This window comes from Paragemmobacter ruber (assembly GCF_009908315.1).
Classification (GTDB): domain Bacteria; phylum Pseudomonadota; class Alphaproteobacteria; order Rhodobacterales; family Rhodobacteraceae; genus Paragemmobacter; species Paragemmobacter ruber.
On sequence record NZ_JAAATW010000003.1, the window covers coordinates 1 to 55,312 of the forward strand.

54 protein-coding genes, 2 pseudogenes and 1 riboswitch are annotated in these 55,312 nt (G+C 66.7%); of the genes and pseudogenes, 21 read left to right on the forward strand and 35 right to left on the reverse strand.

The window, feature by feature from the left end; genetic code table 11:
- Positions 1-418: 418 nt before the first annotated feature.
- A pseudogene (locus GU920_RS12220) lies at positions 419-1,725 on the reverse strand (MFS transporter).
- Positions 1,726-1,983 (reverse strand): metal-sensing transcriptional repressor, encoded by a 258-nt coding sequence (locus tag GU920_RS12225; protein WP_161767381.1) that lies wholly within the window; start codon positions 1,981-1,983, stop codon positions 1,726-1,728. It lies immediately after the preceding pseudogene.
- A 125-nt stretch (positions 1,984-2,108) separates the two neighbouring features.
- On the opposite strand from GU920_RS12225, the gene GU920_RS12230 reads away from it, so the two are divergent.
- The 3 genes and pseudogenes from GU920_RS12230 (at position 2,109) to GU920_RS12240 (ending at position 3,544) form a co-directional block, all read left to right on the forward strand.
- Positions 2,109-2,405 carry a hypothetical protein gene (locus tag GU920_RS12230; protein ID WP_161767382.1) on the forward strand — a complete coding sequence of 99 codons (297 nt, stop codon included), beginning with the start codon at positions 2,109-2,111 and terminating at the stop codon, positions 2,403-2,405.
- Between the two features lie 87 nt (positions 2,406-2,492).
- A pseudogene (locus GU920_RS12235) lies at positions 2,493-3,186 on the forward strand (HupE/UreJ family protein).
- 16 nt (positions 3,187-3,202) lie between these two features.
- Positions 3,203-3,544, forward strand: a complete 342-nt coding sequence (locus tag GU920_RS12240) for a hypothetical protein (RefSeq protein WP_161767383.1) — start codon at positions 3,203-3,205, stop codon at positions 3,542-3,544.
- Between the two features lie 404 nt (positions 3,545-3,948).
- Here the strand turns inward: GU920_RS12240 and GU920_RS12245 are convergent, their stop codons facing one another.
- From GU920_RS12245 to GU920_RS12310, 14 genes are all read right to left on the reverse strand, one after another.
- Positions 3,949-4,155 carry a CobW C-terminal domain-containing protein gene (locus GU920_RS12245; RefSeq protein WP_161767384.1) on the reverse strand — a complete coding sequence of 69 codons (207 nt, stop codon included), beginning with the start codon at positions 4,153-4,155 and terminating at the stop codon, positions 3,949-3,951.
- A 27-nt stretch (positions 4,156-4,182) separates the two neighbouring features.
- The gene (locus GU920_RS12250) at positions 4,183-6,003 is read right to left on the reverse strand and encodes an ABC transporter ATP-binding protein (RefSeq protein WP_161768064.1); all 1,821 of its coding nucleotides are present in this window, start codon (positions 6,001-6,003) and stop codon (positions 4,183-4,185) included.
- Positions 6,003-6,962 carry an acetamidase/formamidase family protein gene (locus tag GU920_RS12255; protein WP_161767385.1) on the reverse strand — a complete coding sequence of 320 codons (960 nt, stop codon included), beginning with the start codon at positions 6,960-6,962 and terminating at the stop codon, positions 6,003-6,005. The genes GU920_RS12250 and GU920_RS12255 overlap by 1 nt, the downstream gene beginning before the upstream one ends.
- A 2-nt stretch (positions 6,963-6,964) precedes the next feature.
- Positions 6,965-8,575 carry an ABC transporter substrate-binding protein gene (locus GU920_RS12260; protein WP_161767386.1) on the reverse strand — a complete coding sequence of 537 codons (1,611 nt, stop codon included), beginning with the start codon at positions 8,573-8,575 and terminating at the stop codon, positions 6,965-6,967.
- A 33-nt stretch (positions 8,576-8,608) separates the two neighbouring features.
- Positions 8,609-9,526: an ABC transporter permease gene (locus GU920_RS12265; protein WP_201744133.1), complete on the reverse strand. Its 918-nt coding sequence runs from the start codon at positions 9,524-9,526 to the stop codon at positions 8,609-8,611.
- A complete protein-coding gene (locus GU920_RS12270; RefSeq protein WP_161767387.1) occupies positions 9,526-10,410 on the reverse strand; it encodes an ABC transporter permease in 885 nt (294 codons plus the stop codon). The genes GU920_RS12265 and GU920_RS12270 overlap by 1 nt, the downstream gene beginning before the upstream one ends.
- Positions 10,403-11,011: an ANTAR domain-containing response regulator gene (locus tag GU920_RS12275; protein WP_161767388.1), complete on the reverse strand. Its 609-nt coding sequence runs from the start codon at positions 11,009-11,011 to the stop codon at positions 10,403-10,405. The genes GU920_RS12270 and GU920_RS12275 overlap by 8 nt, the downstream gene beginning before the upstream one ends.
- Complete coding sequence (locus GU920_RS12280) at positions 11,008-12,105, reverse strand: transporter substrate-binding protein (RefSeq protein WP_161767389.1); 1,098 nt, start codon at positions 12,103-12,105, stop codon at positions 11,008-11,010. Before GU920_RS12280 ends, GU920_RS12275 begins: the two co-directional genes overlap by 4 nt.
- 348 nt (positions 12,106-12,453) lie before the next feature.
- Positions 12,454-13,173, reverse strand: coding sequence for a sulfate/molybdate ABC transporter ATP-binding protein (locus GU920_RS12285; RefSeq protein ID WP_161767390.1), 720 nt, complete (start codon positions 13,171-13,173; stop codon positions 12,454-12,456).
- Between the two features lie 70 nt (positions 13,174-13,243).
- A complete protein-coding gene (gene cysW, locus GU920_RS12290; protein ID WP_161767391.1) occupies positions 13,244-14,107 on the reverse strand; it encodes a sulfate ABC transporter permease subunit CysW in 864 nt (287 codons plus the stop codon).
- Positions 14,100-14,936, reverse strand: a complete 837-nt coding sequence (cysT, locus tag GU920_RS12295) for a sulfate ABC transporter permease subunit CysT (RefSeq protein WP_161767392.1) — start codon at positions 14,934-14,936, stop codon at positions 14,100-14,102. The genes cysW and cysT overlap by 8 nt, the downstream gene beginning before the upstream one ends.
- 11 nt (positions 14,937-14,947) lie before the next feature.
- Complete coding sequence (locus tag GU920_RS12300) at positions 14,948-16,081, reverse strand: sulfate ABC transporter substrate-binding protein (RefSeq protein ID WP_235933286.1); 1,134 nt, start codon at positions 16,079-16,081, stop codon at positions 14,948-14,950.
- 92 nt (positions 16,082-16,173) lie between these two features.
- Positions 16,174-16,458: a hypothetical protein gene (locus GU920_RS12305; protein WP_161767393.1), complete on the reverse strand. Its 285-nt coding sequence runs from the start codon at positions 16,456-16,458 to the stop codon at positions 16,174-16,176.
- Positions 16,459-16,640: 182 nt separating this feature from the next.
- Positions 16,641-17,096: an RrF2 family transcriptional regulator gene (locus tag GU920_RS12310; protein ID WP_161767394.1), complete on the reverse strand. Its 456-nt coding sequence runs from the start codon at positions 17,094-17,096 to the stop codon at positions 16,641-16,643.
- Between the two features lie 218 nt (positions 17,097-17,314).
- Here GU920_RS12310 and GU920_RS12315 point away from each other — a divergent pair, with 218 nt between their 5' ends.
- The 4 genes from GU920_RS12315 to GU920_RS12330 all read left to right on the forward strand — a co-directional run bounded on the left by GU920_RS12315 (position 17,315) and on the right by GU920_RS12330 (position 18,806).
- Positions 17,315-17,788, forward strand: coding sequence for an Lrp/AsnC family transcriptional regulator (locus tag GU920_RS12315; protein ID WP_161767395.1), 474 nt, complete (start codon positions 17,315-17,317; stop codon positions 17,786-17,788).
- A 112-nt stretch (positions 17,789-17,900) separates the two neighbouring features.
- Positions 17,901-18,473, forward strand: a complete 573-nt coding sequence (locus GU920_RS12320) for an RBBP9/YdeN family alpha/beta hydrolase (RefSeq protein WP_161767396.1) — start codon at positions 17,901-17,903, stop codon at positions 18,471-18,473.
- Complete coding sequence (locus GU920_RS12325) at positions 18,470-18,658, forward strand: hypothetical protein (RefSeq protein WP_161767397.1); 189 nt, start codon at positions 18,470-18,472, stop codon at positions 18,656-18,658. Before GU920_RS12320 ends, GU920_RS12325 begins: the two co-directional genes overlap by 4 nt.
- Positions 18,651-18,806, forward strand: coding sequence for a hypothetical protein (locus tag GU920_RS12330; protein ID WP_161767398.1), 156 nt, complete (start codon positions 18,651-18,653; stop codon positions 18,804-18,806). Before GU920_RS12325 ends, GU920_RS12330 begins: the two co-directional genes overlap by 8 nt.
- 50 nt (positions 18,807-18,856) lie before the next feature.
- Here GU920_RS12330 and GU920_RS12335 read toward each other — a convergent pair whose 3' ends face one another.
- From GU920_RS12335 to GU920_RS12355, 5 genes are read right to left on the reverse strand one after another with little or no spacing between them, the layout of a single operon-like run.
- Positions 18,857-20,722, reverse strand: a complete 1,866-nt coding sequence (locus GU920_RS12335) for a SulP family inorganic anion transporter (protein WP_161767399.1) — start codon at positions 20,720-20,722, stop codon at positions 18,857-18,859.
- Positions 20,686-22,392 (reverse strand): bifunctional protein tyrosine phosphatase family protein/NAD(P)/FAD-dependent oxidoreductase, encoded by a 1,707-nt coding sequence (locus tag GU920_RS12340; RefSeq protein ID WP_161767400.1) that lies wholly within the window; start codon positions 22,390-22,392, stop codon positions 20,686-20,688. Before GU920_RS12340 ends, GU920_RS12335 begins: the two co-directional genes overlap by 37 nt.
- Positions 22,393-22,429: 37 nt before the next feature.
- Entirely contained in the window at positions 22,430-23,326 is an 897-nt protein-coding gene (locus tag GU920_RS12345) for an MBL fold metallo-hydrolase (protein WP_161767401.1), read from the reverse strand.
- 24 nt (positions 23,327-23,350) lie between these two features.
- Complete coding sequence (locus GU920_RS12350) at positions 23,351-23,785, reverse strand: DUF6691 family protein (RefSeq protein ID WP_161767402.1); 435 nt, start codon at positions 23,783-23,785, stop codon at positions 23,351-23,353.
- A 5-nt stretch (positions 23,786-23,790) separates the two neighbouring features.
- Positions 23,791-24,216 carry a YeeE/YedE family protein gene (locus tag GU920_RS12355; RefSeq protein WP_201744134.1) on the reverse strand — a complete coding sequence of 142 codons (426 nt, stop codon included), beginning with the start codon at positions 24,214-24,216 and terminating at the stop codon, positions 23,791-23,793.
- 139 nt (positions 24,217-24,355) lie between these two features.
- Between GU920_RS12355 and GU920_RS12360 the strand changes: the two genes are divergently transcribed.
- Entirely contained in the window at positions 24,356-24,676 is a 321-nt protein-coding gene (locus tag GU920_RS12360; RefSeq protein WP_161767403.1) for an ArsR/SmtB family transcription factor, read from the forward strand.
- A 113-nt stretch (positions 24,677-24,789) separates the two neighbouring features.
- On the opposite strand, the gene GU920_RS12365 is transcribed toward GU920_RS12360, so the two are convergent.
- Positions 24,790-25,635 (reverse strand): prevent-host-death protein, encoded by an 846-nt coding sequence (locus tag GU920_RS12365; RefSeq protein ID WP_235933288.1) that lies wholly within the window; start codon positions 25,633-25,635, stop codon positions 24,790-24,792.
- A 111-nt stretch (positions 25,636-25,746) separates the two neighbouring features.
- Between GU920_RS12365 and GU920_RS12370 the strand changes: the two genes are divergently transcribed.
- The 3 genes from GU920_RS12370 to GU920_RS12380 are packed head-to-tail and all read left to right on the forward strand — an operon-like array spanning position 25,747 to position 28,022.
- A complete protein-coding gene (locus GU920_RS12370; protein ID WP_161767404.1) occupies positions 25,747-26,046 on the forward strand; it encodes a Cys/Met metabolism pyridoxal-phosphate-dependent enzyme in 300 nt (99 codons plus the stop codon).
- A 24-nt stretch (positions 26,047-26,070) separates the two neighbouring features.
- Entirely contained in the window at positions 26,071-26,739 is a 669-nt protein-coding gene (locus GU920_RS12375) for a response regulator transcription factor (protein ID WP_161767405.1), read from the forward strand.
- Positions 26,736-28,022: an ATP-binding protein gene (locus GU920_RS12380; protein WP_161767406.1), complete on the forward strand. Its 1,287-nt coding sequence runs from the start codon at positions 26,736-26,738 to the stop codon at positions 28,020-28,022. Before GU920_RS12375 ends, GU920_RS12380 begins: the two co-directional genes overlap by 4 nt.
- A 12-nt stretch (positions 28,023-28,034) precedes the next feature.
- Here GU920_RS12380 and bluB read toward each other — a convergent pair whose 3' ends face one another.
- From bluB to GU920_RS12425, 9 genes are all read right to left on the reverse strand, one after another.
- Positions 28,035-28,715: a 5,6-dimethylbenzimidazole synthase gene (gene bluB, locus GU920_RS12385; RefSeq protein ID WP_161767407.1), complete on the reverse strand. Its 681-nt coding sequence runs from the start codon at positions 28,713-28,715 to the stop codon at positions 28,035-28,037.
- Between the two features lie 41 nt (positions 28,716-28,756).
- Positions 28,757-28,944, reverse strand: a riboswitch (cobalamin riboswitch).
- Between the two features lie 201 nt (positions 28,945-29,145).
- On the reverse strand, positions 29,146-31,005 hold the full coding sequence (locus tag GU920_RS12390) for an ATP-binding response regulator (protein WP_161767408.1): 1,860 nt from the start codon (positions 31,003-31,005) through the stop codon (positions 29,146-29,148).
- 179 nt (positions 31,006-31,184) lie between these two features.
- Entirely contained in the window at positions 31,185-31,808 is a 624-nt protein-coding gene (locus GU920_RS12395; RefSeq protein WP_161768069.1) for a nucleotidyltransferase family protein, read from the reverse strand.
- Positions 31,809-32,054: 246 nt separating this feature from the next.
- Positions 32,055-34,481, reverse strand: coding sequence for a GcvT family protein (locus GU920_RS12400; RefSeq protein WP_161767409.1), 2,427 nt, complete (start codon positions 34,479-34,481; stop codon positions 32,055-32,057).
- Positions 34,482-34,638: 157 nt separating this feature from the next.
- The gene (locus GU920_RS12405; protein ID WP_161767410.1) at positions 34,639-35,937 is read right to left on the reverse strand and encodes a branched-chain amino acid ABC transporter permease; all 1,299 of its coding nucleotides are present in this window, start codon (positions 35,935-35,937) and stop codon (positions 34,639-34,641) included.
- A complete protein-coding gene (locus GU920_RS12410) occupies positions 35,934-36,944 on the reverse strand; it encodes a branched-chain amino acid ABC transporter permease (RefSeq protein ID WP_161767411.1) in 1,011 nt (336 codons plus the stop codon). Before GU920_RS12410 ends, GU920_RS12405 begins: the two co-directional genes overlap by 4 nt.
- Positions 36,945-36,947: 3 nt before the next feature.
- Positions 36,948-37,658, reverse strand: coding sequence for an ABC transporter ATP-binding protein (locus GU920_RS12415; protein WP_161767412.1), 711 nt, complete (start codon positions 37,656-37,658; stop codon positions 36,948-36,950).
- Positions 37,659-37,777: 119 nt separating this feature from the next.
- Positions 37,778-38,569: an ABC transporter ATP-binding protein gene (locus tag GU920_RS12420; protein ID WP_161767413.1), complete on the reverse strand. Its 792-nt coding sequence runs from the start codon at positions 38,567-38,569 to the stop codon at positions 37,778-37,780.
- A 142-nt stretch (positions 38,570-38,711) separates the two neighbouring features.
- The gene (locus GU920_RS12425; RefSeq protein WP_161767414.1) at positions 38,712-39,893 is read right to left on the reverse strand and encodes an ABC transporter substrate-binding protein; all 1,182 of its coding nucleotides are present in this window, start codon (positions 39,891-39,893) and stop codon (positions 38,712-38,714) included.
- Between the two features lie 235 nt (positions 39,894-40,128).
- Here GU920_RS12425 and GU920_RS12430 point away from each other — a divergent pair, with 235 nt between their 5' ends.
- Complete coding sequence (locus tag GU920_RS12430) at positions 40,129-41,274, forward strand: PQQ-dependent sugar dehydrogenase (RefSeq protein ID WP_161767415.1); 1,146 nt, start codon at positions 40,129-40,131, stop codon at positions 41,272-41,274.
- A 4-nt stretch (positions 41,275-41,278) separates the two neighbouring features.
- On the opposite strand, the gene GU920_RS12435 is transcribed toward GU920_RS12430, so the two are convergent.
- Positions 41,279-42,622 (reverse strand): flavin monoamine oxidase family protein, encoded by a 1,344-nt coding sequence (locus GU920_RS12435; RefSeq protein WP_235933289.1) that lies wholly within the window; start codon positions 42,620-42,622, stop codon positions 41,279-41,281.
- A gap of 6 nt (positions 42,623-42,628) precedes the next feature.
- Positions 42,629-43,645 carry a GlxA family transcriptional regulator gene (locus GU920_RS12440; protein ID WP_161767416.1) on the reverse strand — a complete coding sequence of 339 codons (1,017 nt, stop codon included), beginning with the start codon at positions 43,643-43,645 and terminating at the stop codon, positions 42,629-42,631.
- 158 nt (positions 43,646-43,803) lie between these two features.
- Here GU920_RS12440 and GU920_RS12445 point away from each other — a divergent pair, with 158 nt between their 5' ends.
- On the forward strand, positions 43,804-45,174 hold the full coding sequence (locus GU920_RS12445) for a class II 3-deoxy-7-phosphoheptulonate synthase (RefSeq protein ID WP_161767417.1): 1,371 nt from the start codon (positions 43,804-43,806) through the stop codon (positions 45,172-45,174).
- Positions 45,175-45,256: 82 nt separating this feature from the next.
- Here GU920_RS12445 and GU920_RS12450 read toward each other — a convergent pair whose 3' ends face one another.
- Entirely contained in the window at positions 45,257-45,889 is a 633-nt protein-coding gene (locus GU920_RS12450; RefSeq protein WP_161767418.1) for a PAS domain-containing protein, read from the reverse strand.
- Positions 45,890-46,120: 231 nt separating this feature from the next.
- On the opposite strand from GU920_RS12450, the gene GU920_RS12455 reads away from it, so the two are divergent.
- The 8 genes from GU920_RS12455 to iolB all read left to right on the forward strand — a co-directional run bounded on the left by GU920_RS12455 (position 46,121) and on the right by iolB (position 54,827).
- Positions 46,121-47,020: a YicC/YloC family endoribonuclease gene (locus tag GU920_RS12455; RefSeq protein WP_161767419.1), complete on the forward strand. Its 900-nt coding sequence runs from the start codon at positions 46,121-46,123 to the stop codon at positions 47,018-47,020.
- A gap of 2 nt (positions 47,021-47,022) precedes the next feature.
- Positions 47,023-47,661 carry a guanylate kinase gene (gene gmk, locus GU920_RS12460; RefSeq protein ID WP_161768071.1) on the forward strand — a complete coding sequence of 213 codons (639 nt, stop codon included), beginning with the start codon at positions 47,023-47,025 and terminating at the stop codon, positions 47,659-47,661.
- A complete protein-coding gene (locus tag GU920_RS12465) occupies positions 47,658-48,176 on the forward strand; it encodes a gamma carbonic anhydrase family protein (protein ID WP_161767420.1) in 519 nt (172 codons plus the stop codon). Before gmk ends, GU920_RS12465 begins: the two co-directional genes overlap by 4 nt.
- Before the next feature lie 178 nt (positions 48,177-48,354).
- Positions 48,355-49,206 carry a MurR/RpiR family transcriptional regulator gene (locus tag GU920_RS12470; RefSeq protein ID WP_161767421.1) on the forward strand — a complete coding sequence of 284 codons (852 nt, stop codon included), beginning with the start codon at positions 48,355-48,357 and terminating at the stop codon, positions 49,204-49,206.
- Between the two features lie 74 nt (positions 49,207-49,280).
- Positions 49,281-51,200 (forward strand): bifunctional 5-dehydro-2-deoxygluconokinase/5-dehydro-2-deoxyphosphogluconate aldolase, encoded by a 1,920-nt coding sequence (locus GU920_RS12475; RefSeq protein WP_235933290.1) that lies wholly within the window; start codon positions 49,281-49,283, stop codon positions 51,198-51,200.
- Complete coding sequence (iolD, locus tag GU920_RS12480; RefSeq protein WP_161767423.1) at positions 51,197-53,026, forward strand: 3D-(3,5/4)-trihydroxycyclohexane-1,2-dione acylhydrolase (decyclizing); 1,830 nt, start codon at positions 51,197-51,199, stop codon at positions 53,024-53,026. Before GU920_RS12475 ends, iolD begins: the two co-directional genes overlap by 4 nt.
- A gap of 14 nt (positions 53,027-53,040) precedes the next feature.
- Positions 53,041-53,937, forward strand: a complete 897-nt coding sequence (iolE, locus tag GU920_RS12485; protein WP_161767424.1) for a myo-inosose-2 dehydratase — start codon at positions 53,041-53,043, stop codon at positions 53,935-53,937.
- A 74-nt stretch (positions 53,938-54,011) separates the two neighbouring features.
- Positions 54,012-54,827 (forward strand): 5-deoxy-glucuronate isomerase, encoded by an 816-nt coding sequence (gene iolB / locus GU920_RS12490; RefSeq protein WP_161767425.1) that lies wholly within the window; start codon positions 54,012-54,014, stop codon positions 54,825-54,827.
- A gap of 10 nt (positions 54,828-54,837) precedes the next feature.
- Here iolB and GU920_RS12495 read toward each other — a convergent pair whose 3' ends face one another.
- Positions 54,838-55,248 (reverse strand): hypothetical protein, encoded by a 411-nt coding sequence (locus GU920_RS12495; RefSeq protein ID WP_161767426.1) that lies wholly within the window; start codon positions 55,246-55,248, stop codon positions 54,838-54,840.
- Between the last annotated feature and the right edge of the window lie 64 nt (positions 55,249-55,312).

The window sequence follows — 55,312 nt, forward strand, 5'->3', positions numbered from 1 at the left end:
CACCCGCCTCATGCTCCTGCAAGATGCCAATGATCTGCTCTTCCGTCAGTCGTGCCTTCTTCATCGTCCGTCCTCTCCATGGGCCGGACTCTAATCGCAGATGGAGGAAAAATCCCGTGGCAGGTCACGGACTCTAATCGCAGATGGAGGAAAAATCCCGTGGCAGGTCACTGTCTTCCCGGTAGGTCAACAATAGGTCAACAAACGGACGGATTCCCCGTAAGGAAACAGCGGGATAGTAGGCGGGCAGGATCAGGAACGGGCGCGAACCGCAGCAGAGCGCACGGGGCGGGAAGGGCGGTTTCGGTGTGCGAGGATCTCGCGTTCTTGCCATGCACGGGCAACGGGAAAGGATCATGAGCGGCGTGGTCGGGTGGGGGCTGCCTCCCTCTGACCGCGTTGATCGACCACGTGGTCCCTAAATGGCCTTTGGCCAGTAGCGATGCAGGTCGTCGATCACCAGGGCGTGGGCGTGTTGGGCCCGTGGTCGGCCAGATGCGGGTGGTCTGGTGAAAGGTCCGGGTGGTGATGCGGAAGGATCGTCTGGTCGTTCGCGGGCCACAGGCGCAGCACGGCGGCGAGGCTTGCGGCGCCGATGATGGCAAGGCTGATGGCCGCGACCGATAGTCCCGCGCCGGCGCCGATCCAGCCGGCAAGGGGATAGGTGACCAGCCAGCAGGCATGCGACAGGGCAAATTGCGCGGCAAAGACCGCGCCCCGGTCAGCCTCGCGCGCGGAGCGGTTGATGATCCGCCCGATGGGGGTTTGCGTGAGCGAGAAGCCGAAGCCGATCGCTGCCCAAAGCGCCATCAGCAGGGGCAGGCTGCCCACCAGCGGCACCAGCGCGATGCCTGCGACCATAAGGGTAGCCCCACCGATCATCACGGGGCGGTCGGCCAATCGGTCGAGGATGCGCGGCAGAAGGAAGGCCGCCAGCATCGACCCGGCACCAAAGCCTGCGAAGGCCAGCGCCACGGCCTCCTCGCCCAGTCCAAGCCGGGCCTGCACCAGCGCGACCGTATTCACATAGACCATAGCCCCGGCTGCCGCAACGGCCGCTTCCATCACCATCAGCCCGCGCAGGCGCGGGGTGTGGATGTAGATGCGCAGGCCTTTGGTCACGTCGGCCCAGAAGTGGCCGGGTTCGGCCTTTTCCCGCGCGGGCAGGCGCGCGGTCACGACAAGCGCCGCCGAAGAAAGAAAACCCATGACGGTGCCCGCGAACAGCACCGGGAAGCTGACCACCGTCAGAAGCGCTGCCGCCAGCATGGGCGAGGCGAGCTGTTCCAGATCCTCTGCCAGCCGCAGCAGCGACAGGGCGTTGGTGTAATCACCCTCGTCCTTCAGCACGTCGGGGATGACCGCCTGGAAGGCCGGGGTGAAGCCGGCCGAGGCGGCCTGAAGGACGAAAATCAGGGCATAGACCTGCCAGACCTGATCCACGAAAGGCAGGAAGGCGATGACGCCCGCGCGGATCACGTCCAGAACCACCAGAAAGGCCCGGCGCGGCAGGCGTTCGGCGATGGCTGCGGCCACCGGGGCGAGCGTGACATAGGCCACCATCTTGATCGCCAGGGCCGTGCCGAGCACGGCCCCCGCATTGTCGCCCGCGAGCTGCCAGGCCAGCAGGCCAAGCGCCACGGTGGCCAGCCCCGTGCCGACCAGCGCCACGATCTGCGCGGCGAAGAGGTGGCGGAAGGTGGGGTTGCGCAGGGTTGCCTGCATCTACAGCAGCTTTGTCAGGGCCTTGATCTCGGCCAGATCATGCGCGCCCCCGCCTGTCAGGCAGTGGTCGATATGGTCTTGGATTAGCGCCCGCTTCGCCTCGGCCACCGCCCGTTCGACGGCGTGGAGTTGGGTGGCCAGATCGATGCAGGGCCGCCCGTCTTCGATCATGGCGATGACGCGGCGCAGATGTCCTTCGGCGCGTTTCAGCCGTGTGGCGATGGCGGGGTGGCTTGCGTGGGTGTGGTCATCTTGCATAAATCCGTGGTATCCCCCCGGGGGGGGATCAGGCAAGGAGCGACAGCAGCCAACCCTGACGGACGATGAGGCGGGCAGTGTCGGCAAAATGGGCAGGGGTCAGGGCGCTTTGCGCCTGTCTGATCATGGCATTGGCGCTGGTTCTGGCCCCGGCCATTGACGCCGTGAAGCACGGGCCCGGCGCCTTGGCCGCAGAGGCGGATCACCGTGCTGCCCATGCCGCGCATGGCCATGCGCATGACTTAGCCGGATCTCATCATCATGATTCGAGCGATCACGATCATGTCGCCGCCGCGTTGCTTGGGCCGCAAGAGACGGACGTCCCGTCGCCCCCGGCGCGGATGCTGCGGCCAGCTGCCCTTGCGGCGGATGGCATGATCCGTGACGTGCGACGACGGCCGCCCCGACTGACGGTGATCTGAGCCGCCGCCGGGCATCCCGGGCGTTCCGATCCCACAGTCAGCACATATCACATGACGCAGATGTCACGGGCGCGCTGGCGCCCCCCGATGCCTTGGCAGGTGCCGATCGCCCTCGCCACGCTGTTCACCGCCCTGCTGTTTGCAGGCGCGGCCCTTGCCCACAACGTTACTGAAGGCGACGCGGGCTATTTGCAAGAGGTGACGGGCTTCCGTCCCATCGCCTTCATCTACCTCGGCGCCAAGCACATGGTGACGGGCTATGACCACCTCTTGTTCCTCGCCGGGGTGATCTTCTTTCTTTACCGGGCCAAGGACATCGCCACCTACGTCAGCCTCTTTGCCGTCGGCCATTCGGTGACGATGATCGCGGGGGTCTGGTGGCAGGACTCGATCAACGCCTACATCATCGGCGCGATCATCGCGTTTTCGGTGGTCTACAAGGCGCTCGACAACCTCGGCGCCTACCGGCTGTGGTTCGGAGTGCAGCCGAACACTAAAGCCGCGACGCTGATCTTCGGCCTGCTGCCTGGCTTTGGTCTGGCGACGAGGATTCAGGATTACGACATCTCGCCTGATGGTCTGCTTGGCACCCTGACCGCCTTTAATGGGGGGGGGAGTTGGGCTGGGCCAGCTGATGGCGCTGGCCTTGATCCTGATGGCGATGACCCAGTGGCGGGCGCGGTCTGCCTTCGCAAGGCAGGCCTGTGTTGCGCATGTCCTGATGATGATGGCCGGCTTTGCCCTGATGGGCCTGCAGATCACCGGCTATTTTGTCGCCTGAAAGCGGGGCGAGATCCATGACCAACCGTTTCGATATCTCGAAGGCCCCCTTGCGGGCCGAACCCCGAACTGCCGCTCCGGCCCCGGTCAATTCCGTTCCGGCCATGCCGGGCGAGCTGATCCGGTCCACGCTGATCGCCGCCGGAGCGGCGGGGGCGATCCTCGTTCTTCTCTGCCTGCCTGCTGAATACGGGATCGACCCGACCGGGGTAGGCGCCCTGACCGGGCTGACCGAGATGGGCGAGATCAAGACCCAGCTTGCCGCAGAGGCCGATGCCCTTGGCCGCCGCAGCGGCGCCGGTTCCTGCCGCAGCTGCAGCGCCCGCCACCGAGCCCGCCACCCCCGCATGGCGCGATGAGGTCAGCTATACCCTGAACCCTGGCGTATGGCAGCGTGGTGAATTTTGACCTGCACGGTGACAGCAGCGGCGAAAGCATCAGCTACGAACAGAGCTGCGCCGTGCCCGAGGCAACGGGCGACCTCACGGCCGCCTTCACCGGCAATCACGGATGGTTCTGGCGCAACCGCACCGACGCGCCGGTGACGGTGACCCTGCGCACCGGGGGGAATACGCGGAAATCAAGGCGCCGTCACCTGCCGCGCCCTGGCAGGATATCGGACCGGCCTGCCAGGGTCTGCCCAAGACGATCCGATGGGTTGCGCACGGTCGCCCGTGTGCGCGCGTTGCAGGCGGTTTGGCGTTTGGGGAAGCCGGGGTTCCCCCCACACACAGAGGGGGCGGTGAAGGTGGTTTTGCACCGGTCAGGCCGGCGTCGGATGCAGCATCGGCCTTGTCTTGAGCACCTCGATGCTGTCCAGCAGGGCCTCGCGCGGCAGGTCGCGGCCGATGATGACGATACGGCTGTGGCGGTCCGCCCCGGTCCAGCGGGCCAGTCTGACCGGCGGGTCCGCGATGTGCTGGAGACCGTGGATGACGAAGCGGGTGTCTAAGCCCCCCTCCCATATCACAGAGGGTATCGGGGCCGCCGGTGGCGATCAGATCGCGACCAGATGGCCAGCGCCGACATCGCGAAGGATCACCCGTTCCGGCCCGGATCCCACCGGATGGACAGGGTTGGGCAGATCGCCCGTCATGCGCACCGACGGGCGGCGTTGATGGGCCGGGTCGGGAACCGGCACGGCTTCGATCAGGCGTTGCGTATAGGGATGGCGCGGATCGCCAAAGACCTGTGCGCGGCTGCCCATCTCGACGATCTGGCCCAGATACATCACGGCCACCCGATCCGAGATGCTGTCCACCACCGCCATGTCATGGCTGATGAAGAGATAGGCCACGCCCATCTCCTGCTGCAACTCTTGCAGAAGGGCCAGCACCCTGGCCTGAACGCTGACATCCAGCGCGGACACGCTTTCATCGGCGATGATGAGATCGGGTTTGAGCGCGAGCGCCCGGGCAATGCAGATGCGCTGGCGCTGTCCGCCGGAAAACTCGTGCGGGTAGCGGTCGATCTGATCCGGCGACAAGCCCACACGGCGGAGCAGATCCGCCGCTTCGGCGCGCCGGTCGGCCGCCGTGCCGATTCCGTGGATGAGCAGCGGTTCGGCGATCAGGTCGCCCACCCGCATCCGGGGATCGAGCGCGGCCATCGGATCCTGAAACACCATCTGCACCTTGCGGCGCAGCGCCTTGGGCGCATCCCGCCCATGGGCTGACAGCACATGGTCGCCCACGGTGATCTGCCCCTGATGCGGCACAAGCCCGACGATGGCCCGGGCGATGGTGGATTTGCCGCAGCCGGATTCGCCCACAAGCGCGAAAGTCTCGCCCCGGGCGATATCGAAGCTGACATGTTCGACGGCATGGACATTCAGCGTGGTCCGCCCCAGCAGGCCGCCCCTGACGGGAAAGCGGACCACCACATCGGACAGGCGGGCGACAGGTTCGGCAGCGGGCAACGGCGCGGGGGCGGCGGCGGCTGCGCGCGCGCCCATGCGCGGCACCGCCGCCAGAAGATCGCGCGTATAGGGTTCGGTCGGGGCATGGAAAAGCTGGCGGACCGGCGCCTGTTCGACCATGCGCCCGGATTTCATCACGATCACGCGGTCTGCCATTTCGGCCACCACGCCCATGTCATGGGTGATCAGGATGATCGCGGTGCCAAGGTCGCGCTGCAGATCGCGCAACAGGTCCAGCACCTCGCGCTGCACGGTCACATCCAGCGCGGTGGTCGGTTCATCGGCAATCAGCACTTCGGGGCGCAGCGCCAATGCCATGGCGATCATCACGCGCTGGCGCATCCCGCCCGACAGTTCGTGCGGATACTGATGCATCCGCCGCTCGGGCTGCGACAGGCGCACGGCCGTCAGGGCGGCAAGGGCGCGGCGGCGGGCCTCGGCACGCGGGAGGGGTTCATGCGCGCGGATCGCCTCGGCCAACTGGGTGCCGATGGTCAGCACCGGGTTCAGGCTCGTCATCGGTTCCTGAAAGATCATGGCGATCCGGTCGCCCCGGACATGGCGCATCTGCGCCTCAGGGGCGGCGGTCAGGTCGGTCTGGCCAAGGCGGATGCTGCCCGCCGTCACGCGCACGGCAGGCGGCGGCAGAAGGCCCATGATGGCGAGCGAGGTCATGGATTTCCCCGATCCGCTTTCCCCGGCGATGGCCAGCGTCTCGCCCCGGCGCAGGGTGAAGGATAGGTTTTCCACCAGGGGCTTCAGGCCCGCTTCGGTGCGGACGGAAACGGTCAGCCCCGCGACCAACAGGACGGGGGCCGCCTCTGCGGCGGCATCCAGCGCGGCATCTGGGGCGGCATCCGGGGCCGCGGCGGCCCCGGATCTGGTTGCGACCTCCTGCATCATTCAAAGACGCAGCGCGGGAAGAAGAAGCTGACCACCCAGTTCGGCATATCGACGATCTCGGATATCCGCAGATCGCCGCAGGTGGAGACGAGCATATAGGCATCGACCGCCGCCATGCCATGCGTGGCGGTCAACAGGTCGATCATGTTGGCCACCGCATCGCGCGCGGCGGTCATCAGATCGGGCCCGATGCCGGTTGTCACCTCATACCCCTTGGCGTCGAGATGCCGCGTCACCGGGCCGGGCGTGGTGAAGCGCGGGGTCTTGAGGTGCGCGCCCTTGACCAGATCGAGCGTCAGGACCACGTCCATCGGGCTTTCGATCGCGGTGCCGCAGACCTCGCCATCGCCTTGCGCGGCATGGGTGTCGCCCACGCTGAACAGGGCGCCCGCCACCTCGACCGGCAGATAGAGGGTGGTTCCCGCGTTCAGGTCACGGATGTCGAGATTGCCGCCCACCCGCCGCGGCGGGACGACGGAATGAAGCCCCGGTTCGGCCAGCGCGTTGCCGATGGTGCCCGCAAAGGGTTTCAGCGGCACGCACCCCTGATCGGACCACAGCGCAGGCGCCATGCTGTTGGGGTCGTATTTCCAGACCTTCAGCGCAGGTTCGGTGAACTGGTCGGCAAGCAGCCCGAAGCCGGGGATATTGGCCGTCCAGCCAAAGCCCGCCCCGTCAAAGACCCGGGGGGCGAAGCTTTCGATGGTGACCTTGACCGCGTCGCCGGGTTCGGCCCCTTCGATATAGATGGGGCCGGACACCGGGTTGATCTTGCCGAAGTCGAGGGAAACCACATCGGCCACGGTCGACGACGGGCCAAGCTGGCCCGCCGAGGAATCGTTGCAGTGAAACAGGATCGTCGATCCCGGTTCGGCGCGCAGGGCAGGGGCGATGGAATTGTCCCAGCCGAAGTGATGCTGCGCGCCGTGGATCGTGTAGTCACAGGCCTTGCACATGGTTATTTCACGAAAACATAGTCATAGTTGACCGGGATGGAGACGGGATCGACGTAAAGCGCGTCATCCCCGCCCATGCGTTCGGACTTCATGGTGTAGCGCTCTTCGTTGAAGACCGGCACCCACGGGGCCTGTTCCATCACGCCCATATAGACGTCAGACCACATCTTCAGCCGCGCTTCCGCCTGCGCGGGATCGGACAGGCTGTCGGCCTGCACGGCCATGGCATCCAGCGCCTCGTCGCAGAACTTGGACCAGTTCCAGCCGCCTTCGCCCGCACCGGCACAGCCGAGGATGGGGCCATAGAAGTTGGACGGATCGGGGAAATCGGCGATCCACGCCATGCCACCCGACCAGACCATCGGCGCCGTGCCGGCACCGCCCGCCTCGATCACGTTGGCCTGTGCCAGCGACTGGATGTTCGCCGTGATGCCGATGGCCGCCAGATCCTGCTGGATGGCCTGGGCGATGCGGGGGTTGGGGTCGGTGTTCATGACGTAGAGATCCGTCTCGAACCCGTCGGCAAGGCCCGCCTCTGCCAGCAGGGCCTTGGCCCCTTCGACATCATAGGCGTAGCCTGCATAATCGCCGGTATAACCCGGCATCGACGGCGGCAGCGGCTGGGTCGCGGGGACGGCGCGGCCGTTGATGATCTGGGTAATGCGCTCCTTGTTGATGGCCATGTTCACCGCCTTGCGCACCTCGACCTTGTCGAAGGGCGGGGTGGTGACGTTCAGCGTGATATAGCCGGTATGCAATTGCCCGCCGACCACCACGCGTTCGGCCTGTGCCGGATCGCCCATCACCTCGACGAACTTGGCGGGCGGGATGCCGTCGCCGGGGACGTCTACCTCGCCGTTCTGCAGGCGCAGCAGGGCCACGACAGGCTCCTGACCCACCTCGAACACAACGCCATCCAGATAGGGCACGCCCTCGCGCCAGTAATCGGCGTTCTTTTCAAACACCAGCCGCTGGCCCAGCGTCCATTCCGCCAGCTTGAAAGCCCCGGTTCCCACCGGTTGCTTGCCGAAATCGCCTGCCGCCGCATCCACCGCCTCTTTCGGCACGACGGAGGCGAAGTTCAGCGCCATCACATGCAGGAAGGTGGCATCCGGGCGCGACAGCGTGATCTTGACGGTCAGGGGATCCACGACCTCTACCCCCGACAGCCCGCCTGCGCCTGCATTTTCAAACCCGGCGATGGAGCCGAAGAAGCCTGCACCCGGCGACTGGGTTTCAGGATTGGTCACGCGGTCGAGCGAGTATTTGACATCCTCTGCCGTCATCTCGCGCCCGTTGTTGAATTTGACGCCCGCGCGCAGCTTGAAGGTGTAGGTCAGGCCGTCTTCGGAAATCTCGTAGCTTTCGGCCAGACCGGGGCGCAGGGTCGTGGTGCCGGGGACATAATCCATCAGCCCGTCGAACAGCGACTTGATCATCGACCAGTTCTGCCAGTCATAGCCGATCGCGGGGTCGAGCGTGGCCACGTCATCCTTGTAGGTGACGGTGATGGTTCCGCCTGCCTTGGCGTTGGGATCGGGCGTGTAGTCCTGCGCCGCGACGGGCAGCGCCAGCGTCAGCGCGAGGGCGGTGGATGCGAGCAATTTTTTCATCTGCGTCTCTCCTGTTGGGTTGGTTTTGCCGCATCAGCGCAGGCGGATGCGGGGGTCGATAAGGGGGGCAACCAGATCGGCAAGAAGATTGCCGATGACGATGGCAAGGGCAGAGACCAGCGTGACACCCATGATGATGGGGATGTCCACGCGCTGGATCGCCTGCCAGGCAAGCTGGCCAATACCCGGCCAGCCGAAAACGGATTCGACGACGACGATGCCGCCCATGAAGATGCCGATGTCGATGCCGATCATTGCGATGACGGGCAGGATGGCATTGGGCAGGGCGTGGCCAAAGACGACGCGCGCCCGGCTCAGTCCCTTGGCGCGGGCGGTGCGGATGTAATCGGCGCGCAGGACCTCGGTCATGGAGGAGCGCATCATTCGGGAATACCAGCCCGACCCGAGGATGCCCAAGGTGATGGCGGGCAGCACCAGATGCGCCGCCGTGCCGTAGCCGCCGATGGGGAACCAGCCCAGTTTGACGGCAAAGACATACAGCAGGAGAAGGCTGACCACGAATTGCGGGGCCGAGACGGTGACGAAGGAGGCCATCATCAGAAGCTGGTCCCCAAGGCGCCCTCGCATCAGCGCCGCCGCGATGCCCATGGACAGGCCCAGGATCAGTTCCGCCACGATCCCCGCCGCCATCAGTTGCAGCGTGGCGGGCAGGCGCGACAGGATCAGCTCCGTCACTTCCGTCTTCTGCAGATAGCTGCGCCCCAGATCGCCCTGCGCCAGCGCCGCGAGGTAGCGGCCGTATTGCACCAGCAGCGGCTGATCCAACCCCAGTTGCTGGCGGATGTTCTCGACCGTTTCCGCCGTGGCGGCGCGGCCTGCGATCTGGCGCACTGGATCGGCCGGCAGGACATAGAGCAGCACGAAGGTGATGAAGCTGACCCCCAGAAGGATGAGGGCAGACTGGATCAGGCGGCGCAGCACATAGACCATCAGTCGCGCCCCCGCTGGGTGGGATCGAGCACGTCGCGCAGCGCATCGCCCACAAGGTTGAAGGCCAGCGCCAGCAGGATGATCGCCGCCCCGGGAATGAAGACCAGCCAGGGCGCGGCCTGAAAATAGGTCTGGTTTTCAAAGATGATGTTGCCCCAGCTGGGCGTGGGCGGCTGCACGCCCACACCAAGGAACGACAGCGTCGCCTCCAGCAGGACGGTGGTCGAAATGCCCAAGGTGCCCCAGACGATCAGCGTGGGCACGAGATGGGGCAGGATGTGGCGGAACAGGATGCGCCCGGTGCTTGCGCCCAGCGTGCGTTCGGCGGCGATGAAATCGCGCGCTGCAAGCGAGGTGGTCTCGGTATAGATCACCCGCGCCGTCTGCACCCAGTTCACCAGCGCGATGACCAGCGCGACGATCCAGAGCGACGGCTTGAAGATCGCGGCAAGGCAGATCGCCAGCAAAAGCGCCGGGAAGGCCATCATCAGATCGGTGAACCGCATCAGCGTGGCCCCGATCCAGCCCCGGAAAAAACCGGCGGTCAGCCCCACCAGCGTGCCGATGAACAGGGCCAGCCCATTTGCGACCACCCCGACGATGAGCGAGGTTTGCGCGCCATAAAGCATCCGGCTGAACAGATCGCGCCCCAACAGATCGGTCCCCATGATGAAGCGGGCATCGGGGGGCAGGGGGGCGCCTTCCAGGGTCAGGCCATCGAAAAGCTGCTCTTCCGGCGCGTAGGGCGCGATGAGCGGCGCGCAGGCCGCCGCGCCCACCACGATCAGGATCATCGCAAAGCCGAACATGGCAAGCTTGCGTTCGCCAAGGCGGCGCAGGGTGGATTTCGGCGTCGATGCGGCGGGGGCGGGCAGGTCAACCATCGAGTGAACCTTCCTGACCGGCGGGCGTGCCATCGCGGCTGGCCACGATGCGGGCGGCGGCATCTTCAAAGCTGATCCGCCACGCCATCGCCATCTGGCGCAACTGGGCATAGGCCTGCTCTTCCGTCTTGCCGCGCGCTGCCAGCAGCGTGACGGCCCGCACGACCGTCTGGCGCCCCTCCAGCCGCCGCTTCAGATCGGCGATCTCGGCCGACAGGGCCTTTTGCGCGTCAAAGGCATCGCGGGCGATCAGCAGGGCCGAATAGGCCCCGTTATCCCCCACGGGCTTGAGCAGCTGCGCATGGGATCCCGCCCGCAGCGACCATTCGATCCGGCCCGGCGCTTCGGACCCGATCAGCGCGATCATCGGCATGGGCGGCTGGCCCGCCGGCCAGGGAAACATCCCGTCATGGCCCATATCGGCATCGAAAAAGACGTAATCCGCCCCCATCGCATCGGCGCCCAGTTCCGGCCAGCACTGCACCACCTCAAGACCGATGGCCGTCAACTGCCGCAGCAGGGCCTGCACGGTGGGATGGGGACGGTGCAGGATCACCGCCCGGGCGCCGCCCAGTTCGGGGATGCGGATCGGCCGCCTCATGACGACACCACGCGCAACTGGGGCGGCACGGGCGATTGCGCGGACCGGGTGAGGTAGGGATCACCCGCCACGCCATCACGCCGATGCACAAGGCGGAACGCCCCCCCTTCGACACGGGCGATGATCGCGGGCAGGACGGTGTGATGCGTCTCGGGGTCGATGATCCCGCCGTCCGTGCCTGCTTCGGCCAGAAGCTGGGACAGGCTCATCGCTTCGGCCCCCGGGCGATGGGAGAGAAGGCGCGCCAGTTCGCGCACCGCGACATAGGCCGCCGCCTCGTGCGACGAACCAAAGCGCCCCTTGCCGGGCCAGCCCTCGATGCCGCGGAAATAGGGGCCTGCGGCCACCATCCCTTCGGCCGCCATGCCGATGGCGGGCAATTCACATTCCGTCATGTTGCAAGACAGGACCGGGCAGCGCGACGGCGCAAAGTGATCGTCCTGACGGCCAAGCTCGCGATAGGCGGCAAGGAATTCATAGGAGGACGGGCCGATCAGCGAATTCAGGATGAAATCCGGGCGCGCGTAGCGGATTTCCTCGATCATCCGGCCGACATCGCGCGACCCGATGGGAAGGTAGCGTTCCCCTAGGATGGTGCCGCCCGCGCGGACGATCCGTTCGCGCGCAAGGCGGTTCATCTCCCAGCCCCAAATGTAGTTGGACCCCGTCAGATAGGCCTTGCCGCCATGCGTTGGGATCACCCAGTCGAGCAGCGGCAGAAGGTGCTGGTTCGGGCAGGCATGGGTATAGACGACATGATCGGATGCCTCGAACCCCTCATAGGGCACGGCATACCAGAGCGTGCCGCCATGGCGTTCCAGCGTAGGGATGACTTCCTTCCTGCTCCAGGATGTGACGCAGCCGATCACATGCCGGGCAGAGGTTTCGCTGAGGATTTCGTCACAGAGCGGACCGTAGAGATCGACATTGCCTTCGGGATCGCGCTCCACCGCCACGAAGGACAGGTCGATCCCCGGATCGGCGTTCAGTTCGGCAATCGCCGCCAGCGCGCCGGAACGGCAGGCCTCGGAGATCAGGGAGTAGCTCCCTGATCGCGAGTATAACAGGCCGATCTCGATCCGCCGCTTCGTCACCGTTTCGCCCCCGCCAACGCAAAAAACCCGATCCAGCAGTCGAAATCTGCTGTTCGGGCGCGAATGCCGATATGATGTTAGATTTGCAGGATCAGCATAAGGCAGTGCTGCCACCCTGCAATCCCCCAAGGCGGCCGGAGCGACAATAAAGCTGATGGTCGCCTAATTTTTAGGCGGACGGGCGGGTTTGTCTGCCTGTGGGGCGGGCGGCGCACAGGGATGCAGGGCGCGGCGCCGGCGTGTCGGGGGCCTTGAGGCGTGGCGCGTGCAGGGCGCCTTGTCCCCAGAGCGGCGCATCCTGTCCCTTGCCTCGCCCCACTTGCCTTGACCGTCGCGACGCCGCGTGGTTCACGCGCCGATGAAGTCGCGCACGAAAGGTGTTGCGGGCCGGGCGCGGATGTCTTGCGGTTTGCCGATCTGCTCGATCCGGCCCATCGACATGACGACGACCAGATCGGCCAGTTCCATCGCCTCGTCCTGATCATGGGTGACGAAGACGGTGGTCAGGCCGGTGGTGTCATGGATGTCGCGCAGGCCTTGGCGCAGTTCCTTGCGCACCTTGGCGTCAAGCGCGCCGAAGGGCTCGTCCAGCAGCAGCATCCGGGGTTCGATGGCCAAGGCACGGGCCAGCGCCACGCGCTGGCGCTGACCACCCGACAACTGCGACGGATAACGCGCGCCGATTTCGGGCAGCTGGATCAGGTCCAGCAGTTTGGTCACCCGACGGGCAATTTCCGCCTTGGTGGGCCGCGTCGCCCGGGGCCGGGCGTTCAGGCCATAGGCGATGTTGTCAAACACCGTCATGTGGCGGAACAGCGCGTAGCTTTGGAACACAAAGCCTGCGCGCCGTTCCTGCACCGACAGGCCGGTCGCGTCCCGCCCGTCAAAGAGGACGCGACCAGAGGAGGGAAACTCCAGCCCGCCAAGGATCCGTAACAGCGTGGTCTTGCCCGATCCCGAAGGGCCGAGCAGGGCCACCAGCGCGCCCGAGGGGATGGCAAGCGACACGGGATGCAGGGCGGCCGTCGTGCCGAACTGTTTGGAGATTTCGTCGATTTCGATATGCATGGCGATAGGCTCCGGGGGGCAAGAGTTTGGGTTGGTCCGGGTCAGGCCCGGGGCGCGCGGGTGTGCGGGGTCAATGGCGGTGCGCCGCGGCAAGCTGATCGGCATGGCGGATTTCCAGCGCGGTCTTGAGCAGGAGCGTGACCAGCGCCAGCAGGGCCAGCACGGCGGCAAGGCTGAAGGCCGCGACCGACAGGTATTCCTGATACTGCATCTCGATCGTAGTGGGCATGGTCGCGGTCTGTCCCCGGATCTTGCCCGAAACGACAGAGACAGCGCCGAATTCGCCCATGGCGCGCGCATTGCAAAGGAGCACGCCGTAAAGCAGCGCCCAGCGGATGTTGGGCAGCGTCACCGTCCAGAACACCCGCCAGCCCGAAGCGCCCAGGGTGAGCGCCGCCTCTTCCTCGGCCCGGCCCTGTTCGATCATCACGGGGATCAGTTCACGCGCCACGAAGGGGAAGGTCACGAACATGGTCGCAAGGATGATGCCGGGCATGGCAAAGACGATTGGGTAGCCCTGCGCCACCAGCCAGCCGCCAAGCGCGGAATTCGCACCAAACATCAGCACGATGCACAGGCCCGCCACGACGGGCGAAACCGAGAAGGGCAGGTCGATCAGCGTGATCAGGAAGGCCTTGCCGCGAAAGTCGAACTTGGTGATGAACCACGCCGCCGCGATGCCGAAGACCGCGTTCAGCGGCACCGAGATGGCGGCGATGGTCAGCGTCAGACGGATCGCATCGCGCGCATCGGGCGAGGCAAGGCTTTTGAGCGAGGCAGTCACGCCCTCTGCCAAAGCCTCGACAAAGACGGCGATCAGGGGCGCGAAGACGAGAATTGCAAGCCCTGCGAAGGCCAGCGCGATCAATGTCCAGCGGGCGGCGGGGCTTTCCTCGGTCGCCGCGCGAAAGCGGATTTGGGCTGCGTCAGACATATCCTATTCTCCGGCGGCTCCAGATCTGGATGAGGTTGATGACCAGCAGCATCGCGAAGCTGATCAGCAGCATGGCGATGCCGATGGCGGCGGCGGCGTCGTAATTGAATTCTTCCAGCTGGATGATGATCAGCAGGGGTGCGATTTCGGTCACCAGCGGGATGTTCCCGGCGATGAAGATCACGCTGCCATATTCGCCCACCGCACGCGCCAGCGACAGGGCAAAGCCTGTCAGCGCGGCAGGGGTGAGCATGGGCAGGATCACATGGCGCAGCGTGTGTAGGCGGCTGGCGCCGAGGGTTGCAGAGGCTTCTTCCACCTCGCGCTCGATCTCTTCCACCACGGGCTGCACGGTGCGGGTGACGAAGGGCAGGCCGACAAAGACCAGCGCGATGAAGATGCCCCATTGCGTATAGGCGATCTTCCAGCCGATCTCGGCCGCGATCTGCCCGAAGGCGCCGTTCGGGGCATAAAGCGCGGTCAGGGAGATGCCCGCCACGGCGGTGGGCAGGGCGAAGGGCAGATCCACCGCCGCATCAAGGATGCGGCGCCCCGGAAAGCGGTAGCGCACCAGGACCCAAGCCAGCAGCACGCCAAAGACAAGGTTGAAAAGCGCCGCCAGCAGCGACAGGCGAAAGGACAGGAACAGCGCCGCCCAGACGCGCTCGCGGTTCACAGTGTCCCAGATGCCCGCCAAGCCAAAATTGGCGCCCTTCAGAAGAAGGGCGCCGATGGGCAAGAGGACGACAAGCGACAGCATCGTCAGGGTGATCCCCATGGAAACGCCAAGGCCGGGCATGGGGGATCGGTGGATGAAGGGTCTGCCCATCGGCCTTTTCCTTACTTCGGCACGTAGATCTGGTCGAAGATGCCGCCGTCCCCGAAATGTTCCGGCTGCACCTTGGCCCAGCCGCCGAACGAGGCGATGTCGACCAGTTCAAGCTGCGGGAAGCGGGCCACATCCTCGGGCGCGGCTTTCGAGGTGTCCCAGGCGCGGTAGAAATGCTTGAAGGCCAGCGCCTGCCCTTCGGGCGAATAGAGGAAGTTCAGATAGGCCTCGGCCAGCTTGCGCTGTTCATCGGATTTGATGTTGCCTTCGACCAGCGCCACGGGCGGTTCGGCCAGAACCGATACCGAGGGCACCACGATGTCGAACTGATCTTCGCCGATTTCCTTCAGCGCCAGATAGGCCTCGTTCTCCCAGGCCAGAAGCACGTCACCGATGCCGCGCTGGGCGAAGGTGGTGGTAGAGCCGCGCGCGCCGTTATCGAGCACGGGGACGTTCTGATAGAGCGCGCCCACGAATTCCCTGGGATCCTGGCCGTTCTTTTCGGCCCATGCCCAGGCGGCGAGGTAGTTCCACCGCGCCCCGCCCGAGGTTTTGGGGTTGGGCGTGATGACCTCGACGCCATCAGCCACCAGATCGCCCCAGTCCTTGATGCCCTTGGGATTGCCCTCGCGGACAAGGAAGACGATGGTCGAGGTGTAGGGCGAAGAGTTGTTGGGCAGCTTGGTCTGCCAATCGGCGGGCAGCTTGCCGGCTTCGGCGATCCTGTCGATGTCCGAGGCAAGGGCCAGCGTCACCACCTGCGCCTCCAGCCCGTCGATCACCGCGCGGGCCTGGCTGCCCGATCCGCCATGGCTGACCTCGATCTGCGGGGCGGGGTTGCCCTGGGCCGTCCAGAAGGCGGTGAAGGCTTCGTTCACCTCGCGATACAGCTCGCGCGTCGGGTCGTAGCTGACATTAAGCAGCGTTTCGGCCTGCACTTGCGCCGGGGCCGCCCCCAGCGCCAGCAGCGCCACGGCCAGCGCCGACAGCGTGCCGCGCAGGGCGCGGGCCACAGGCCAGCCGCTCACGGGCCAGCCGGTCAGGCGGCGCACGCCATCGGCGATGGTGACGCGGCCATCGGGATGGGCATCCACGACGGGCCCTTGCGCCGTTACCGTTCCGGCGAGTGTGATGGTGGCAAGCATGGTCTTCTCCTGTTGAGGTCTGGTTTGGGCCGCGGAAATCGGCCGGAAGGGGGCAAGGCCCAGAATGGTGTGCGGGATCGGGGTGGCGGTCGTCATAGGCGGCCCTCCCTGCGGCGGCTGTCGGGCGTGATGCCGGCGATGCCGATCGGTTCGATGCGCGCCTCCCACACGGCGGCATCGCGACCTGACAGAAGTTCTGCCACGGCCTCGGCCGGGTTGCGGGTGAACAGCACCAGCGGGCTGCCGTTAATGCGGTGGGTCTGGCCGGTGCGGCGATCAATCAGGCGCACGGCACAGGCCTGCGGCAGCGCGGTGGACATGGCCGACATCGACAGTCCTGCCCGCTGGGTCTGAGCCGGGGAAAGTGCAGTTGTCATCGTGGGTCTCCTTCGCTGTCGGGCCGGACATCAGCCTCCCATGCCCTAAATAACGACAGAGATAGTCGAGTATTGCAACGGAAAATTCACGCCAAAATTGGTCGTGTATAGAGAAAGAAATTCTCCGCGCCGGGCCCGCCCGAAGGGGCGGGGCGCATCGAAAGCCGTGGGAAAAAGGGCGGTTAGCCGTTGCCAAGCACCTGATCGGCAACACTGCCCGACCGCAGCATGTCTTGCAGCGTCAGCGATTCGATCATCACGAGGTAGGACCAGAACACCTCGGCAAAGACCTTGCGGATCCGGCAGGTGGCCTCATCGGCGCAATCCTCGCAGCGCTGATAGGCGCGGCGCGACAGGCAGGGCAGGGGGGCGATCGGCCCGTCGATCATGCGCAGAAGTTCCGAAATCGAGATTTCGGTCGGTTTCTTGATCAGCACATAGCCGCCCGCCCGGCCCCGGATCGACGCGATCACGCCCGCATTGCGGATTTCCAGAAGGATATGTTCAAGAAACCGCTTGGGCGTGTCGGACCGCTTGGCGATCTCTTCGATCGTCAGGGGTTCGGGCTGGCCCTTGGCCGCCTCGTCCGCCAGCACAAGCAGCGCCTTGAGCGCGTATTTCATCTTCTGCGTGATCATGGCTGAGCGTTACGCGCAGGAATAACGAGAATCAATGTCGGGATTAATCAGGGTCAACCTCGGCCGCTGCCCGTTGCGACAAAACACCAGCAAAACATGGGTTACGGGCAGGGTGCGCGCGCCTTTGGAATAAACACGATAAAGACGGTAGACAATATTAGGAATTGCGTCATGCTGTAGCTGTGGCCCATCTGCCGGGCCGGAAAGGGGAATGCAGCATGACCGAGCTTGACCTGATCGACCGCAAGATCGTCGCGGCCCTGATGCAGGATGCGACCCTGCCCATCGCCCAGATCGCCGAAAAGGCGGGCCTGTCCCAGACCCCGTGCTGGAAGCGGATCCAGAGGCTGGAGGCATCGGGGGTGCTGACCCAGCGCGTGGCGCTGGCCGATCCTGCGAAACTGGGCTTCGGCCTGACCGTCTTTGTGGGGATCGAGGCGCCCGACCATTCGGCCGAGTGGCGCGAGGCCTTTGCCGATGCCGTGGGCGCGATCCCCGAGATCATGGAAGTGTATCGGATGGCGGGCGAGATGGATTACCTTCTGCGCGTCGCCGTGTCGGACATGGCGGCCTTTGACCGGCTCTACAAGCGGCTCACCGATGCGGTCGCGATCAAGAACGTCACCAGCCATTTCGCGATGGAGCGGATGAAGTTCACCACCGCCTATCCGGTGGATACCGTATCGCGCTGAGCGCGGTCTGGAGAACCCCGTTTCCTTTCCGCCTGACTCTTTGGAACCAAAATACACGATAATCTTGCTAGATTTATCTGGAAACCGACCCTGACCCCAGCGGAGGCACCCGATGACCAAGACCCTGATCGTTCCCGGCCTTGATGGTTCGCCTGATCCGCATTGGCAGCACTGGTGGGCGGCCACCGATCCCAGGGCGCTGATGGTGGACCTGTCCAGCCCGGATCGCCCTGTGCCTGCGGTCTGGGAAATCGAACTGGCCTCGATGATCCTGCAACATCCCGACAGCATCCTTGTCGGCCATTCGCTGGGGGCGGTGCTGATCGCGCGGCTGCTGGCGACTTGGCCGCATCTGCGCATCCGCGGCGCGCTTCTGGTGGCACCGGCCGAGACCCAGGGCAATGACCGGATCGGTCAGTTCGGCGCGATCCCCGAACTTCGGCTGGACGTGCCGACGACAGTGGTCGCCAGCCGCAACGACCCGTGGATGAGCTTTGGCCGTGCGACGCATCTCGCACGGGCCTGGGGCAGCGACCTTGTCGATCTGGGCCATGCCGGCCATGTGAACGTGGCGTCGGGCTTTGGCCCCTGGCCGCGGGGCAAGGCGCTGCGTGACGCTGTTCTGACCGCAAGCGCGGAAAAAGGGGCGGGCCATGATGCCCCGGCGCGGAGGATGGCGTGGTGAACCTGTTCATCCGCGACGGGTATCGGGGCCGTCCGGGCTATGTCGCGCTGGTGCTGCTGGTGCTGGCCTATGCGGCGGCCCTGGCGATGGTGATCGCGCCCGACCGTGTGATGCAGGCGCTGGATGCGCGGGGCGCCGCCGTGTGGGACAGGCAGGACACAGGCGCAGGCGGCTTTTATGATTGACGGACGCTTTGATCCGCAGTTCGCGCATCTTTTCGTGCTGCGCCGCCCCGACGACGGCAGGGGCGTGGCAGGGCCGTCGCAGCGGCCCCTGCTGATGATCTGTCTGGGCGCTGTCGCCGTGTTTGCCTTCGCGCTTTGGCTGGGGTGATGGCCGGGCCTTCGCACGGCCAAAGGTCGGCCACAGGTGGGGCGGTGGCGTCAGGGCAGCGCCGCGACCGGGGGCATCGGTTCGCCGGTGCGGCCCGGTGCGGCGCTGCGATCCGCGGGCTGTGACGGCGCAGGGGGCACATCCGGGCCGGTCAGGCCCGGGTCTTGCGTCAGCGCCGTCACCGCCTCGAACTGCGACAGGAAGATCCGGCCCGTGAAATGGTCAAGAAAGTCCGACCGGCGCAGCGCATCCATCACCGGACCCTTCACCTCGGACAGATGAAAGCCGATCCCGGCAGCGGTCAGCCGGTGGGAAATCGCCTCAAGGCTTTCCAGCGCGCTGGCGTCGATGGCATTGACGGCCGGACACATCAGGATGACATGGCGCAGGGCAGGGTTGCCCGCGATGCGGTCATAGATCGCATCCTCCAAGGCGCGGGCATTGGCGAAATACAGGCTCTCATCCACCCGGATCGACAGCAGCGCGGGATGCGTGATCACGGCGTGGCGGTCGATATTGCGGAAATGCTCGGTCCCCGGCACCTGCCCGACGATGGCCATATGCGGCCGCGACGTCCGCCAGAGGAACAGAAGCAGCGACAGCGCGACGCCTGCGGTGATCCCGGCCTCTACCCCCACGCCCAGCACGATGAAGATGGTCGCGGCCATCGCAGCGAAGTCGCCCTTGGAATAGGCATAGGTGCGCCGGATCGCGGCCAGATCCACAAGGGACAGGACGGCCACGATGATCGTCGCGGCCAGCACGGCCTGGGGCAGGAACTGGAACAGGGGTGTCAGGACCAGCGTCGCGGCAAGGATGCCTGCGGCGGTGAAGGCCCCCGCCAGCGGCGTCTCGGCGCCCGCGTCAAAATTGACGACCGACCGCGCAAAGCCCCCCGTTACCGGATAGCCCCCCGACAGGGCGGCAGCGATGTTGCTGGCCCCCAGCGCCGTCAGTTCCTGATTGGGCAGGATGCGCTGGCGCCGCTTGGCGGCAAGGGTCTGGGCGACCGAGACGGATTCGACAAAGCCCACAAGGCTGATCAGCAGCGCAGGCACCAGCAACTGCTGCCACAGCCCAAGATCAAACGAGGGCAGGGCAAGCGGCGGCAGGCCCGCCGGGATTTCCCCCACGATCTTGACGCCCCTCTCCGCCAGCCCCAGCCCGACCACGGCGGCGATGGAGGCAAGGATCGCCGCCACAGGCCCGGCCTTGGCGGCCATGTCGGCGGTCCGGGGGCGCAGGCCACGGGCGATGAGCAGGGGTTTGAGCCCTTTGCGCGTCCAGAACAGGAAGGCCGTGGCCGACAGGCCGATGACAAGGGTGAAGGGGTTCGTCTCGCCCACCCGTTCGGACAGACCCATCAGCAGTTCGGGCAGCGTGTCACCGCCCGCGCTGATGCCCAGGATATGCTTCATCTGACTGGCCGCGATCAGGATGCCCGAGGCCGTGATGAAGCCCGAGATCACGGGATGTGACAGGAAATTCGCCAGAAACCCCAGCCGCAGCACGCTCATCGCCACAAGGATCAGCCCCGACAGAAAGGCCAGCGTGATCGCCGCCGTCAGATACTCGGCCGACCCCGGTTCCGCTATCTGCCCGACCGCCGCCGCCGTCATCAAGGACACCACCGCCACAGGTCCCACCGCCAGCGCCCGGCTGGTGCCGAAGACCGCATAGGCGATCAGGGGCAGGATCGACGCGTAAAGCCCCACCTGCGGCGGCAGGCCTGCCAGCATCGCATAGGCAAGGCTTTGGGGCACCAGCATGATCGTGACGATGGCGGCGGCGACTAGGTCGCTCTGCGCGTCGCCGCGGGTGTAGCGGGGCGCCCAGCCTGCGATCGGGAACAGGGATTTCAGCGTCACGATCGGTGCCTTCAGCTTGCGGTCACGGGGTGCGGTTTGGCCATCCATTCGCGCCCGCGCAGCATGGCCTTCCAGTAAATCGGCGGCAGGACCTGTTCCTTGAGCAGCCAGGCAAGACGGCTGGGCCGCGTGCCATCAATCATCCAGCCGGGGAAAGAGGGCAGAAGCTTGCCGCCATAGCCGAACTCGGCCAGCACGATGCGCCCCCGTTCCACCGTCAAGGGGCAGGAGCCGTAGCCGTCATAGGCCACATCTGCGCCCCCGACCGCGCCCTGCGTAGCGCCCCCGACCAGGCCCCGGTCCCTCAGCAGGTTATGCGCCACCACGGGCGCCTGCTTGCGCGCCGCGGCGGCGGTCTTGGCGTTGGGCGCGTTGGTGACATCGCCCAGCGCATAGATGTTGGGCAGGCGCTTGTGCCGCAGGGTGGCCGGGTCCACATCCAGCCAGCCCGCCGCATCAGCAAGGACCGAGACGCGGACGAAGTCGGGGGCCACCTGCGGCGGGACGACATGGATCATGTCGAACCCGGTTTCCACCGTCTCGGTCGTGCCATCGGCATTGGTCTTGGCAAACCACGCCTTGCGCGCTGGGCCATCGACGCGGGTCAGGCGGTGCTGGAAATGCAGGTTGGTGCCGTACTTCTCGATATAGTCCATCAGGGCGGGGACATATTCCTTGACCCCGAACAGCACCGCGCCCGCGCTGTAGAAATCAATGCGGATATCCTTCAGCACACCCGTCCGGTGCCAATGGTCACCCGACAGATACATGGCCTTCTGCGGCGCGCCGGCGCATTTGATGGGCATGGGCGGCTGGGTAAAGACTGCATGTCCCCCTTTCAGGCCGCGCACGAGGTCCCATGTGTAAGGCGCGAGGTCATAGCGATAGTTCGACGTCACCCCGTTGCGCCCCAGCGTTTCGGTCAGCCCGTCGATCCCGGCCCAGTTCAGCTTCAGCCCCGGCGCGACGATCAGCTGCTCATACCGCACCACCCGGCAGCCATCGAGGATGACGGCGTTACGCTCCGGCTCGAAGGCCGCGACGGCGGCCTTGATCCAGCGCACCCCCGCAGGGATCAGCGATCCCATGGTGCGGGCCGTCGTTGCGGGGGTAAAGACGCCGCCGCCGACCATGGTCCAGCCCGGCTGGTAGTAATGGATGTCGGCCGGGTCGATGATGGCGATGTCGAGATCCGGCTGGCGGGATCTCAGGCTGGCGGCGGCCGCGATCCCGGCCGCACCCCCGCCGATGATGACAACCGCGTGGGACGCATCCACCATGTCGGCGGGGGTGCGCCCGCCATTGGCGATGCGCCGCACCACGCCTGCCATGTCATAGCCCGCGGCCCGCGTTGCGGCCATGATCTCGGGCAGCGCGCGCCCGCGCCCGGCCTCGGACAGCGACCACAGCGTGGCCGACCGCGTGCCGGTGCGGCAATAGGCAAGCGCGGGTTTCGGCAGGCGGTCCAGTGCCGCGCCAAAGGCCAGGGCATCCGCGTCGCCCACCTTGCCCGACAGGACGGGAAGATAGGCCGCCTGCATCCCCGCCGCCTCGGCAGCTGCCGCGATCTCGGCAAAGCCGGGCTGATCCGCCCCCTCGCCATCGGGGCGGTTGCAGATGATCGCGCGGAACCCCGCGGCGGCCAGCGCGGCCATGTCCTGCGGCTGCACCTGTTCGCTGACGGACAGGGTCGGTGTGATCGGCTTGGCGGTCGTCATGTCGGGCTCCTCCCAGAGCGTGGGTTGCGTCGGGGGCCTACAGCCCGTTGATCGGCACTTTCAGAAAGCGCTTGCCGCTGTCATCCGGCGGCGGCAGTTCGCCTGCGCGCATGTTCACCTGAAGCGACGGGATGATCAGCTTGGGCATTGCCAGCGTCGCATCGCGCGCCTCGCGCAGCGCGACGAACTCATCCTCGGTCACGCCGTCATGGACATGGATGTTGTGCGCGCGCTGTTCGGCCACCGTGGTTTCCCAGCGGATGTCGCGCCCGTTCGGGCCATAGTCGTGGCACATGAACAGCCGCGTCGCATCGGGCAGCGAAAGCACGCGCCGGATGGACCGGTAGAGCGTGCGCGCATCCCCGCCCGGGAAATCGGCCCGGGCCGACCCGCCATCCGGCATGAACAGCGTGTCGCCCACGAAGGCGGCGTCACCGATCACATGCGTCATGCAGGCCGGCGTGTGGCCCGGCGTGTGCAGGGCCTGCGCGGTCATCGTGCCGATCTGGTAGGTGTCACCGTCGTGGAACAGGCGGTCGAACTGCGATCCGTCGCGCTGGAATTCCGTCCCTTCGTTGAAGACCTTGCCGAAGGTTTCCTGCACGATGGTGATGTTGGCGCCGATGCCGATCTTGCCGCCCAGCTTGCCCTGGATATAGGGCGCGCCCGACAGGTGATCGGCATGGACATGCGTCTCAATCAGCCATTCCAGCCTGTAGCCGCGCGCGCGGATGAAGGCGATCACCGCATCGGCCGAGGCATAGGTGATCCTGCCTGCGGCATAGTCGATGTCCATCACGCTATCAATCACGGCGCAGGCGGTGCTGGCGGGGTCGCGGACGACATAGGTCACCGTATTGGTGGGTTCGTCGAAGAAGGCCGTCACCTCGGGGGTCACGGTCAGGTCCACGGGATGGGGGATCGGGGTCGTCATGGTCAGGGTCTCCACGTCGGGGGATCAGGCGGTGGTGGGGCGCGGCAGGGCTTGCAGGCGCCGGGCGATCAGCATGCCCGCCCCCATCGAGATCAGGAAAAGCGCGGTGGGCCAAGGCGCGAATCCCAGCGCAGGAACCGCGCCGCCGGGGCAAAAGCCCGCGATGCCCCAGCCCAAGCCGAACAAGGCCGATCCGCCCACCAGCCGCAGGTCGATGGTGCGGGCGGTCGGCAGATGGAACGTCGTGTCAAACAGGGGCGCGCGGCGTGTGCCGAACACCACCCGGTAGCCGATCGCCGCGGTGGTCAGCGCGCCGCCCATGACGAAGGCAAGGCTCGGGTCCCATGTCCCAAGAGGATCGAAGAAGTTCATCACCTTGGCCGGGTTGGCCATGCCCGAAAGGGCGATGCCCAGACCGAAGACGACACCGGCAAGAAGCGCGGACAGGATGCGTTGCATAGGCCTTATCCCCCAAATCCGTGGCGGATCACGGTCACGGTGGCAAAGGTCGTAACCATGAAGGTGGCCGTGGCCACGATGGACCGGGGCGACAGCCGCGCCATCCCGCAAACCCCATGCCCCGAGGTGCAGCCCGAGGCATAGGTCACCCCGATGCCCACAAGCAGGCCACCCACAGCCAGCATCGCGCCGGTGGTGGGCGCGGCAAAGCCAAACTCGGCGCCCATGCGCGTGGCGATCATCGGCGCGGCAATCGCACCCGCCAGAAAGGCAATCCGCCACGGGCTGTCAGGGTGCTGCGGTTGCAGCACGCCGCCCAGCATGGCCGTCATGCCCGCGATCCGGCCGTTCAGCGCCATCAGGATCACGGCGGCAAGGCCGATCAGGATGCCACCGGCAAGCGAGGCGAGGGGGGTGAATTCGGTGATCATGCGGGGCGGGTCCACTTCCTTGACACCTGTCTGCCGACGCCCCGGCCCGCCGCATCACGCTTGTGGCAGAGGGCAGGGATTGCTAGACAGGTCTTTATCTTCGAGATACATTACTTTCGAAACTACTAAAGTGTCAAGCATGAAAACAGATCCCGCAGACATGCCGATCGAGGCGCTGGAAGCCCGCGCGATCGAAGTGGCCGCCACGCTGGACGCGATGGCGAACCCAAAGCGGCTTTTGGTGATGTGCACGCTTTTGAAGGGCGAGAAGTCGGTGGGCGACCTGGCCGAGATCGTGAACCTCAGCCCCGCCGCCCTGTCGCAGCATCTGGGCAAGATGCGCGCGCTGCGCCTTGTCGCCACGCGCCGCGATGGGCAGACCATCTATTACAGCCTCGCCAGCCCGGAGGTGAGCGAGATCCTCGCCACCCTGTACCGCGTCTATTGCGTGGACGATTGACCGATGGGTCACGCGCGGCACCGGTCAGGATGCCGCGCTGTGCGGGAAAAAGGGGGGGGGCAGCGGCGCAGGTCGGGGCCTTCACCCCGTGCCGCCGCCGCGCGCGTGACCGGTCAGTTCAGCCACAGCCTTTCGCGTTCCACCCGGCCCTGATCATCCAGCCGCACCTCGACCACATCGCCCGATGGATTGGTGGCAATGGCCGTCACATGCCGCCCGCCCCGTTCGACAAAGCCCACATCGCGATAGCCAAGCGCGGCCAGCCGGTCCCGCGCGGCGGCCTCGGTCATCGAGCGGCGATCGTCGGTCTCGCGTTCGAACCCCTGCAAAACGCCATCGCGCGCGAATTCCATCTCGATCCGCATGCCGTCGGCGGCAAAGCCTTCGACTGAGATTTCTCCGTCATCATCTACCTCGATCTCGGTCATCCGGGCGATCTCGGTCAGGCGCGGCTCGTCGCGTGCGGGCGCGGGCAGCATCGCGGCGATCAGGTCGGGCGGCAGACCCGCGCCATCACCCTGCACTTCGTGCAGCCGATCACCGCGCGCCTCGGCCCGCAGCCAGCCGGTGGCCGTGCGGGCATAGAGATAGACATCGCCGTCATCATCGCGGCGGGTGCGGATGTCGCTCAGCCCAAGGCCGCGCAGCGGGGCAGGCAGCGTCGCCTCATCCGCGACGGGTGCTGCCGTGCCAGCGCTCAACGTGGCGGCGGCGAAGGTGTCGCCCGTCCGCGTGCCGGTCAGCGTCAGGGCAGTGCCCGGCGCCGGGGCGGCGGTCCCTTCGGGCAGGGTGACGAGAAGCCGCCCGTCGGATGTGGTCAGCACCATCTGGGTGCCGAACACCTCGGCCACCGTGCCGGAAAGCTGCGTCTCTTGCGCCGCGACCGGCGCGGCAAGCGGTGCGACAAGCGCCATGGCCAGCGTCAGGGTGATGGCAGGGGCGGTAAATCGGCGTGTCATGGGTCTCTCCTGTGGTTTCATCATGCCAGCACCTTGCGCGATTCGCCCCAAATGCCGCCGAAACGGGCCTGTTTGGTTTTCGTTGAGCCTTGCCGGGTTATATGCTGCCCCATGCGCCCCGTCTTCGCCCCCCTCCTTCTCTGCCTGCTGGCCGTCCCGGCCCGCGCGGATGCGCCGGAAGATGCCCGCCCCATCGGCGCGGCCGACGCCCTCGCCTGCGCCGCCAGCCGCTACCGGGGCGAGGCGCTGCGGATCGAGGAGGAAGACGATGGTCTGGTGCAGGAAATCCGCTGGCTCACCCCCGATGGCAGCGTGATCGAGATCGAACTCACCGGTCCGGGCTGCCGCTTCCTCGAGGTGGAAGGGGTAGGCCAGTCCGAGGCGCGCATCCTGCCGGGCGAAGCGCCCTGAAAGAAAAGCCGTGAAAGTTCTGCCGTGAAAATCTTGATCGTCGAGGATGACCGCGACCTGGCCGCCCAGATCGCCACCGCGCTGGGGCAGGCCGGATATACGGTCGAGACCGCGCATGACGGCGTGGCGGGCGAATATCTCGGCGCGACCGAAACCATCGGCGCGGCGGTGCTCGATCTCGGGCTGCCGGGGATGGACGGGATCGAGGTGCTCAAACGCTGGCGGGGCGCGGGGCTTGCCTTTCCCGTGCTGATCCTGACGGCGCGGGATGCGTGGTCGGACAAGGTGGCGGGCTTCCGCGCCGGTGCCGATGATTTCGTCCTCAAACCCTTTCGGATGGAAGAGGTGACGCTGCGCCTTGCCACGCTGATCCGCCGCGCGGCGGGCCATGCCACGGTGGAACTGGTGGCCGGGGGGCTGGTCTTGGACACGGCGACCGGGCTTGCAACGCTGGACGGGATGCCGCTGCGGCTGACGGCCTTCGAAGGGCGGCTCTTGCGCTATCTTATGCTGCACAAGGGGCGGGTCGTCAGCCGGACGGAGCTTTCCGAACATATGTATGACCGCGACAGCGACCGGGATTTCCGGTCGATGGAGGTGGTGATCGGCCGCCTGCGCAAAAAGATCGGCGAGGCCCGGGTCGAAACCCGGCGCGGCGAAGGCTATCGCTTCATGCCTGGTGATCCGGCATGACCTTCGGCTCGATCCGGGCCAGGTTGCTGACATGGTCGGCGGGCCTGACGCTGGCGGCGCTGGTTGTCGCCTGGTTTGTGCTGTCTGCCGTGCTGACGGATTTCGTGACGCGCCGCCTTCAGGCGGAACTGACGGCAGGCGCGCGCGGGGTCATGGCGGTGGCCCGCTGGGATGAGGCCGGGGCCTTCTCCGTGATCCCGCCGCCATCGGATGCGCGTTTTGAACAGCCGCTGTCGGGCTGGTTCTGGCAGGTCAGTGACGGGGCGGCCGTGCTGGCCCGGTCCCCGTCGCTGGTGACGGGCGATCTGGGCGTGGATGGGCGGGGCCGGACCGGCCCGGATGGCCGCGTGCTGGTGACCCATGTCGCGGCCTTCACCGCCCCCGGAGAGGGGCGCCGACTGACCGTCACCGTCACCTTGCCCAAGGATGTGGCCGATGCCGAACTGGCCGCGATCCGCCGCCCCCTTGCCGTGGCGCTGCTCCTGCTGGGGGCCGCGCTGATGGGCGCGCAGGTGCTGGCGGTCAGGGCAGGGCTTGCCGATCTGACACGCTTTGCCCGTGGGGTGGCCGCCCTGCGCGACGGGCAGGCCGCCGCCCTTCCCGCGGCGCAGGCGGCAGAGCTGCGCCCGCTCGCCGATGAACTGGGGCGCCTTGTCGCGGCCAATGCCGCGCAGGTCGCACGCGCCCGCGCCCATGCCGCCGACCTTGCCCATGCGCTGAAGACCCCGCTTGCGGTGCTGTCCAACCGGGCGGGGGCCGAGGATGCGGCGCTGATCCAGCGGATGGATCGCATCCTGCGCTGGCATCTCAGACGGGCGCGGGCATCGGCGCCGTCCGATCCGCGGGCGCGCGCCGCCATCGCCCCCGTGCTGGAGGATGTGGCGCTGGTCCTGCGGCCCGAGGCGCGGCGGCGCGGGGTGACGCTTGCGCATGCCTCCGACACGGCGCCCGATTTTCGCGGCGATGGCGAAGATCTGGCCGAAATCATCGGCGCCCTTGCCGAGAACGGCGTGAAATGGGCGCGCACAACCGTGCGGATCGACGCGCGGCGCTGCGCGGACGGGGTCGAGATCACGGTCACCGATGACGGCCCCGGCATCCCCGCGGCAGAGCGTGACAGACTTCTGGGCCGCGGCGCCCGGCTGGATGAAACGATGCCCGGCCATGGCCTTGGTCTGGCCATCGCGGCGGATCGGATCGCCGCCTATGGTGGGCGGCTTGATCTGCTGCAGGCCGATACGGGCGGGCTTGCGGTCCGTGTCATCCTGCCCGCCTTGGGATGATCGCGCCGCGCCTCAACCGCTGCGCCCCCATGCCTCGTGATAGATCAGATCCGTCAGGGGCAGGCGGTCGGCCCAGCCCTTGGCCGCCAGTTCCGGCTGATCGTAGAGTTCATCCACATAGCCCAGACAGAGCCATGCCACCGGCACCACATTGCCGGGCAGGTGCAGGATCTCGGTCAGCGCGCCGGGGCGGAAGATGCTGACCCAGCCCACGCCGATCCCTTCGGCCCGGGCCGCCAGCCACAGGTTCTGCACCGCGCAGACCGTGGAATAAAGGTCCATCTCCGGGGCATGGGTGCGCCCCAGCACAACTGGGCCGCCCCGGCTGCGGTCGCAGGTGATGCACAGGCTGACCGGCGCCTGCAGGATCCCTTCCAGCTTCAGGCTGGAATAAAGCGGGCGGCGGTCGGGGTCGAACATCGCCTCTGCCTCGGCATTGGCGGCGGCAAAGGCCTGCTGCACCCGGGCCTTCACCGCATCGTCGCGGATGATGATGAAGTTCCACGGCTGCATGAACCCCACCGAGGGCGCATGATGCGCTGCGGTCAGCAGACGCATCAGCACATCCTCGCCCAGCGGCCGGTCGGTGAACTGGCTCCGCACATCGCGGCGCGAGAAGATGGCGCGATAGACGGCGGCACGCTCGTCATCGGAAAAGGCCCCGGCGGCAACCGGGCGGATGGGTTCAGACATGCAGGTCCCCTACGTCGAAACGGCCCCCCGCCGGCCTTCGGGGCGCCCGGTTTCGTCTGGCCGGTCTTCTGACTTGGCTTCGCACGGATGCTGCGCCTTCCCGGTCTTGCGACCAGTGGCCTCATGCAGCACCATCCACCTTACAGCGTTGGGCACGTCGCAGACTTGCACTGCGTTCCCGATTATCCGGCAGCGAAAGGCCACCGGCACCAGACTGGGAAAATCCTAGCCGCACCTGCGCTGACGCACAATGGAGGATCGGGGCGCGGCTGCGGGCGGGCGATGGAGACGCAGCCAAGCGCGCCTGTTCGCCGCCCCCTGATGGGGCATGTCCGTGGAAGGGGCCGGACGGGGCGGGGGCCGGACGGGGCGGGGGCCCATCCCCCTGACCAGAGCGATGCGGGGAAACCCGGCCGTCCTGTTACGCCGTTCAGTCCGCCGCCCACTCAGCCGCCCATTCCGCTGCGCGGTCGCCGCCCGTTTCGGTGCGGGTCGCGCGGACGCGCTGCAGAAGCTTTGCCAGATCGTCAAAGACGATGGGTTTGGGCAGATGGGCATCAAAGCCTGCGTCCAGATAGGCGCGGATATCCTCGGCCATCACATTGGCGGTCGCGGCCACGGCGATGGGTGGCACCCGTCCCTCTTCCGCAGCGGCCCGGCGCAGGGCGGCCAAAGTTTCAACCCCGTTCATCCCGGGCATGTTGATGTCGATCAGATAGGCATCGAACCGCTGCGCGCGGGCCTTCTCGATCATGTCCGGTCCGCCATCGGCCATCACCGGGGTCACCCCAAGCTCGATCAGCAAGGCCTCAAGCACCATGCGGTTGATCTCGTCATCATCGGCGCACAGAAGGCGCAGGCCCGCACCGGCGCGGGGCGCGGGCTGCGGCGGTTCTGACTGCGTCACGGGCGGGGCTTCGGTCGCGGGCAGGGGCAGGGTCACCTCCATCCGCGTGCCGCTGCCGGGCGCGCTGTCCACCGCGATCCGCCCGCCCATGGCCGTGACCAGCATGTTGACGATGCTCAGCCCCAGACCGGTGCCGCCGAACTGCCGCGCGGTGCCTGCGGTGGCCTGACGGAAGGGTTCGAACAGATGGGCCAACTGCTCGGCACTCATCCCGATGCCGGTGTCTGCAACCGCCAGCCTAACGCCCTCCTCGCCGGAGGGAGCGACCGACAGGACGATCTCGCCCGCGCTGGTGAATTTCACCGCATTGGCCAGAAGGTTGTGCAGGATCTGGCGCAGACGCATCGCATCGCCCCTGCGCCAAGGGGGCATGTCGGGCGCAAGCTCCAGCCGTAACGCTACGCCCCGTTCCGATGCCAAGGCCCGGTACTGGGTGGCCATGGCCTCCGCCACCTCGGCCAGATTGAAGGGCAGATGCTCAAGCTCCAGCGCCCCGTTGTCGAGTTTGGCGAAATCAAGCACGTCATCGACCACGGTCTTGAGCAGCGCCGCCGAGGATTGCAGATCGCGCAGGGTGCGCTTGCCATCCTCGTCGGCGACATGGCGCGCCAGCACCCGCGTCAGCCCCACGATCCCGTTCAGGGGCGTGCGCAATTCATGGTTGATCTGGGAAAACAGGCGCGTCCGCTGCTGCAGGATCGCGTCGCTTTCCGCGCGCGCCTGACGCAGGGCATCGCTCAATGCGCTTTCGCGCAGGATGATCAGCGCAAAGCCGATGTAAAGCGATGTCCCCGCCAGAACAAAGGCGATCAGCGATGAGGCCACGACGAACCACGCCCCCGGATCGGTCGAGGCCAGCACCACCAACCGCATGGCATAGGCGGCGCTGACCATAAAGAAGGGCGCCGCCACCAGCAGGCGGTTGCGCGGCGATGTTCGGGCCACCGCAGCCCAGAGACTGCCCGCCGCAAGAAGGCCTACCACCGCATTCACCACCGATGTGGTGATGATCAGAAGCGGCGCGTCCCGGTAGAGAACGGCCAGCACACATTGCGCCAGACAGATCAGCCCGGCAATCAGCACGACCAACCCCGCCGCCGGATGCGGGCGCAGCGATCCGTACAGCGACAGATAGGCCAGCACGATGCTGAAATGCGCCCCCGCGATGATCAGGGCGGCGCTGACGACAAAGGGCGCATCGCGCGACAGGAACACCCCCATCGCTGCAATCAGCAAGGCGCCAAGGCTCGCGGCATAAAGACTGGCGGCTTGGCGGAACCGCTCGGTCCAGGCCCCGCGCAGGAACGTGGCAAGGCAGGCCGAAAAGAACAAAAGGATGCACGCAACGGCCACAAGGATCCGTATGTCGACCGATGTCGTCATCGCTGCCTGTCCCCCGTCTGCCTTTCCAAACCTGCTGTCCCCGATCTGCCCCTGTGGGATGCGCGGGCCTTACCGTGGCACAGTATCGCCGCAGACCGTGGCCTTTTCTCGCCCGCCCGCGCGTTTCAGCCACTCTTGGCAAGTCGCGTGCCATCCGTGCCACGCAGGCGGGCCGGCCGTCATGCGCCCTCCGCTGGGTCAGGCTCGGCACTGTCCACGCGCGCGCCGCGCCACGCGGCCCAGGCTTCGGGCGTATCCAGATCGGTCGTTGCGTGACAGTCGGGCAGGGGGATCAGGCGCAGCCTTGCGCGGTGGCGCACCAGCACGCTGCGCGCCCCTTCATCGCCCTGCAGCATCATCAGGTCATCGCGCAGATCGGGCGGGAAGCAGACCGGATGCCCGGCGGTCCCATCGGCCGCCGCGCCCCGCAGGATGGCCTCCGGCTCGGCCTGCCAGGCGTCGCGCAGGGTGATGAGGTCATTGGGTGTGATGTCGGGCATGTCGGCCAGCAGCACCATCACGCCCGCATCCTGCGGAATGGCGGCAAGGCCCGCCTTCAGGCTTTCGGCCATCCCGGCCGGGGGTTCGGGCAAGGTGACGCTCCGGATGCCCAGGCCCTGCAACGCGGCGCTGCGGGCCGGGCGGTCGGCGGGCAGGGTCACATGGACCGGCAATCCCGTGGCCAGCGCCGCCGCCGCGACGTGGGCGATGAGGGGGCGCCCCGCGACAGGTTCCAGCAGCTTGTCGCCCCCCCGCATGCGGGATGACGAACCAGCGGCGAGGACAAGGATATGGACCTGCATGGCGCAACCCTTCCAAGCGGCGGTGCGGGCGTCAAGCGCGGATGATGCGGCGCGGCGTGCCGCCGCAAGCCTTTCCTCTTGCCTCCACTGCCGCTCCGGCTCGGTCATTGGGGCGCTGCCCCAAACCCCGGGGTATTTTCCCCAAGATGAAGGGGCGCGGTCTTCATCTTGTCAGAAATACCCTCGGGAGGGTCCGGGAGGGCAGACCGCCCTCCCGGGGGGTATTGCCGGGGCGCTGTGCCCGGATCAGGAGCGCATGCGCGCGCCGTCGCCGTCCCAGAGCGGGGCGAGGTGGACGGTGGCCTTGCGGCGTTCGCCGAGGATCTCGATCTCGCAGGCGAGGCCGTCCTTGACCGCATCGGCGGGCAAAAAGCCCATGGCGACCGATTTGCCGGACCAATGCGCATAGCCGCCCGAGGTGCAGAAGCCCACCACCGCCCCGTCAAGCCAGATAGGTTCCCACGCCACGACATCGGCATCGGCGGCATCCACGATGAAGCTGACCAGCCGCCGCTTGGGGCCTGCGGCCTTTTCCGCCGTCGCCGCCTCTTTCCCGATCCAGTCGGCCGCCTTGTTCCAGCGGATGAAACGGTCAAGGCCCGTCTCGCAGGGCGTATAGTCGGGGCTGAATTCGCGGCCCCAGCTGCCGAACCACTTGTCCAGACGCAAGGACATCATGGCGCGCATCCCGAAGGGGCGGATGCCAAGGTCCTTTCCGGCCGCGGTCAGCACATCCCAGAGGTGGCGGACCGACATGTGATCGGTGAAGATCTCATAGCCCAGATCGCCCGTGTAGCTGACGCGCTGGACGATGCAATTGGCCATGCCGACGGTCATGCGCTTGACATCCATGAACCCGAACGCCTCGGACGAGACATCGGCGCGCGTCACGCGGGACAGGAGTTCGCGCGCCTTGGGGCCTGCGATCTGGAAGCCCGACCGCGCGTCGGAGATGTTCTCGACCGTCACGCCCTCCATCGGGTTCATCTCGAACCAGCGGGCGTGCCAGCCCTGCGCGCCATAGGAGGCGGTCAGCTGGAATTCCGTCTCTGACAGGCAGGAGACGGTGAAATCGCCGATGATCTTGCCGGAATGGGCGAGCATCGGCGTCAGCGACAGGCGGCCCGGTTTCGGGATCAGGCCGGCCATGATCCGGTCGAGCCAGGCCCGCGCATTGGGGCCGGTGACGCGGTACTTGCCGAAATTCTGCACCTCGTTGATGCCCACGCCTTCGCGCACGGCCAGCACTTCCTGCCGCGTCGCCTCCCATGCGTTGGAGCGGCGGAAGGTCGGCTGTTCATAGCGCGGCTCACCCGGCAGGGCGTGGTAGTTCACCACCTCCAGCCCGTATTGCTGGCCCCAGACGGCGTTCAGGCCATCGAACACCTCATACATGGGCGTGGTGCGGAAGGGGCGGGCGGCGGGGCGTTCCTCGTTCGGGTATGAGACGCTGAACCGCATCTGGTAGTTTTCGATGACCTTCGGGACGGTATAGCCCGGGCTTGTCCAGTTGCCGAAGCGGGCGACGTCAAAGCCGCGCGGATCACGCTCCACCTCACCATGGATCATCCATTGGGCGAGCGCGAGGCCCATGCCCCCACCCTGGCTGAAGCCCGCCATCACCGCGCAGGCGGACCAGTAGTTGCGCAGGCCCGGCACGGGGCCGATCAGCGGGTTGCCGTCGGGGGCGAAGGTGAAGGGGCCGTGGATCACCCGCTTCACGCCTGACCGTTCCAGCACGGGAAAGCGGCGATAGGCAAAGTTGACGCTGTCCTCGATCTTGTCGAACTGTTCGTTCAGCAGTTCATGGCCGAAATCCCAAGGCGTGCCATCCACCGACCACGGCTCGCAGGGTTTCTCATAGAACCCGATGCAGAGGCCCCGGCCTTCCTGCCGCAGATAGCTTTCGCCGCCCGGGTCCATCACATGGGGGAATTCGCGGCCCGATTTCAGGATATCCATGATTTCCGGGATGTCGTCGGTCACCAGATACTGGTGCGCCATGGGCAGCAGCGGCAGGTAGACGCCTGCCATCGCCCCGATCTCGCGCGCCCACAATCCGCCTGCATTGACCACATGTTCGGCGATGATGGTGCCTTTCTCGGTCACCACTTCCCATGATCCGTCCGGGCGGGGGTTGGTTTCCAGCACGCGGTTGTGCAGCACGATCTCCGCCCCGCCCATGCGGGCGGCCTTGGCATAGGCATGGGTTGTGCCGGACGGGTCAAGATGGCCATCAAGCGGGTCGTAAAGCGCGCCGATGATGCCTTCGAGGTTTACCATCCCGTCGGTCAGCTTGTGAATCTCCTCAGGCCCGAGGATTTCCGTATCCAGCCCCATGTAGCGGTGCTTGGCGCGTTCGGCCTTGAGCTGTTCGAACCGCGCCTCATTGTCGGCCAGCGTGATGCCGCCCACATGGTGCAGGCCGCAGGACATGCCGGTGATCGCCTCAAGCTCCTTGTAAAGCCGGATCGTATAGCCCTGCAGCGCCGCCATGTTGGTGTCGCCGTTCAGCGTGTGAAAGCCCCCCGCCGCGTGCCAGGTGGACCCGGAGGTGAGTTCGGACCGTTCGACCAGCATCACATCCGACCAGCCCAGCTTTGTCAGGTGATAAAGGACCGAGCAGCCGACGACGCCGCCGCCGATGACGAGGACTCGGGTATGGGTTTTCATGGGGGGACTCCCTGCATTGGATTGCCCGCAGATTGGCCGCAAGCACCGCCGGGCGGCATGTTGGTTTGCGACAGGAACATGTCGCAAGTGGCGGGCGCGACAAAAGGAAAGGGGCGCCCGCGCGGGGCGCCCCCTGCCATTGCCCCGCGGAAGCGGGTCATTTCTCGGGGATCAGACCGCGCGGGCTGAACCGCAGGACCAGCAGCAGGATCACCCCCATGGTCAGCAGGCGCATGTGCTGGGCGCTGTCGATCAGATGGGCCTTCAACGGGCCTTCCGACAGGCCAGCCACCATGATCCGCATCACGTCAGGCCCGAGGCTTTCGACGATCAGCCAGAGCCAGCCGATCAGCAGGCCCCCCAGCACCGCGCCCCAATTGTTGCCCGACCCGCCGACGATCACCATCACCCAGACGAGGAAGGTAAAGCGCAGCGGGTTGTATTCGCCCGGCAGCAGCGCTCCGCCGATGGTCGTGTACATCGCCCCGGCGATGCCGACGACGGCAGAGCCGAGGATGAAGACCTGCAGATGGCGCGCCTTCACGTCCTTGCCCATCGCGGCCGAGGACACCTCATTGTCGCGGATGGCGCGCATCATGCGCCCCCAAGGGCTGTTCAGCGCGCGTTCCGACAGCCAGATCACCGCAAGCAGCACCGCCGTGAACAGCGCGATGTAAAGAAGCTTGACCACGATCGACGAGGCGCTGACAGGGTCAAAGCCCCAGCGCGTCGCCCAGTCCACGAAAGCGGCGGATTGCTGCAGTTCCACCTCATAGGGCACCGGCCAGGGACGCGGCAGGTCGATGATGTTCTTCACCCCGCGGGCCAGCCAATCCTCGTTCTTCATGACGGCCACGATGATCTCGGCAATGCCCAGCGTCGCGATGGCGAGGTAATCCGACCGCAGGCCAAGCGAGATCTTCCCGATGGCCCAGGCCGCCGCCGCCGCCAGAAGCCCGCCCACCGGCCAGGCGACCAGCGCAGGCAGGCCCAGACCGCCCAGATTGCCCGCCGTGGCGGGGTTGAACGCCTCGACCGCGACGACCGCAGGATCAAACACCGCCCGGAACAGGAAGAAGCCCGCCACGCCGATGGCCAGTGTCACCAGGGTGCGCGTCCGCCCGGGCGCCATGCGGTTCCACGCGAAGATGGCCGCCGCGATGGAGGCCGCGCCCAGGAACAGACCCAGCAGGATGCCCGTGCCGCCCGCCGCCCAGCCTTCGGCCACGGGCCGGGCGGATACCAGCACGACGGCCAGACCACCCAGCGCGGTAAAGCCCATGATCCCGGTGTTGAACAGGCCCGCATAGCCCCACTGGATGTTCACACCCAGTGCCATGATCGCCGACAGAAGCGCGATCCCAAGGATCGACAGCGACAGGTTCCAGCTTTCAAACGCGCCGGTCAGGATGAACAGGGCGGCGACGCCCCCGAAAAGTGCAAGGTTGCGGGTCATACCGATTTCCCCTTGAACAGGCCGGTGGGCATGAAGATCAGCACAAGGATCAGGATCGCGAAGCTGACGGCGAATTTGTAATCCGTCCCCATCAGTTGCAGCAGCCCCTCAGGCGCCATGCTTTCCGGCACAAGGTAGGTCACCACCTTCTTCCACGCATAGGTCACCATCACCTCGGAGAAGGCGATCAGGAACCCGCCCGCGATCGCGCCCAGCGGGCTGCCCAAGCCCCCCACGATGGCCGCGGCAAAGATGGGCAGCAGCAGCTGGAAATAGACGAAGGGGCGGAAGCTTTTGTCGAGCCCGTAAAGCACGCCCGCAATCGTGGCCAGCGCGGCGGCGATGATCCAAGTGACCGCAACCACGCGGTCAGGATTGATGCCGGACAACAACGCCAGATCCTCGTTATCCGAGAAGGCGCGCATGGATTTGCCCGTGCGCGTCTTCTGCAGGAACCAGAACAGAAGCCCCATCACCACCAGCGCGGTGACGACCGTCACCACCTGCGTGGTCTTGATGGCCAGCCCCTCGGCCAGACCCGTCATCTCGCGGAAGTCGCCCGCCGCGATGACAAAACGGCTGCCATCGACGAAATTCTGGTCATCCACGCCGATGATCAGGCGCACGATGCCGTTCATCACGAACATCACGCCGAGCGAGACCATCACAAGGATCACCGGCGCCGCCTTCTGCTTGCGGTAGAAGCGATAGACCACCCGGTCCGTGCCCAGCACGAACAGCGCGGTGACCGCAATGCCGATGGGCAGCGCCAGAAGGGCGGTGGGCAGCACGCCAAAGCTGATGCCCATCGACTGGAACCACCACGTGAACAGGATCGTCACCATGGTGCCCAGGGCCATGGTATCGCCATGGGCAAAGTTGGAAAAGCGCAGGATGCCGTAGATCAGCGTCACCCCCAGCGCGCCCAGCGCCAGTTGCGCGCCATAGGCAAGGCCCGGCACGAAGACGAAATTCAGGAAAACCACAAGGGCGTTCAGGATATCCATGCCTCAGCCCCCAAGGAAGGAACGGCGGACCTCCGGATCGGCGAGCAGCGCCTTGCCGGTGTCGGTGAAACGGTTGGCGCCCTGCACAAGGACATAGCCCTTGTCAGCGATCTCCAGCGCCTGACGGGCGTTCTGTTCGACCATCAGGATCGAGATGCCGGTGCGCGCCACCTCGATGATCCGGTCGAACAATTCGTCCATTACGATGGGGCTGACGCCGGCCGTGGGTTCGTCAAGCATCAGGACCTTGGGCCGTGTCATAAGCGCGCGGCCCACGGCCACCTGCTGGCGCTGCCCGCCCGACAATTCGCCCGCGGGCTGCAGGCGCTTCTGCTTCAGGATCGGGAACAGGTCATAGACCTGCGCCAGGGTGTCGCTGAAATCATCGGTGCGGATGAAGGCCCCCATCTCGAGGTTCTCCTCCACCGTCATCGAGGTAAAGATGTTGTGGGTCTGCGGCACAAAGCCCATGCCCTTGGCCACCCGCGCCTGCGGGGAAAGCGCGGTGATGTCCTCGCCCGCCAGCTTCACATGGCCCGCCCGCAGGCGCAGCATGCCGAAGACGGCCTTCATCGCGGTGGACTTGCCCGCGCCATTGGGGCCGACGATCACCGCGATCTGGCCCTTTTCCACCGCGATGGTGCAGGCATGCAGGATATCCGCCCCGCCATAGCCGCCCGTCATCGCCTCGCCGATCAGGAAGGGTTCAGCCATGCGACACGCTCCCGCCCGCCACGAATTTCCTGCGAGAATTCAGCGGGCTTCCGTGGCCGGGGACCGGAATTTTCGAAGGAAATTCGTAGGTCCCGCCCACGGCTCCGATGCTGCGCGCCTCACGCATGCGCGGCCTCCTCTTTCACCTTGTTCTTCAGCCCGGTGCCCAGATAGGCCTCGATCACGCGCTCGTCGTTCTTGACCTGATCCACCGTGCCTTGGGCCAGCACCTTGCCCTCGGCCATCACGATCACCGGGTCGCAGAGGCGGCCGATGAAATCCATGTCATGCTCGATCACGCAGAAGGTGTAGCCGCGTTCCTTGTTCAGCCGCACGATGGCATCGCCGATCGTGTTCAGGAGCGTGCGGTTCACGCCCGCGCCCACCTCATCGAGAAAGACGATCTTGGCATCCACCATCATGGTGCGCCCCAGTTCCAGAAGCTTCTTCTGCCCGCCGGAAATCTGGCTGGCCTTCTGCTCGGCCAGATGGCTGATCGTCAGGAACTCCAGCACCTCCAGCGCCTTCTTGCGGATGGCGGCCTCTTCGGCGGCCACGGCGCGGCGGTTGAACCATGCGTTCAGAAGCCGCTCGCCCTTCTGCCGGGCGGGAACCATCATCAGGTTCTCCAGACAGGTCATGGAGCCGAATTCATGCGCGATCTGGAAGGTGCGCAGCAGTCCCTTGTGGAACAGCTCATGTGGCGGCAGACCCGTGATGTCCTCGCCATCCATCAGCACCCGGCCCGATGTGGGCGGCAGGCGCCCGGCGATTACGTTGAACAGGGTGGTCTTGCCCGCGCCGTTCGGGCCGATCAGCCCGGTGATCGACCCGGTCCTGATTTCCAGCGAGGCCCCATCAACGGCACGGAAGCCGCCGAAATGCCTGTGAAGGTCTTCGACAACGATCATCTGTGTTCCCCTGACCCCCGTCATTTCCGCGCATCCCCCATGTCCTTGCGGTCATGGCCGGGCGGCGTCGCGGGGTGTTTGCTTATGGCAGCGGCCCGGGCACATGCCCGGGCCGCGCCGTGAGGTCAAGCCGAAAGACGGATCAACGGAACCCGACCGTGGTGATCGCGCCGTCGGTGATCGAATATTCGCGGTAGTTGCCCGCGGATTCACCGGCACCCACCAGTTCCACCGCCGTCGCACCGATATAGTCGATATCGGTGCCCGCCGCGATCAGCTCCAGCGCCTTGCCCAACTCGCCCGGCAGGATCGGCTCGCCCGGGGCGTTGGCCAGATCCATCACCTTGGTGGTCCAGTCCTTGGAGTTGGTCGAATTCGCCGCCGCCATCGCCATCAGGATCAGCGCCGCCGCGTCATAGCTTTCGGGCGAGAAGGCCGAGGTCCCGTCAAAGCCCGCTGCCGTGGCCATTTCCTGGAACTTGGTCGCGCCTTCCGAATCCGTGCCCGGCACCGCGCCGAAGGACCCGTTCAGCGGCTCGCCGATCGCTTCGATCAGCGCTTCGCCATACATCCCGTCCACAAGGTAGAAGGTCGAGAATGCGCCCGAGTCGATCGAGGCCTGGATCACGCCCTTGCCGCCCTGATCGACATAGCCCGCAACCACCAGCATCTCGCCACCGGCCGACGCGAGCGAGGCTACTTCTGCCGAATAGTCGGCCTTGCCATCCTCATGCGGGGCCGAGATGGTGACGGTGCCACCCTTGGCCGCGAAGGCGGTGCCGAAGCTGTCGGCCAGACCCTTGCCATAGTCGTTGTTGGTATAGGTCAGCGCGACCGACTTGATCCCCTTTTCCGACAGGATGTCGGCCATGATCTCGCCCTGACGCGCGTCCGAGGGCGCGGTGCGGAAGAACAGGCCGTCATCTTCGGCGGTGGAAAGCGCAGGCGAGGTCGCCGAGGGCGAGATCATCCCGATCCCGTTCGGGCGCGCCACGTTCTGCAGCACCGCCCCGGTCACGCCCGAGCAGTCGCCGCCCACGATGCCCGACACGCCATCGGCGGTCACAAGGCGCTCTGCCGCAGCGGTGGCCGCCGCGGCGTCGATGCAGGTCGAATCGCCGCGCACGGCGCTGACGGTGCCCAGCGTGAACTTGCCAGAGTCATTGACTTCCTTGATCGCGAGATCGGCACCGGCGCCCATCGCGGGCGTGATGGATTCGAGCGGGCCGGTAAAGCCCAAGAGAACCCCCAGTTTCACCTCTTGCGCCGAGGCGGCACCAGCCATGAGCGCGGTGGCAGCCGAGGCGAGCAGCAGTTTTTTCATCGTAAACTCCCGTGTTGGAACGTTGTCCTGACGGGACCCTAGATCGCTTGTGATCAAAAGGGAAGCACCCCGATTTCGGCATCGCTCCTCCACTGCGCGACAGCGGGCCGCAGGGTTCGGGATCGGGATCGGGGGCGGGGCGGGACGGGCGGGTCCGTCCCGGTCAGAAAGCCGTGAGCCTGCTTCCTTTGCCGCGACGGGCACCTAAGTGGCGAGAAAACGAAAGGACATGCCCATGACCCAGCCCTTCGCCCGTCTCCGGCCTTCGCCCGCCGTCACGGCCCCCCTTCCGCTCGGCGCGGCAGCGCTGCTGGGGGTTGCCCTCACCCTTGCCGCCCCGGCGCGGGCAGAGCCCTTGCAGACGTCCGCCGGGCCGGTTGTGGCGACGGCGGTGGTGACGGGCCTCGATGAGCCATGGGCGCTCGAATTCCTGCCCGATGGCAACCTGCTGATCACCGAACGCGCCGGTCGCCTCCTGCGCGTGGCCGAGGGTGAGGCGCTGCCCGTGGAAGGCGTGCCTGAGGTGTTCGACAACGGGCAGGGCGGGCTCCTTGACGTCATGATCCCGCACGACTTCGCGCAATCGCGCGAGGTCTGGCTCAGCTATGCGCTGCCGCTCGACGGCGGGGCGGCAACGGCGGTGGGCAAGGGGCGGCTGTCCGAAGATGGCACCCGGCTCGAAGGTTTTGCCACGCTCTACCACGGCGATGCCACGCAAGGGGGGCGGCATTTCGGATCGCGTCTGGTCGAAGCGGCGGATGGCACGGTGTTCCTGACGACGGGCGACCGCGGCACCGGGCCGGATGGCATGGAATCGCAGGACCCGATGCGGGTGGAGGGCAAGGTCATCCATCTCAACCGCGACGGCAGCCCCGCGACATCGCTGCCCGGCCACCGCCCCGGCGTCTATTCGCTGGGCCACCGCAACGCCCAGGGCGCCACGCTGGATGCCGATGGCAACCTCTGGCTGGTCGAACACGGCGCGCAGGGCGGGGATGAGTTGAACCGGGTGGATCAGGGCCGGAACTATGGCTGGCCCGTGATCTCCTATGGCGAAGATTACGGCGGCGGCCAGATCGGCGAAGGCACGGCGCGCGACGGGATGGAACAGCCGGTGCATTACTGGGTGCCCTCCATCGCGCCGTCAGGCCTGCTCATTTACCGGGGCGAGATGTTCCCCGAATGGCAGGGCGATGTGTTCACGGGGTCGCTCAACCAGGATTTCATCAGCCGTCTGGATGCCGATGCCGCCTATGCCGAGGAACGCATCGCAGGCCCTGTCACCGGCCGGGTGCGCGATATCGTCGAGGCCCCGGATGGCGCGATCTGGTATCTCGCGGTCTATGACGGGGCGGCCTACCGGCTGACGCCCGCCGACTGACGGGTCAACCGGCGCGGGCCAGCGTTTCCGCCGCAGCCAACCCCGATAGCCACGCCCCATGCACGGTGGAGGGATGGTCGGGCGACGCGGCCTCGCCCGCAAAGGCGATGCGCCCGTCCCAATCCGCCCCGGCCAGCGCGGCCCGCGTGTCGCGCCCGGCTCCGATCGCGTGGAAGGAATAGGCCCCCCGCGCCAGCGGATCGCCGTGCCAGCGGCTGATCTTCGCCGCGACAGGCGCGGGAAAACGGCTGCCGAACATGGCGCGCAGCGCCTCGGCCGCAGAGGCGCGGGTGGCCGCGTCATCCATCACCTCCACCGCATCGGCCCGGGTTCCTGCATTGAAGGCAAGAAGCAGCGGGGCAGGGGCGGCGGCAGAGGGGTTCACCCATTCCGGCCAAAGGTCGTGGGGCGGGCCAAGGTTCAGGATCCAATCCGCCGCAGGCACCGGCGGCGGCGCGTCAAAGCGCAGCCAGCACTTGTTCAGGATCCCCATGCCGAGCGCGCCTATCGCCGCCTGCCGCGCCGGGGCAAGGGGGGGATCAAAGGTCACATCGCCCGCCTGCAACACGCCAAGGGGCAGGGTGCAGACCACCGCATCCGCCTCTGCCACCGCCCCATCTGCGAAGGTCAGGCGCACCCCGCTGCGCGCGGCCTGCACTGCGCGCACCACCGCGCCCAGCCGCACCCTCAGGCCTTGGGCCGCGTGGCGCGCCAGTTGGTCATAGCCGCCCGGAAACAGCGCATCGCCCCCATCGAAGGCGGCGCTATCGTCATAGCTGCGGGCCGACAGCGCCCCCCAGTCGGCGCCGTATTCATGCTCCACCATGCGGTGGACGGCGGCGCGAAAGGCATCCCGCTCCGCCCCGGTCATCTTCTGCCAGCGCGGCAGCGCCTCCACCGCCGCGCGCAGCGACATGTCGGCCCCGGCCTCCCAGGCGCGCTCCTGCGCGCGCGCCAGCATCCCCCACGGCTCGGCCGGGTAGGGCTGTTCGCGCCCCGCCCCGAAGGCGGCGGCGCTTTCGTAATCGGTGGGATGCAGCGCCGCGCCCGCCGTCCGCGCCAGCGCGGTCAGCGGGTTGCCCGTCACGCCGTGGATCCAGCTTGCCCCCATGTCCACGGGCAGGCCGGGCCAGCCCCGATCCGTCCAGACCCGCCCGCCGATGCGGTCGCGCGCCTCGATCACCGTCACCTCGGCCCCGCCCGCCTGCAAGGCGCGCGCGGCGGCGATCCCGGCCATGCCCGCCCCGATCACGGCCACGCGCCGCCCCGCCATCGCCCCCGAGCCGCGCCCCACCATGCCCAGAACCCCCGCCAGAAGCCCCCGCATCACGGCACGCCGCGCGATCATGGCTCGTCAGATCGACAGCCGCACGCCCGTGCCGCCACCCTGGCTGCCGCGTTCGCGATAGGGCGTGGTGTTGTAATGCGCGCGATAGCATTTGGAGAAGTGCGAGGGCGAGGCAAAGCCGCAAGCCAAGGCCACGTTGATCACGCTCATATCCGTCTGCATGAGCAGATTGCGCGCCTTTTGCAGCCTGAGTTCCATGTAATAGCGCTTGGGGCTGCGGTTCAGGTAACGGCGGAACAGCCGTTCCAGCTGCCGGGTGGACATGCCCACCTCTTCGGCCAGATCGGCGGGCGACATCGGGTCTTCGATGTTGCCTTCCATCATCTGGATGACTTGGCTCAGCTTCGGATGCCGCACCCCGATCCGCGTGGGGATCGACAGGCGCTGCGTGTCCTGATCGGTGCGGATCGTGGAATAGATCAGCTGGTCGGCTACCGTATTGGCCAGATCCTCGCCATGGTCCGCCGCGATCACCTTCAGCATCAGGTCGATGGAGGACGTGCCGCCCGCCGTGCTCCAGCGGTTGCCATCCATCACAAAGACGGATTTCGTCAGCTTCACATCCTCGAATTCCTCAAGGAAACCGTCCTGATTTTCCCAATGGATCGTCGCGCGCTTGCCATCCAGAAGCCCCGCCTTGGCCACCGCATAGGCGCCGGTGCACAGGCCGCCCACGGTGACGCCGCGCCGCGCCTCGCGCCGCAGCCAGTTCAGCACAGCCTTGCTCGTGGCCTTTTGCACGTCGATCCCGCCGCAGACCAGCACGGTATCCTCGCGCTCGATCTCATCCAGCCCCATGTCCAGCTTGAAGGACGCGCCATTCGAACAGGTTGCCGTCTCGCCGCCCTCGCCGGCCAGCTTCCACATATACAGCGTCTCGCCCGACACGCGGTTGGCGATGCGCAAGGGTTCGATCGCGCTGGCGAAAGACAGCATCGTGAAACGGTCCAGCAGCAGAAAGACAAAACGCCGCGGTTCCGCGCTTTTGGCGATGGGCTGGGCTTTCTTGGGGGCGATGGGCATTGCGCGACCTGAACGTGTCGGTATTGTGCGCACCCAATCAGGAAACGAATTTTACTGCAAGGACAATCACTCCGGGAATCGTGCCAGTTTCTTCCTTTGCATATGCCGGATGATCGCCTTATACCGCCCCCGTTACCGCAAACCTTCGGAGAAGACCCATGACCAAGGGCTGGACCAAGACGGATTGGCGCGCAAAGCCGCGGATCCAGATGCCCGATTACCCGGATCAGGCCGCATTGCATGCCGCCGAGGCGCAGCTTGCCAAGTATCCGCCGCTGGTCTTTGCGGGCGAGGCGCGCAAGCTGAAAAAGCAGCTGGCCCTTGCCGCCGAGGGCAAGGCCTTCCTTCTGCAGGGCGGCGACTGCGCCGAAAGCTTCGCCGAATTCAGCGCCGACAACATTCGCGACACTTTCCGCGTCATGCTGCAGATGGCCGTGGTGCTGACCTATGGCGCCAAGGTGCCGGTCATCAAGGTGGGCCGCATGGCGGGCCAATTCGCCAAGCCCCGTTCGGCGCCCACCGAGGTGATCAACGGCATCGAACTGCCCTCCTACAAGGGCGACATCATCAACGGCTTCGACGCCACGCCCGAGGCGCGGATGCCCGATCCGCAGCGGATGCTGCAGGCCTATACGCAGGCGGCGGCCAGCCTCAACCTCTTGCGCGCGTTCAGCACGGGCGGCTTTGCCGACATCCACCGCGTGCACAGCTGGACGCTGGGCTTTGCCGAACATGACAAGGCGGAACGCTACCGCGAACTGTCCAACCGCATCTCCGACGCGCTCGATTTCATGAACGCGGCCGGGGTGAATTCGGACACCGCGAACGAACTCAGCCGCGTCGATTTCTACACCAGCCACGAGGCGCTGCTTCTGGAATACGAAGAGGCGCTCTGCCGCATCGATTCCATCACAGGCCAGCCGGTGGCGGGGTCGGGCCACATGATCTGGATCGGCGACCGCACGCGTCAGCCGGACGGCGCGCATGTCGAATTCTGCCGCGGCGTGCTGAACCCGATCGGCCTGAAATGCGGCCCCTCCACCACGGCCGAGGATCTGAAGGTCCTGATGGCCAAGCTGAACCCCGCCAACGAACCGGGCCGCCTGACGCTGATCGCGCGCTTCGGCGCGGGCAAGGTGGGCGAACACCTGCCGCGCCTGATCAAGACCGTGCAGCAGGAAGGCGCGAACGTCGTCTGGTCCTGCGATCCGATGCACGGCAACACGATCAAGTCGTCCACCGGCTACAAGACCCGGCCCTTCGACAGCGTCCTGCGCGAGGTGCGCGAATTCTTCGCCATCCACAAGGCGGAAGGCACGATCCCCGGCGGCGTGCATTTCGAAATGACGGGCAAGGACGTGACCGAATGCACCGGCGGCCTGCGCGCCGTGACGGATGAGGATCTGTCGGACCGCTACCACACCGCCTGCGACCCGCGCCTGAATGCGTCGCAGTCGCTGGAACTGGCCTTCCTCGTGGCCGAGGAACTCACCACCCTGCGCGAAGCCGGGCGTCGCATCGCGCTCTGATCCCGGCCTTTGGCGGAACGGCAAAGGGGCGGCCCGGCGGGCCGCCCCTTCTGCTTTCCCTCCGCCAGATCCCGGCGCCCCCTCAGGCGCCGGACCAGACCAACACCGGCGGCCCCCCCCGCCGCACCGTGGGGGCCGCGGCATCCGGGGCGCTGCCCGCCGCGGCCTGCGTCTCGGGCGGCTCTGCCCCCAGCGGCTCTCCCAGCACGCGGTCGATGCGAAAGCGCCGGGGCGGCAGGATCGGCGGGCCGTCCAGATCGAGACAGCCGATCAGCGTGACCCCCTCCATCCCCACCGGCGCCAGCGGCAGGAGCGTCATCCGCGCCGTCAGCAGAGGCCGCGTCAACCCGCGTTCCGACGACAGTTGCAGATCCAGCGTGCGCTGGCCGGAAAAGCCCATCTCAAGCGCCGCCAGCAGACGGTCGCGCATCCCCGTCTCGAACAGGGCCGATAGCGGCCGCCCGGTCAGGTCCTGCCCATGCACGGCATTGACCGCCATACCCGCATAGCGCAGCAGCACCGCGCCGTCATAGCGCCGTTCCACCATGATCGCGTGGTCCAGCATGGCCGCGATGCTGCGCGGGAGGATGCGGTCGCGCCTGGGCAGGGCGGCGCCCTGCCGCAACCCCTGCCAATGGCGGCGCAGCAACGCCGAAGGCGCCACCCGCACCGTCTGCCCCTGCCATCCCTGCCAACCTGTCCACCCGCGCGCCATGATGTCTCGCCTTCTGCCTTTGCGCATCGCGGGTTCAATCTCCCGCGGCCTGTTGTGGGGCCTTCGACCCTCTGCTACGCCCTTAAACGGATGATCGCGCCGCTGGCTTAGCCCGCCTATTCTAGGACAGCCCGCCCGCGGCAGAAGAAAAAGATGAACAAAAGGTTAACCCGGTCCCGGTTCCGCCGCGCGCTTCGGATGCGGATGGGGCAGGCGGGTCAGGAGGCTGCCATGACGATCTCGATGACAGGTTTCGCCGCCCGCAAGGGGCAGGGGGCGGGGCATGGCTGGACCTGGGACCTGCGGTCGGTCAATGGCAAGGGGCTGGATCTGCGCCTGCGCGTGCCAGACTGGATCGACGGGCTCGAGGCGGCGCTGCGTGCCGAACTGGGCCGGGCCTTGGGCCGCGGCAACGTCTCGCTCACCCTCAAGGTTGTGCGCGACGATGCGGGCGAAGGCGCGGCAACGCTGCGGGTGAACCCCGCCGCGCTGCAGGCTGTCCTGCGCGCGCTGGGCGCGGTCGAGACGGCGGCGATGGAGGCAGGCGTCACGCTGGCCCAGCCAACCGCCGCCGACGTCCTGTCGGTGCGCGGCGTGCTGGATCAGGCGACGGGCGACGACGACACCGCGCCCCTGCGCGCGGCCCTCCTCGCCGATCTGCCCGCGCTTCTGGCCGACTTCAACGCCATGCGGGCCGCCGAAGGCGCCGCGCTGCAAGGCGTGATCGCCGCCCAGCTGGACCGGATCGAAACACTCACCCGCGACGCCGCGACCGAGGCCGAGGCCCGCCGCGAGGCCAGCGCCACCGCCCTGCGCGATGCGATGGCCCGGATCATCGCCAACGCCGATGGCGTGGATGAGACGCGCCTTGCACAGGAACTGGCGTTGATCGCGGTCAAGAACGACGTGACCGAGGAACTCGATCGCCTGACCGCCCATGTCGCCGCCGCCCGCGCCCTGTTGGCCGAACCCGGCCCGGTGGGCCGCAAGTTCGATTTCCTGATGCAGGAATTCATGCGCGAGGCGAACACGCTCTGCTCCAAGGCGCAGGCGCTGGCGCTCACCCGCATCGGGCTTGACCTCAAGACGGTCATTGATCAGATGCGCGAGCAGGTTCAGAACGTGGAATGACCATGGCCAGCCGCAAGGGCCTTCTCCTCATCCTCTCCTCGCCCTCTGGCGCGGGCAAATCGACGCTCACCCGCCGTCTGATGGGCTGGGATCCGACGATCCGCTTTTCCATCTCGGCCACCACGCGGCCGCCCCGGCCGGGCGAAGAGGATGGCCGCGAATACTATTTCCGCTCGCGCCCGGAATTCGAGGCGATGGTCGCCCAGGGCGAAATGCTCGAACATGCCGAGGTGTTCGGAAATCTCTACGGTACCCCGCGCGGGCCGGTCGAGGCGAACATGCGCGACGGCTGCGACACGGTCTTCGACATCGACTGGCAGGGCGGGCAGCAGATCACCAGTTCCGCGCTGGGCCGGGATGTGGTGTCGATCTTTGTCCTGCCGCCGTCGATCGCGGAGCTTGACCGCCGCCTGCACAGCCGCGCGCAGGACAGCGCCGACGTGATCGCCGGGCGCATGGCCAAAAGCCGCGACGAGATCAGCCATTGGGCGGAATATGACTATGTGCTGATCAATGACGATCTCGACGCCACCTTCACCCGCCTGACCACGATCCTGCAGGCCGAACGCCTGCGCCGCGACCGCCAGCCCGGGCTGGCCGACTTCGTGCGCGGCCTGAACCGGGAGTTTGACGCAAGATGATCTATGCCCTGGACGGGGTGGAGCCGCTGCTGGACCCGGAGGCCTGGGTCGCGCCGGATGCCAATATCATCGGTCGCGTGGTGCTGGAGGCGGGCGCCTCCGTCTGGTTCGGCGCGACGCTGCGCGGCGATAACGAGGAAATCCGCGTGGGGGCGGGGTCCAACGTGCAAGAGGCCTGCGTGCTGCATACCGATCTGGGCTATCCGCTGGTGATCGGGGCCGATTGCACCATCGGCCACAAGGCGATGCTGCATGGCTGCACGATCGGGGATGGCACGCTGATCGGGATGGGCGCCACCATCCTGAACGGGGCGCGGATCGGGCGGGGCTGCCTGATCGGGGCCTGCGCGCTTATCACCGAAGGCAAGGAGATTCCCGACGGATCGCTGGTCATGGGCAGTCCGGGCAAGGTGGTGCGGGATCTGGATGCCGCAGCGCAGGCGCGGCTGTTGCAATCGGCCGCAGGCTACCGCGCCAACGCGCGGCGTTTCCGCGCGGGGCTGCGGGCGCTCTAGCGAAGAATGACGCATTTTTCGCGCCGATTTCTGACACAGAAATCGGGCGCAGACGGCAGGACCCCGGAATTTGCGTCAGATTCCGCCGCGATTTCTGCGTCAGAAATCGCCTCCGCCATTCCGGCAGTGGTTGGAATATTCGTTCCACGCTGCTAGCCTCCCCGAAAAGGAGAGCGCCATGTCCGCAGCCATGACCGCACCGGCCAGCATCGACGAATTCCGCCTGCGCCTGGCCGAGGTGAATGACGGCCTGCCCAAACGCCTGCGCCAATGCGCTGATTACATCGCCGCCAATGCCGACCGCATCGCCGTGTCCACGGTGGCCGAGCTTGCGGCGGGCGCGGACGTGCCGCCCTCGGCCCTGATGCGCTTTTGCCAGATTCTCGGGTTTTCGGGCTTCTCCGAGATGCAGAAACTGTTCCGCGACGCCTATGCCCCCGGCTGGCCCGACTACGCCACCCGCCTGCGCAACCTCAAGGAGGAAGGCGCGGGCAGCCCCGCCGCGCTGCTGGCCGAATTCGTCGAGGCCGGGCGCCTGTCGCTGGAGCAACTGGCAAAATCCACCGACGAGACGATGCTCTCGCAGGCCGTGGCACGGCTTGCCACGGCGCGGACGCTGCATGTCGTGGGCATGCGCCGGGCCTATCCGGTGGCCAGCTACCTCAGCTATGTGCTTGAAAAGCTTGCCATCCCCTCGCTCTTGCATGATGGGGCGGGCCGGCTCGACCATCGCCACGCCCTGCGGCAGGGCGATGCCTGCATCGCCATTACCTTCGCCCCCTATTCTGACGAGACACTTTCGCTTGCCGCCGAGGCGCGGGCGCGGGGCGTGCCGGTGATCGGGATCACCGACCGGCTTACTAGCCCGCTCGCCCGGCTGTCCGAGGCCGTGTTGACCGTGCCAGAGGTGGATTTCGGCGCCTTCCGGTCGCTCTCGGCCACGCTGGCGCTGGTGCTGGCGCTGGCGGTGGCCACAGGCTCCGCGCGGGGCGATGCGGTGGGCCCAGAAAGCGCTTCCCCTGATCCGTAAAATGGAATAAAAATTCCAAAACGGGGCGGGCGCCGAATCCGGGCACCCGTCGGGCCGACACGGAGGAGATGGCCTTGGCACCAGCAGACAAGACACTCGACGTCATCACCATCGGCCGGTCCTCGGTCGATCTTTACGGCGCGCAGGTGGGCGGGCGTCTAGAAGACATGGGGTCGTTCCAGAAATACATCGGCGGCAGCCCCACCAACATGGCGGCCGGCACGGCCCGCCTCGGCCTGCGCTCGGCCCTCATCACCCGGGTGGGCGATGAACATATGGGCCGCTTCATCCGCGAGGAACTGGCGCGCGAAGGCGTCGATGTGCGGGGCGTGAAGACCGATCCGGAACGTCTGACCGCGCTGGTCCTGCTGGGCATCCGCGATGACAAGCAGTTCCCCCTGATCTTCTACCGGGAAAACTGCGCCGACATGGCGCTGTGCGAAGCGGATATCGACGAGGCCTTCATCGCCGAAGCCCGGTCTGTCGTGGCCACAGGCACCCACCTTTCCCATCCCCGCACCGAAGCGGCGGTGATCAAGGCGCTGACCCTCGCCCGCAAGCACGGCCTGCAAACCGCGCTCGACATCGACTATCGCCCGAACCTCTGGGGGCTGGCGGGCCATGGCGACGGCGAAAGCCGCTTCATCGAAAGCGCCGCCGTCACGGCCAAGCTGCAATCGACCCTGCATTACTTCGATCTGATCGTCGGCACGGAAGAGGAATTCCACATCGCCGGCGGCACGACCGACACCATCGCTGCCCTGCGCGCGGTGCGCGCCGTCTCTGGGGCCACGCTCGTGTGCAAGCGCGGGCCGATGGGGGCGGTGGCCTTCACCGGCGCGATCCCCGCCACGCTGGGCGAAGGCGAAAGCGGCCCCGGCTTCCCGATCGAGGTGTTCAACGTGTTGGGGGCAGGGGATGGCTTCATGTCCGGCCTCCTGAAAGGCTGGCTGGATGGCGAGCCCTGGCCCACCGCACTCAAATACGCCAATGCCTGCGGGGCCTTTGCTGTGTCGCGGCATGGCTGCACGCCCGCCTATCCGTCCTGGGAAGAGTTGCAATTCTTCCTCTCGCGCGGCGTGGTGGAAAAGGCGCTGCGCAAGGATGCCGCGCTCGAACAGGTGCATTGGGCGACCAACCGGCACAAGGACCTGTCCACCATGCGGGTCTTCGCCTTCGACCACCGCATGCAGCTCGAGGCGATGGAAGGCGCCACCCCCGCCAAGATCGGCGCCTTCAAGGAGCTTTGCCTGCAGGCCGCGCTGACGGTCGCGGATGGCCAGCCGGGCCATGGCATCCTGTGCGATGCGCGGCTCGGGCGATCGGCGCTCTATGCCGCCGCCGGGACGGGCCTGTGGATCGGCCGCCCCGTGGAATGGCCGGGATCCCGCCCCCTGACGCTCGAGCCTGAGCTTGGGCCGGATTTCGGCGGGCTGGCGGAATGGCCGCTCGAACATGTGGTCAAGGTGCTGTGCTTCTACCACCCTGACGATGACGCCGCGACCAAGGCGCGGCAGGAAGAAACCGTCCTCCGCCTCTTCCACGCCTGCCGCCGCAATCGGCTCGAGATGCTGTTGGAGATCATCCCCTCCAAGGTCGGCCTGGTGGATGACATGACATCGGCGCAGGTCATAAGCCGCTTCTATGACCTTGGGGTGTTCCCCGATTGGTGGAAACTCGAACCCTTCGCCACGGATGCTGCCTGGAGCAATGCCTGCGCCGCCATCACGTCGCGCGATCCCCATGTCCGCGGCATCGTGGTGCTGGGGCTCGACGCGCCTGAGGATCAGCTCGCCACCTCGCTCGCCCTTGCCGCGCGGCATGATCTGGTGAAGGGTTTCGCCGTGGGCCGCACGATATTCGCCGATGCCGCGCGGGGCTGGCTGGCGGGCGCGCTGTCCGACACGGCCGCCGTCGCGATGATGGTGGAAAGATACCGCCGCCTCTGCCTGATCTGGGATGAGGCGCGCGCCAAAGGGGGAATTGCCGCATGACGACCGTTCGATTGACCGCCGCTCAGGCGATGGTGCGCTGGCTTGCCAATCAGCAGGCCGAAGACGGGACGCGTTTCATCGAAGGGATCTGGGCGATCTTCGGCCACGGCAACGTGGCCGGTCTGGGCGAGGCGCTGCATGGCGCCCGCGACATCTTCCCGACATGGCGGGGCCATAACGAACAGACCATGGCCCATACCGCCATCGCCTATGCCAAGGCGTCAAAGCGGCGCAAGGCCATGGCCGTGACCACCTCCATCGGGCCGGGCGCGACCAACGTCGTGACCGCCGCCGCGCTGGCCTATGTGAACCGCCTGCCGGTGCTGATCATCCCCGGCGATGTCTTTGCCAATCGCGCGCCCGATCCGGTGCTGCAACAGGTGGAAGATTTCGCCGATGGCACCGTGTCGGCCAATGACTGCTTCCGCCCCGTCAGCCGCTATTTCGACCGGATCACGCGGCCTGAACACATCCTCACCGCGCTGCCCCGCGCGCTGCGGGTGATGACGGATCCGGCGGAATGCGGCCCCGTGACGCTGGCCTTCTGTCAAGACGTGCAGGCCGAGGCCTATGATTACCCCGAAAGCTTCTTCACCCCCAAGGTCTGGCGCATCCGCCGCCCCGAACCCGATCAGGCGGAACTGGAGGCGGCCATCGCGGCGATCAAGGCCGCCAAGGCCCCGGTGATCGTGGCAGGCGGCGGCGTGATCTATTCGGGGGCCGAGGCGACGCTGGCCGCCTTCGCCGCCACGCATGGCATCCCGGTGGTGGAAACACAGGCGGGCAAATCGGCCCTCGCGCATGACCATGACATGAACTTCGGTCCCGTGGGGGTGACGGGCGCCTCCTCGGCCAACACCGTCTGCGAGACGGCCGATCTGGTGATCGGGCTGGGCACGCGGTTTCAGGATTTCACGACCGGGTCCTGGTCGCTGTTCAAGAACCCCGCGCGGCGCCTCCTCGCGATCAACGTGCAGGCCTATGATGCGGGCAAGCACGGCGCGATCAGCCTTGTCGCGGATGCGCGCGTGGCGCTGGAACGGCTGGGCGCGGCGCTGCAGGGTTTGCGCTTCGCGGCCCCAGATGCGGCGCTGAAGGCCGATTGGGCGGCGGCCAAGGCGGCGGTCAAGGCCACGCCTGCGGCGGGCAATGCGCTGCCCACCGACATGCAGGTCGTGGGCGCGGTGCAGCGCGCCGCGACGCCCGCCACCGTGGTGATGGGCGCGGCCGGCACCATGCCGGGCGAGTTGCACAAGATCTGGGATGCCGCCCCGGGCGGCTATCACATGGAATACGGCTTCTCCTGCATGGGGTATGAGATTGCGGGGGCCTTGGGCATCAAGATGGCGCGGCCAGATGCGGATGTGGTCTGCATGGTGGGCGATGGCAGCTACATGATGGCCAACAGCGAACTGGCGACAGCGGTGATGATGGGCGTGCCCTTCACCGTGGTCATCACCGACAATCGCGGCTATGGCTGCATCAACCGGCTGCAAAAGCATACGGGCGGGGCGCCCTTCAACAACCTCCTCGATGACAGCTATCACGTGAACCCCTCTGCGATCGACTTCGTGGCCCATGCGGGCAGCATGGGCGCGCGGGCGGTGAAGGCCGGATCGGTGGCCGAGCTTGAGGCGAAAATCCTCGAGCTGCGCGGCGGCCGCGTGCCTTCGGTCATCGTGATCGACACCGATCCCGGCCCCTCCACCGCCGCAGGCGGGACGTGGTGGGAGGTGGGCGTCCCAGAGGTTTCGGTGCGCGAAAGCGTGCGCGCCGCCCGGGCGCGTTACGAAGAAATGAAAGCAAAACAGTCTGTTGACGGCTGAACTTGAGGCATCACATGATCCGTTTCGGAACCAACCCCATCGCCTGGGCCAATGATGACGACCGCTCCATCGGGGCCGATATCCCCACCAGCCGCATCCTCGACGAAGCTGGTCGCCAGATCGGCTTTGACGGGATCGAGAATGGCCATCGCTGGCCCGATGATCCCGAAGAATTGCGCGCGCTTCTGGGCGGTTACGGGCTGACCTTCATCTCGGGCTGGTATTCGACCGAACTGCTGGTTCGGTCCGTCGAAGATGAAATCGCCGCCTGCCAGCATCATCTGGCCAAGCTCAAGCACAACGGTTGCGCGGTGATGATCGTGTGCGAAACCTCGAACGCCATCCACGGCGATCCGGGCCGCGCGGTGAACGATCGCCCGCGCATTTCCGACAGTGAGATGAAGGCCTTCGGGGCGAAACTTGAAGCCTTCGCCGCCTACCTCGCGGGGCAGGGCGTGACGCTGGTCTATCACCATCACATGGGCACCATCGTCGAAAGCCCGGCCGAGATTGACGCGCTGATGGCCGCGACCGGGCCGCATACGCATCTTCTCTTCGATGCAGGCCATTGCGCCTTTGGCGGTGGCGATCCGGTGGCGGTGCTGACCCGCCACATCGCCCGCGTCCGCCATTTCCACGCCAAGAACATCCGCCCCCCCGTCGTGGACCGGGTTCGGCAGGAAGGCTGGTCCTTCCTGAAAGCGGTGGTCGAAGGCGCCTTCACCGTGCCGGGCGATCAGGAGGGCGGGGTGGATTTCGGCCCGCTGCTCCAGATCCTCGGCAAGGCGGGCTATGACGGCTGGATCGTGATCGAGGCCGAGCAGGATCCGAAGGTGCGCAACCCGCTCCTCTATCAGACGCTGGGGCTGGCGACGTTGAAGCGGCTGTCAAGGGAAGCCGGTCTGATTTGACATCCCGGCGGAACCGGGGGTTTCACACCCCCGGACCCCCGTGGGGTATTTTCGCCAAGATGAAGGGCAAGGGCATGACTGATCTCCTCCGCAAACCTTCAGGGACCAACGGCAAGGTCCATGACATCACCCCCGAAAGCGCGGGCTGGGGCTATGTGGGCTTTGGCCTCTACCGCCTGACGCCCGGGCAAAGCGCCGCCGAGGCGACGGGCGACCGCGAGGCGATCCTTGTCCTCGTCGAAGGCCGGGCGCGGATCACCGCAGGCGGCGCCGATTTCGGCGAGATGGGCGACCGGATGGATGTGTTCGAAAAGACCCCGCCGCATTGCCTCTATGTCCCGAATGGCAGCGACTGGCAGGCGGTGGCGACCACCGATTGCGTGCTGGCCGTCTGCACCGCGCCGGGCCGGGGCAACCACCCCGTGCGGCGGCTGGGGCCAGAGGGGATCACGCTCACGCCGCGCGGGCAGGGCGCCAATACGCGCTTCATCAACAACATCGCGATGGAGGCGCGCGAGGTGGCCGACAGCCTGCTCGTGACCGAGGTCTTCACCCCCGCCGGCAACTGGTCAAGCTATCCCAGCCACCGCCATGACGAGGATGATTTCCCCCGGATGACCTATCTGGAGGAGACCTATTACATGCGCCTGAACCCCGCGCAGGGCTTCGGCATTCAGCGCGTCTATACCGAGGACGGGGCGCTGGACGTGACCATGGCCGTGAAGAACCACGACGTCACGCTGGTACCGAAAGGCCACCATCCCTGCGGCGCGCCCTACGGATATGAGATGTATTACCTCAACGTCATGGCCGGCCCGCGCCGCAACTGGCGCTTCCAGAACGACCCCGATCACGACTGGATCTATCGCCGCGACAATCCGGAGGCGTAATGGTGCGCGCTCAGCCGCGCGTCACCACGCTCACCCGCAGGCCGCCCGCCTGATTGCGGATCTCGCGCTCCACCATGCGCGGATTGGGCAGGTCCGGCGCGACCACGACCAGCACGCCGGCAAAGTCGAGCGACCGCAGCAGCGTGGCCACCGACAGCGCATCGTAATCCGGCCCGATCATCGGGCAGAGCACGCGCTCCGGCTGCACCCGCGCCAGCAGCGCGGCGTCAATCTCTTCGGGGCGGGCGATGACCTCTGCGCCCGCGGGCGGCACCTCCAGCCCCAGCGCAAGCGTCACCTGCGGGGCCTCTTCCGCCGCCGCTTCCGCCGCAGGCCGGGCGCGGGGGGCGCGCCGGCGCGTCGCGAGGGCGCGCTGCGCCTTGATCGCGGCGGCGGCCTGTTCCTGTCCACCCGTTTGCATCGGTCCTCCGTCATGGTTCGGCGGTCGGCACGGACCGAAGGCCCGCGCGCGCGCCCCGGGGCCT

What these genes read in the sequence shown, in the direction of transcription:
- GU920_RS12380 (WP_161767406.1), top strand. Translation starts at nt 26,736, where the DNA reads ATGACCTTCGGCTCGATCCGGGCCAGGTTGCTGACATGGTCGGCGGGC.
- GU920_RS12320 (WP_161767396.1), top strand. Translation starts at nt 17,901, where the DNA reads ATGACCAAGACCCTGATCGTTCCCGGCCTTGATGGTTCGCCTGATCCG.
- GU920_RS12285 (WP_161767390.1), bottom strand. Translation starts at nt 13,173, where the DNA reads ATGCATATCGAAATCGACGAAATCTCCAAACAGTTCGGCACGACGGCC.
- cysW (WP_161767391.1), bottom strand. Translation starts at nt 14,107, where the DNA reads ATGTCTGACGCAGCCCAAATCCGCTTTCGCGCGGCGACCGAGGAAAGC.
- GU920_RS12420 (WP_161767413.1), bottom strand. Translation starts at nt 38,569, where the DNA reads ATGATCGTTGTCGAAGACCTTCACAGGCATTTCGGCGGCTTCCGTGCC.
- GU920_RS12260 (WP_161767386.1), bottom strand. Translation starts at nt 8,575, where the DNA reads ATGAAAAAATTGCTCGCATCCACCGCCCTCGCGCTGACGCTGGCGCTG.
- GU920_RS12300 (WP_235933286.1), bottom strand. Translation starts at nt 16,081, where the DNA reads ATGCTTGCCACCATCACACTCGCCGGAACGGTAACGGCGCAAGGGCCC.
- GU920_RS12435 (WP_235933289.1), bottom strand. Translation starts at nt 42,622, where the DNA reads ATGATCGCGCGGCGTGCCGTGATGCGGGGGCTTCTGGCGGGGGTTCTG.
- GU920_RS12465 (WP_161767420.1), top strand. Translation starts at nt 47,658, where the DNA reads ATGATCTATGCCCTGGACGGGGTGGAGCCGCTGCTGGACCCGGAGGCC.
- GU920_RS12315 (WP_161767395.1), top strand. Translation starts at nt 17,315, where the DNA reads ATGACCGAGCTTGACCTGATCGACCGCAAGATCGTCGCGGCCCTGATG.
- cysT (WP_161767392.1), bottom strand. Translation starts at nt 14,936, where the DNA reads ATGGGCAGACCCTTCATCCACCGATCCCCCATGCCCGGCCTTGGCGTT.
- iolE (WP_161767424.1), top strand. Translation starts at nt 53,041, where the DNA reads ATGATCCGTTTCGGAACCAACCCCATCGCCTGGGCCAATGATGACGAC.
- GU920_RS12250 (WP_161768064.1), bottom strand. Translation starts at nt 6,003, where the DNA reads ATGCAGGAGGTCGCAACCAGATCCGGGGCCGCCGCGGCCCCGGATGCC.
- GU920_RS12390 (WP_161767408.1), bottom strand. Translation starts at nt 31,005, where the DNA reads ATGACGACATCGGTCGACATACGGATCCTTGTGGCCGTTGCGTGCATC.
- GU920_RS12400 (WP_161767409.1), bottom strand. Translation starts at nt 34,481, where the DNA reads ATGAAAACCCATACCCGAGTCCTCGTCATCGGCGGCGGCGTCGTCGGC.
- GU920_RS12340 (WP_161767400.1), bottom strand. Translation starts at nt 22,392, where the DNA reads ATGACGACCGCCAAGCCGATCACACCGACCCTGTCCGTCAGCGAACAG.
- GU920_RS12230 (WP_161767382.1), top strand. Translation starts at nt 2,109, where the DNA reads ATGGCATTGGCGCTGGTTCTGGCCCCGGCCATTGACGCCGTGAAGCAC.
- GU920_RS12330 (WP_161767398.1), top strand. Translation starts at nt 18,651, where the DNA reads ATGATTGACGGACGCTTTGATCCGCAGTTCGCGCATCTTTTCGTGCTG.
- GU920_RS12470 (WP_161767421.1), top strand. Translation starts at nt 48,355, where the DNA reads ATGTCCGCAGCCATGACCGCACCGGCCAGCATCGACGAATTCCGCCTG.
- GU920_RS12445 (WP_161767417.1), top strand. Translation starts at nt 43,804, where the DNA reads ATGACCAAGGGCTGGACCAAGACGGATTGGCGCGCAAAGCCGCGGATC.
- GU920_RS12270 (WP_161767387.1), bottom strand. Translation starts at nt 10,410, where the DNA reads ATGGTTGACCTGCCCGCCCCCGCCGCATCGACGCCGAAATCCACCCTG.
- GU920_RS12225 (WP_161767381.1), bottom strand. Translation starts at nt 1,983, where the DNA reads ATGCAAGATGACCACACCCACGCAAGCCACCCCGCCATCGCCACACGG.
- GU920_RS12430 (WP_161767415.1), top strand. Translation starts at nt 40,129, where the DNA reads ATGACCCAGCCCTTCGCCCGTCTCCGGCCTTCGCCCGCCGTCACGGCC.
- GU920_RS12355 (WP_201744134.1), bottom strand. Translation starts at nt 24,216, where the DNA reads ATGATCACCGAATTCACCCCCCTCGCCTCGCTTGCCGGTGGCATCCTG.
- GU920_RS12405 (WP_161767410.1), bottom strand. Translation starts at nt 35,937, where the DNA reads ATGACCCGCAACCTTGCACTTTTCGGGGGCGTCGCCGCCCTGTTCATC.
- GU920_RS12265 (WP_201744133.1), bottom strand. Translation starts at nt 9,526, where the DNA reads ATGGTCTATGTGCTGCGCCGCCTGATCCAGTCTGCCCTCATCCTTCTG.
- GU920_RS12395 (WP_161768069.1), bottom strand. Translation starts at nt 31,808, where the DNA reads ATGCAGGTCCATATCCTTGTCCTCGCCGCTGGTTCGTCATCCCGCATG.
- GU920_RS12425 (WP_161767414.1), bottom strand. Translation starts at nt 39,893, where the DNA reads ATGAAAAAACTGCTGCTCGCCTCGGCTGCCACCGCGCTCATGGCTGGT.
- GU920_RS12360 (WP_161767403.1), top strand. Translation starts at nt 24,356, where the DNA reads ATGAAAACAGATCCCGCAGACATGCCGATCGAGGCGCTGGAAGCCCGC.
- GU920_RS12345 (WP_161767401.1), bottom strand. Translation starts at nt 23,326, where the DNA reads ATGACGACCCCGATCCCCCATCCCGTGGACCTGACCGTGACCCCCGAG.
- iolB (WP_161767425.1), top strand. Translation starts at nt 54,012, where the DNA reads ATGACTGATCTCCTCCGCAAACCTTCAGGGACCAACGGCAAGGTCCAT.
- GU920_RS12450 (WP_161767418.1), bottom strand. Translation starts at nt 45,889, where the DNA reads ATGGCGCGCGGGTGGACAGGTTGGCAGGGATGGCAGGGGCAGACGGTG.
- iolD (WP_161767423.1), top strand. Translation starts at nt 51,197, where the DNA reads ATGACGACCGTTCGATTGACCGCCGCTCAGGCGATGGTGCGCTGGCTT.
- GU920_RS12410 (WP_161767411.1), bottom strand. Translation starts at nt 36,944, where the DNA reads ATGGATATCCTGAACGCCCTTGTGGTTTTCCTGAATTTCGTCTTCGTG.
- GU920_RS12255 (WP_161767385.1), bottom strand. Translation starts at nt 6,962, where the DNA reads ATGTGCAAGGCCTGTGACTACACGATCCACGGCGCGCAGCATCACTTC.
- GU920_RS12335 (WP_161767399.1), bottom strand. Translation starts at nt 20,722, where the DNA reads ATGGATGGCCAAACCGCACCCCGTGACCGCAAGCTGAAGGCACCGATC.
- GU920_RS12240 (WP_161767383.1), top strand. Translation starts at nt 3,203, where the DNA reads ATGACCAACCGTTTCGATATCTCGAAGGCCCCCTTGCGGGCCGAACCC.
- GU920_RS12350 (WP_161767402.1), bottom strand. Translation starts at nt 23,785, where the DNA reads ATGCAACGCATCCTGTCCGCGCTTCTTGCCGGTGTCGTCTTCGGTCTG.
- GU920_RS12455 (WP_161767419.1), top strand. Translation starts at nt 46,121, where the DNA reads ATGACGATCTCGATGACAGGTTTCGCCGCCCGCAAGGGGCAGGGGGCG.
- gmk (WP_161768071.1), top strand. Translation starts at nt 47,023, where the DNA reads ATGGCCAGCCGCAAGGGCCTTCTCCTCATCCTCTCCTCGCCCTCTGGC.
- GU920_RS12415 (WP_161767412.1), bottom strand. Translation starts at nt 37,658, where the DNA reads ATGGCTGAACCCTTCCTGATCGGCGAGGCGATGACGGGCGGCTATGGC.
- GU920_RS12310 (WP_161767394.1), bottom strand. Translation starts at nt 17,096, where the DNA reads ATGATCACGCAGAAGATGAAATACGCGCTCAAGGCGCTGCTTGTGCTG.
- GU920_RS12370 (WP_161767404.1), top strand. Translation starts at nt 25,747, where the DNA reads ATGCGCCCCGTCTTCGCCCCCCTCCTTCTCTGCCTGCTGGCCGTCCCG.
- GU920_RS12275 (WP_161767388.1), bottom strand. Translation starts at nt 11,011, where the DNA reads ATGAGGCGGCCGATCCGCATCCCCGAACTGGGCGGCGCCCGGGCGGTG.
- GU920_RS12305 (WP_161767393.1), bottom strand. Translation starts at nt 16,458, where the DNA reads ATGACAACTGCACTTTCCCCGGCTCAGACCCAGCGGGCAGGACTGTCG.
- bluB (WP_161767407.1), bottom strand. Translation starts at nt 28,715, where the DNA reads ATGTCTGAACCCATCCGCCCGGTTGCCGCCGGGGCCTTTTCCGATGAC.
- GU920_RS12440 (WP_161767416.1), bottom strand. Translation starts at nt 43,645, where the DNA reads ATGCCCATCGCCCCCAAGAAAGCCCAGCCCATCGCCAAAAGCGCGGAA.
- GU920_RS12495 (WP_161767426.1), bottom strand. Translation starts at nt 55,248, where the DNA reads ATGCAAACGGGTGGACAGGAACAGGCCGCCGCCGCGATCAAGGCGCAG.
- GU920_RS12365 (WP_235933288.1), bottom strand. Translation starts at nt 25,635, where the DNA reads ATGACACGCCGATTTACCGCCCCTGCCATCACCCTGACGCTGGCCATG.